A 55854-nucleotide genomic window follows, 5' to 3' on the forward strand; every position below is an offset into this window, starting at 1 on the left:
AGCATCAGGCAACCATCGGAAGGCTCTTCCCCAGCCGAAACGATGTAGGTGCCGCTAGGCACGAATACAGTGCCGCCTCCAGCTGCCGAAGCCGCATCGATCGCCTTTTGCATCGCCGCGGTGTCATCCGTTACGCCATCACCGACAGCACCAAAATCCTTTACGTTGAAGATCATGTTCGCGTCCGTCCCGGGAAAGAGAGTTGCAGCCAAATAGTCGGCACGGTTTATGACAGAGTTCACATATGCGCTTCTATGCCTTTCATATGAACGTCAAAAAACCAGATAAAAACGCTAACTATCTTGGAAAAACGACGGTTTGTCGGCGTCGGTTGCGTTGTAAGCACACGGATACAAGCCAGGGAAGTCAAAAAAACAATAGGCCGCTAGATGTTTTATTGGCGCTTCGCTGGCCCGGTTCACGCCGCGCATCGCGGCTGGATTCTTCGTATTCCACGCCACTACCCGACAGGTCTTGGGCAGAACGCTGCCTACATGACGAGAGCGCATTGCGCCTATGCCCTATCGCAAAACCAGCCTCCTGGTGGCTGCCACCCTCGCTACAGCCGTGACGACCCTAGGTATCCATGAAGGCAGTGACACCCAAGACATTGAAAGCGTTTGAGACCTGCTCAAGCGTGCAGGATCACGCATGGCCCATCTGGATCAGGGTGATCGCACTTAGACGCAACGTCGGCTTCGATGCCGCGCAAGCCGAGATTGTCCGAGGTCGTGGCAAGGAATTGATGGATCATGTAAGGGACGTGTGCGCGGCGCTGTTGACCAAAGGCCAGAAACAGAGGACGGCGCCGGATGAGCGTTCTAAAAGGAACCTGCGCTGGGCCGTGAACTTCAGCGCTCTCATTCCTGCTGGCGCTTGCCCTGGCCCGCCTCACATGGGCCCGGGCCGGCCGCGCTTGATGGCGGGGGCGATCGGCGATGTGCCTGCTCGGTATCCGGGGCGCCGCCCTCGGCCGCGCTCCTCGCCTACCGGCCCGCCTGCACGATCACTTGCGCCACTCGATCCAGCGCCACCACCTGCCGCGCGCCGCCCAGCCGAATGGCTTCCTTGGGCATGCCGAACACCACGCAGCTGGCTTCGTCCTGGGCGTAGGTGTCGGCACCGGCGTCGAGCATCTCGCGCAGCCCTCGCGCGCCGTCGTCGCCCATGCCGGTCATGATGACGCCCGTGGCGTTGCTGCCGGCGAAGCGGGCCACCGAGCGGAACAGCACGTCCACCGAAGGCTTGTGCCGGTTCACATGAGGGCCATCGGTGATCTGCACGTGATACTGCGCGCCGCTGCGCTTGAGCAGCATGTGGCGACCGCCGGGCGCGATCAGGACTCGCCCGGGCAGTACGCGGTCATTGTCCCGGGCTTCCACCACCTCCAGAGCGCAGAGGCTGTTGAGCCGGGCTGCAAATGCCGCGGTGAATTTCTCCGGCATGTGCTGCACCACCAGGATGGCCGGGCAGACCCGGGGCAGGGCGGTCAATACCCGCTCCAGGGCCTGAGTGCCGCCGGTGGAGGTGCCCAGGGCGATCACCCGCTCGGTGGTGCGCGCCATGGCCTGTCCCTGGCCGCTGGGAAGGATGGCGTCGGCGCTATGCTTGGGCGCCACGGGCCCGGCTTGCGGGCGAGCGCGTAGCGCATTGAGGTTGGCCCTGGCGGCGCCGCGTATGGCCGCGGCCAATTCAGCGGCCGACTGCTGGAGAAAATCCTTAAGCCCCGCCTTGGGCTTGGCGATGATATCCGCCGCGCCTGCCGCCATGGCCTGCAAGGCTGTCTGGCTGCCGCTTTCGGCCAGGGTCGAGCAGATCACCACCGGGGTAGGGCGCTCGGCCATGAGCTTGCGCAGGAAGGTCACCCCGTCCATGCGCGGCATTTCGATATCGAGCAGGATCACATCCGGCCACTGCCGCGCCATCTTGTCCATGGCGAATAGGGGATCGCTGGCCACGCCTATCACCTTCAGGTCCGGGGTTTGTTCCAGAATGCCTTGAAGCACCTGACGGACCACGGCCGAATCGTCGATGATCATCACTTTGATGGGAGTCGAGTTGGGCATGGGCGGCTCAGGGTTTGCGATAGATCGAGGGGGACAGCAAGCTCAAGGCGTCAGTGACACCGTTGAGGCTCTCCGAATGGCTGACCAGGAAATAGCCACCACCGCGCAGCAGCGGAACCAGGCGCTCGATCACTTTGCGCTTGGTGGGCATATCGAAATAGATCAGCACGTTGCGCAGAAAAATCACGTCGAACTCGCCCAGTTTCGGCAAGGTGACGTTGAGGTTGACCTGCTGGAAGCTCACACGCTCGCGCAGGGGGCGGTCCACCAGGAAGGTCCCCGCCTGGCCTGCGATGCCCTTCAGGCAATAGCGGCTAAGGTAGGCCGGGGCCAGGTTGCGGCCACGTTCCATCGGGTAGTGCCCCCGCGCGGCTTTCTCCAGCACCCGGGTGCTGATGTCCGACCCCAGGACCTCCCAGGGTTTTTCACCCAGGCAATCGGCCAGCAGCATGGCGAGGCTGTACGGCTCTTCCCCGGAGGAACAGGCCGCGCTCCAGATGCGCAGGGTACGGCCTGGGCGAATGAGGCTTGGCAACTGGTCGCGTAACCACTCGAAATGCTTGGGCTCTCGGAAGAAGTAGGTCTCGTTGGTGGTCAGCAGATCGAGCGCGATCTGCGCTTCGCCAGCCCCTGGAGGGGCAGTGATCAGCGCGAAGTACTGGCCATAGTTTTCCATGTCCAACTGACGCAGCCGGCCAGCCAGACGGCCAGCGACCAACGCCTTCTTGCTGGTCGCCATATGGATGCCGGCGCGTTGGTAGAGCCAGCCTTGGAAGCGCGCGAAATCCGCGTCGCTGATGCCGGTACCGCTCACGCCGCCGCCTCGCCGGACAGTTGGGCCAGCGCTACCAGGTCATGCAGCGCCAACACCCGATTGGCGTCAAGGACAATGACGAAGCGCTCGTCGAGCCGAGCCATGCCAGCGATGAAGTCCGCGCGGATGCGGGCGCCGAAGGCCGGCGGCGGCTCCATATGCTCGGCGGCGATGTCCAGCACGGCGCAGACGGCGTCCACCAGCAGGCCGAAGACCTGCTTGTCTCCCTCGGCCGGCTGTATCTCCAGGATCACCACGCAGCTGCGCCGCCCTACCAGGGCCTGGGGTTGGCCGAAGCGCGCGGCCAGGTCCACCACCGGGACAACGGCGCCACGCAGGTTGATCACGCCGCGCACATAGGCGGGCATCATCGGCACCAGCGTCATGGGGCTCAGTTCGATGATTTCCTTGATGCCATCGATGGCCAGGGCGTAGGTGTCGCCAGCGACCGCGAAGGTCAGGTATTGGGCGTCGCCCGCGGGGGTAGCATTCAGGCTGTTCATGGCGGCACCTCTAGAAACGAGTGAACTCGGCTTCGGACAGCGCGCCGGCGGCTTCGCCCCGCCACACGGCCCGAGCGGGCGCCGCGGTGGTACCACGCGCGGCCGGGCGTTGCGGGCTTTGCGCAGCGCCGCGGACGTGATCGCCTTCGACACGGAAGAAACTCATCGCGCGTTGCAGTTGCTCGGCCTGGCTGCTCATTTCCTCCGCGGTGGCGGCCAGTTCCTCGCTGCTGGAGGCGTTCTGCTGGGTGACCTGGTTCAACTGCACCATGGCCATGTTGATCTGGGCGACACCGGCCGATTGTTCTTCAGAGGCCGCGGTGATCTCTTGAACCAGGTCGCTGGTCTTGCCGATGGAAGGCACGATTTCAGTCAAGAGCGCACCCGCCCGCTCGGCCAGTTGCACACTGCCCGTGGACAGCTCGCCGATTTCCTGGGCCGCGACCTGGCTACGTTCGGCCAGCTTGCGTACTTCGGCCGCCACCACGGCGAAGCCTTTACCGTGCTCGCCGGCCCGGGCCGCTTCGATGGCCGCGTTCAGGGCCAACAGGTTGGTCTGGTAGGCGATGTCATCGATGATGCCGATGCGCTGGGCGATCTTTTTCATGGCGTCCACCGTGGCCTGTACCGACTGGCCACCTTCCACCGCTTCGCGGGCGGCCTTGCTGGCCATGCCGTCCGTGACCTTGGCGTTTTCAGTGTTCTGATTGATGCTGGCGGTCATCTGTTCCACCGAAGCGCTGGTCTGCTCCACGCTGGCGGCCTGCTCGCTGGTGGCCTGGCTCATGGACTGCGCGGTGGCGCTCACTTCCTCCGAAGCGCTGGCCAGGTTGTCCGCGGCATGGCGCACCTCGCCAATGATGCGGCCCAGTTGGCCGGTCATGTTGTGCATGGCGCCCAGCAGGCGGCCGGTTTCATCCTGCGCGGTGACCTTCACTTCCACGCTCAGGTCGCCTTCGGCCAGGCGGGTGGCAACGTCCATGGCGTGGCGCAGAGGCCGCGAAATGATGCGTGACATGAACCAGGTCAAGAACAGGCCCAGAGCCAGCGACGCGGCGAGCACCAGGGCAATGGCCACACGGGCGCGTCCGTAGGTACGGGCGGCTTCGTCACTGGCGGCCTGAGCGTTGCTGTCATTGAGGGCGACCAGTTTGCCCAGCGTGGCGGCCGCGCCTTCGAATACCGGCCGCGATTCGGTGGCCAGGATTGCCTTGGCGCTCGCCTTGTCACCGGCGTGAGACAGGTTGAGTACCTTCTCGCTGATGGTCAGGTAGCGGTGGTAATCGTTGATGAAACTGTCGAACAACGCCTGTTCATCGGCGCTGGAAATCAGTGCCTTGTACTTTTCGATGCTGCTGTCCACTTCGGCGCGGGAGAGCTGGCCGTTGCGCTGAAGTTCACTCATCTCCTCCTCGGTATCGGCCAGGATGTGGCGGGCCTCGCGGGTACGGTATTGAGTGAGGTTATAACGCATGCTGGAGGCGGCGCGAATGGACGGGATCGAGTCCTCGCTCATGCGCAGGGCGGTATCATTGACGGCGGCCAATTGGAAGATGGAGAACAGGCCCAGCACGACCGCAAGTGAGAGTACCAGCAGGAACGCGATCAGCAGCTTGGCAGAGATTTTCAGGTTGTAGAACCATTGCATGATGAACACCTCGGGACGAATCCTGTGCTTAAACGGTTTGAACGGTGGAAAGTGAATGGAATGAAGCTGGGCCTTCGCTCAGGTGCTTGAGCAGCGCCGGTACATCGAGAATCAGCGCGACTATGCCGCTGCCCAGCACGCTGGAGCCGCTGATGCCGCGTACCCCCGCGAACAGCGGGCCAAGTGGTTTGATCACGGTCTGGTATTCGCCCATCAAGTGGTCTACCACCAGGCCGGCCTTCAGACCGTGCCCACGGATCACCACGATGTTCTCCCGCCGGGGCGGCGCGCCGACCAGGCCGAAGTGATCACGCAAAAAGACCACCGGCAATACCTCCCCGCGCAGGTCCACGTGGCCGCGCTGGCGAAGCGCGGCACGGTCGGCGGGGTTGAGCTCCATGCATTCGCGCACCATGCCCAGGGGAATCACATAGCTGCTGTCCGCGGCCTCCACCAGCAAGCCGTCGATCATCGCCAGGGTCAGCGGCAACCGAATGCGCACGGTCGTGCCCTGACCGGGCGGGCTGAACAGCTCGATGCTGCCACGCAGCCCGGTGATGTTGCGCTTGACCACGTCCATGCCAACGCCACGGCCAGACAGATTGGTCACCGCGGCTGCGGTGGAGAAGCCCGGCTCGAAAATCAGGTTCAGCAGTTCCCGGTCGCTGGGTTCATTCTGGCCCACCAGGCCGCGCTCGCGGGCCTTGGCCAGGATGCGTTCGCGGTTGAGCCCGGCGCCGTCGTCGCTCAGTTCCACCACGATGTTGCCGGCGTCATGAAAGGCGTTCAGGTGCAAGCGACCCCGGGCCGGCTTGCCCGCGGCCAGCCGTTGTTCAGGCGCCTCGATGCCATGGTCCATGGCATTGCGCAGCAAGTGCATCAGAGGGTCGCCCAGTTGCTCAACCAGAGCTTTATCCAATTCGGTGTCGCCGCCGCTGATCACCAGCTCGATATCCTTGCCGAGGGCTTGGCTGACATCGCGCACGGTGCGCTGGAACCGGTTGAAGGTTTCCCCGATGGGGACCATGCGCATCGCCAGCGCCCCTTCGAGCACCTGCTCGACCAGGGCGTTGACCGCCGCCGTGGCTTCGGCGAGGGCGGGCTCGCCCTGAGCCTGGGCCAGGCGCTCGGCCAGCAGGCGAGCGCCCGCGCCGGCCGTGACCAGCTCACCGGCCAGGTTGATCAAGGCTTCGAGTTTATCGGCGCGAACCCGTACCCAGGCCTGGCGCGAGTCCGGGCCTTGCCGCGTGGCTGGAGCACCGGCCGGCGCCACCGCCGCCGGTTCGGCGACCGCCTCCGGGGCATGAGCGCCTGCCGTGGCCGTGTCGGGCTCGGCCCGCACGGTGGCCGGCCATTGTTCGAGCAGCCATTGCCGACGCTCCGTCGACAAGCCTGCCAGCCACTGGTCGTAGGCTACGGTATCCAGGCTCAGATCGAAAATGCCCAGTTCGCACTCACCTTCGACGAAGGCGAACGCATCGGCCAGGGCAGCCGCGTCGCAGCCAGCGCGCAGGCGCAGCTCGAAGCCCAGGTAGCAGCTTTCCGGGTCGAAGCGGTCGCCCGGTACGGCAAGTGGGTGCAAGGCCAGGCCGTCACGCTCGCCGAGGGTGTCCAGGTAGCGCAGGAAGGAGAGCGGGTCCATGCCATGGCGAAAGCTGTCCTGGCCAAAGCTCACCGAGACATGCCAAAGCCGAACGGCGCCGTGCGCCTGGGCAGAGTCATCGATGCGGGGCGCCGCCGGCGGCTTGCCGCTGGTGTTCGCCAGACGCTGGCGCAGCGGTTGTTCGATGGCGATCAGATCGGCCCCGGGGGCTTGGCGACGAACGGCTACGCATTCGAGCAGCGCGCTCAGGTGGTCGTTGCAGGCCAGCAGCAGTGCCGTGCAATCACGGTCCATGGTCAGGCTGCCGGCGCGCAGGCGGTCGAGCAGGTCTTCTACCTCATGGGCGAAACTCACCAGCGCATCGAGCCCGAACAACCCCGCCGAGCCCTTGATGGTATGGGCGGCGCGGAACACTTCGGCCAGGCATTGATCGTCGCCGGGTTCGCTCTCCAGGCGCAGCAGCGATTGTTCCATGGCCTGAAGCAGCTCGCGCGCTTCGGCGATGAAGGTTTGCAACGCGGCTTCGAGGTTCATGGAATAAGGGTCTCGTCAAACAAGGTTCATTCAGCCGGGGTCAGGGGCGTCCCGGGGCATTGGGCCAGCACGGCCTGTACCGCGTCGCTCAGCGGCCCAAGGGTCAAGCGCTGGCCTCGGGCCTGGCGCTGTTGGTTCAAGTACAGCAACCACTGCAGGCCCGCGCCGTCCATTTCAGATACCTGGCCCAGATCCAGCAGCCAGTCATCCGGCTCGGCGAGCCAGGCGCCGATGGCCGCGTGCAGCTCGCCTACCTGGTAGATGGTCAGGTCGGTCTGCACGGCGAGCCGCAGCCGGCCTTCGCCGCGCTGCACGTCGATCATGGCGCGATCAGCTTGGCCACCGCGGCCAGCATCTGGGCGGGCTGGAAAGGCTTGACCACCCAGGCGCGCGCGCCGGCGGCCTGGCCTTCCTGCTTGCGGCTTTCCTGAGACTCGGTGGTCAGCATGATCACCGGGGTGAACTTGTAGGCCGGCAGCTTCTTGAGCTCTTTCACGAAGGTGATGCCGTCCATGTTGGGCATGTTCACATCGCTGATCACCAGATGAATCTTCTGGCCGGTCAGCTTGGCCAGCGCGTCCTTGCCATCGCAGGCTTCAAGCACGTCGTAGCCTTGCCCTTTGAGGGCGATACCTACTACTTGGCGAATACTGGCGGAGTCATCCACCACGAGAATGGCCTTGGCCATGGAACCTCCCGGTTGCGCGTCGAACGTTAGAAAAAGGTGATGTCGCTGGCGGTCGGAGCGCTGTTGGCCCGGCCGTGATGGTTGTTTCGCTGTTCCTGCATGGCGTAAGTGCGCTCGGTTTCAGCCAGCCAGCCGGCCACGTCCATGCTCAGGGGGACGTTGGCTTCGCGGGCTCGCTCCACGTGCTGATGCAGGTCGGCCATGCGCTGCTGCACCTGGTTGAGGATCTGGCTGACGCGATCCTGGAACTGCAGCGCCACCAACACCTCGGATAGCTCCTGACCAATACCTTCGCTTTCTTGACGCAGTAATTCGGACGCCCCCTGGAGCTTGCCGGTGATGCCCTCGAAGCGACCCAGCACGCCCTGGATCGCTTGCTCGGCCTGGGCGACGCTGTCGTTGCCCTTGTCGGTGCTTTCGCCCGCAACTTCTACCAGGTGGCCAATGGCGGCGTTGATCACGTCCACCTTGGCGGACATCTTCTGACCAGTCTCGCTGGATTGACTCGACAGCGAACGCACGGCGTCAGCCACTACCGCGAAGCCGCGACCTGCCTCGCCGGCGCGGGCGGCCTCGATGGCCGCATTGAGCGCCAGCAGGTTGGTTTGCGCGGCGATGGCCGCCACGTCGGCGGCCATCTGCCGCAGCTCCCCGGTGTAGTCCGTGAGATGGCGTACCGCCTGGAGCATTTCATCGCGGCTATGCTGGCTGATGCGCAGGCTGTCGACCACCTCGGCCAGGGCGCCATGGCTCTGCGCCAAGCCTTCGCTCACGCCGCCTTCGCCCATTTCACCAGCCGCTTGGCGTGAAGCGGCCAGCGTCTGGTCGAGGCGTCCCGCGATATCCACGAACCGCTGAGTGAGCGCGCCTACTGCGGTTTCTGTTTGCTCGCGGGATGTTTCGATCTGGCGCATCCACACGGGCAGCGCTGCATCGCACAACCGCTGTGCGTCAGGCAGGGGTTCGCTCGTTGGCTCTACCACTGATGGGGCGGCAGCGGGGGCGGCAGGCTTCCGACCGACGCGCCAGGCAGAGAAACCACCGGCCAGTAGAGTAGGTAGCGCGACACAGGCAGCGTTGAGCCAAAGACTGAGGTCGCTGGTCAGTGCCAGGGCGCTGATGGAAACGACAGCGCCCACGGCGCTGGCGGCCAGCGGCAGGGAGCGGGAAGCGGAGCGAAACTCCTGGGGGGCAATGGTCATGGGAGGCCCTTGAGCAGTAGCCCCGGTCAGGGGCAGGTATCTGGGTTATCTCCTATTGCCCTCATAACATTAATTAATTGGCGTGCCATTCGTCGTCTTGTGGATCCATTTATACAGCGTTTATACAGCTACATACCACTGTATAAGCTGTGAAAATTGGCTGGAAGCGGCTTGGAAGGGCGTGGAAGAGCACGCGGCCCCGCACAACGTAGCGGCAACCGTTAGAACGCTGGTTGTATAGGTTCCGGTTGGTAGAGACAGCGCCATCGGCGCGAAAGCCACTCTTCGCTGTCACCTCTTAAGTTGACGAACCCAGCTAGCGACAGAACTAACTAGCGCGGGCGTTAACCCATCTTCCTGCCCATCAGGCCGCTGTCGGATTACAACCGAAACCACTGCCGCATCGCCTTCCCGAGCAGGGCCACGGCCTCATCCCCTTGTGACGCAGCGCTGCGCACGAACACGATTTCATGGTCAGGAATCATTGGCAGATCTTCCAGAATCCGCATACGCTCGGTGACCTTGGCGCGGTCGATCAGGCTCACCGCCAACCCGGCTTCCACGCAGGCTTTTACCGCCTGGTTGGACTGGCTTTCGAGCACGATACGCGAACGTCGACCGCACGCCTGGAGCGCTTCGGTCATGGCTTCGCGGTAGGGGCATTGCACGGCATGTACGGCCAAGGGCAAAGGGTCATCGAGCGCCACGGCGGTATTCATAGGGCCGACCCAGACAGGCGTGGTCGACATCAACACCTGAGCGTCGGGGTCGGCCTGGCCCTTGGGCTGGGCCAACACGGCTGTCTGCAGCTTGCCCCGCTGTATCCCCTCCCGCAGCGCATAACTGGGCCCTGTCTTGAGCTCCAGTACTACATTGGGCCAGGCTGCGGTGAAGATGGGAAGGATGTCCAGAATGACATGCGCCGCGTATTCGTCGGGCACGCCCAAGGTGATGCGCCCCGCGAGGGCCGCGCCGTGCAGGTCCGCCAACGCTTGGTCGTGGGTGCGTAACAGCTCGGCCGTGGAGACCAGCAGGCGTTGACCCAATGCGGTCAGGGACACTGACTGATTGTCCCGGTTGAGTAGGCGGCCGCCTGCTATCTCCTCCAAACGCCGAATATGCACACTCACCGCCGCCGGGCTCTTGTGCAACTGCTCGGCAGCGGCACTGAACTTGCCGATGCGCACCACTGAATGGAAGGTCCGCAGAAGGTCAATATCGAGGATGGCGCTCATGCTTCAATTTCCTTCAACAACTACTGCAGCATATTTTGATTTATTAGGTTAGGTCATTTCCCTAGCCTGGGTGCATGAGCCAGCCCAATTCGACCCAACTCAACGAACCGGCACGCCACACGTTTCGGGACACCCTGCCATTACCTTTGCTCGAAGCAGGAATGCTGCTGACCTGGAGCTCCGGGTTTATCGGCGCGCGCTTTTCCATAGACTACGCTCCGGCCTTGCTGGTGGTGTTCTGGCGTTGCGTGCTGGTCTGCGTTCTGCTGTGGCCCTTCGTCCTGAAGCCGTTACGAACAACGCCGGTTCCCGTGCTGTTGACCAATGCCGGCATTGGCCTGCTGGCAATGGCCGGATACCTGGCCGGGGTCGCCCAAGGCATCGCGCTTGGCGTGCCGGCCGGCCTCGCCGCCCTTTGCGCGGACCTGCTGCCCCTGGGCATGGCGCTATTGGCGGCGGGGTTTTTGGGCGAGCGATTGGCCCTTCGGATGTGGTTGGGGTTGATCCTTGGGCTGGTGGGTGTGCTCTGGGTCACCCAGGGCGTGCTGGAGCTGGGCAGCGCGCCTCTCTGGGCCTATGGCCTGCCGGTGGCGGGCATGCTGTCACTCGCGGTGGCGACCCTGTGGCAGAAGCGCTTGAGTGCTGCCCGATCCATGGGCCTGCTGCCCAACCTCTGGCTGCAATGTTTTGTCTCCAGCTTCGTCTTCGCCGCTATCCAGGGCAGCCAGGGTAGCCTGGCCCCCGTTCCGACCATCGGGTTCGCGCTGAGCGTGCTGTGGACGGTGGGCTTGTCGACGCTCGGCGGTTACGGGCTGTACTGGCTGTGCCTGCGCCGAAGCAGCGGCACCCGCGTGGCCAGCGTGCTTTACCTTAGCCCGCCGATCACCATGATCTGGGCCTGGGCCATGTTCGGTGAACCTTTGAGCTGGCAGATGGCGCTCGGGATGGCGGTTTCGGCCGGCGGCCTCTGGCTGGTGATTGGGGAGAGCAACCGGCCCGCTCGGCCCGAATGAGCTGTCGGCCTGCGAAGGTCGACTCTGAAACATTGATTGACAATCCTTTGTAGTTTTCTCATAGTCACATTTCGCAAACGTTTGCGCGTGTGCAGATCCCACCCGGCAGCGTTCGCCCGAAGAATAATCACAATAATGGAGATCACCCATGAAGCTGCCCTTCGCTGGTCGCCTGCTGGCCGCTGCCGTACTCAGCGCCACCACCCTGTTGCCATTCTCTGTGGCTCACGCCGAATCCTCCGAAAAGCCCAAGGTCGCATTGGTCATGAAGTCCCTGGCCAACGAGTTCTTCCTGACCATGGAAGATGGCGCCAAGGCGTACCAGAAAGAACACGCCTCGGATTTCGACCTGATCTCCAACGGGATCAAGGATGAGTCCGATACTTCCAGCCAGATTCGTATCGTCGAGCAGATGATCGTTTCCAAGGTCGATGCGCTGGTGATCGCCCCGGCCGATTCCAAGGCCCTGGTGCCGGTACTTAAGAAAGCCATGGACGCCGGCATCGTGGTGGTGAACATCGACAACCAGCTCGATGCCGGTGTGCTCAAGAGCAAGAACCTCGAAGTCCCCTTCGTAGGGCCGGACAACCGCAAGGGCGCGGCCCTGGTGGGCGAATACCTGGCCAAGCAACTGCAACCGGGCGCCCAGGTCGGGATCATCGAGGGCGTGCCGACCACCAGCAATGCGCAGCAGCGCACCGCCGGCTTCAAGGACGCCATGGCCGCGGCCAAGATGAACGTGGTTTCCGTGCAGTCCGGCAACTGGGAAATCGACAAGGGCAACGCGGTGGCCTCGGCCATGCTCAACGAATACCCCGACCTCAAAGCCTTGCTGGCCGGAAACGACAGCATGGCGCTGGGCGCGGTGTCCGCGGTGCGCGCGGCCGGCAAGACAGGCCAGGTAAAGGTGGTCGGCTACGACAACATCAATGCCATCAAGCCGATGCTCAAGGATGGCCGTGTATTGGCTACCGCAGACCAGTTCGCCGCTCGCCAGGCGGTATTCGGTATCGAGGCCGCGCTGAAAAAACTCAAGGGCGAGAAGGTCCAGACCAATGACAAGGGCGTGATCGAGACCCCGGTAGAGCTCGTTACCCAGCCTTGATCTCTTGACCGAGGCACCCGCTCCAGGCGGGCGGGTGTCGGGAGAAACCCTATGTCCGCGTCCCCAACGACGCCGGTCCTGTCGATCAGCGACATCGGCAAGACCTACGCTCAGCCCGTGCTGGGCGGTATCACCCTTGACCTGATGCGCGGGGAAGTCCTCGCGCTGACGGGCGAAAACGGCGCCGGCAAGAGCACCTTGTCGAAAATCATCGGCGGCCTGGTCACGCCAACCGCCGGCACCATGGTGTTCAGTGGCAGCCCTTATGCGCCGCAGAGCCGGGGCGAGGCCGAGAAGCTCGGCGTGCGCATGGTGATGCAGGAGCTGAACCTGCTGCCTACCCTGACCGTGGCGGAAAACCTGTTCCTGGACAACCTTCCGCGCCGGGCGGGCTGGATCGACCGCAAGCGTCTGCGCGAAGAGGCGATCAAGGCCATGGCGCAAGTCGGCCTGGACGCCATCGACCCCGACACCCTGGTCGGCGACCTGGGCATCGGCCACCAGCAGATGGTGGAGATCGCCCGTAACCTGATCGGCGATTGCAGGGTTCTGATCCTGGACGAGCCCACCGCCATGCTCACCTCCCGCGAGGTGGAAATGCTCTTCGAGCAGATCCAGCGCCTACGGGCCGAGGGCGTGTCCATCATCTATATCTCCCATCGCCTGGAAGAGCTGGCTCGCGTGTCCCAGCGCATCGCCGTGCTGCGTGACGGCCGGCTGGTGTGTGCCGAACCGATTTCCCGCTACGACAGCGAACAGCTGGTGACCCTGATGGTCGGTCGCGAGCTGGGTGAGCATATCGACATGGGCCAGCGGCAGATCGGCGACGTGGTGCTGGCCGTGAACAAGCTCAGCCGCAAAGGCAAGGTGCAGGACGTGTCCTTCAGCGTGCGCGCCGGGGAAATCTATGGGATTTCCGGGCTGATCGGGGCAGGGCGCACTGAACTGCTGCGGCTGATCTACGGCGCCGACCGTGCCGACGGCGGTACCGTCGAGGTGGGCCGGCCGCTGCGCCCGGTTGCGCTGCGCTCGCCCGCCGACGCGGTGGCGCATGGCATCGCCTTGATCACCGAAGACCGCAAGAGCGAAGGCCTGTTGATGACTCAATCCATCAGCGCGAACATCGCACTGGGGAACATGGCCAACATCTCCCGTGGGGGAGTGGTCAGCGCCGAGGACGAGCGCGCCCTGGCACAGCGCCAGATCGACGCCATGCGCATCCGTAGCGCCGGGCCGTCGCAGTTGGTGTCTGAATTGTCCGGCGGCAACCAGCAGAAGGTGGTGATAGGTCGCTGGCTGGAACGCGACTGTCCGGTGATGCTGTTCGACGAGCCCACCCGGGGTATCGACGTAGGCGCCAAGTTCGACATCTATGCCTTATTGGCCGAGCTCACCCGCCAAGGCCGCGCGCTGGTAGTGGTGTCCAGCGACCTGCGTGAGCTGATGCTGATCTGCGACCGCATCGGTGTGCTCTCCGCCGGGCGACTGATCGAGACCTTCGACCGCGACAACTGGACCCAGGACCGCTTGCTCGCTGCCGCTTTCGCCGGCTACCAGAAACGTGACGCGCTCATTCATGACCCAGCGCTCAGGACTGCCCCATGAAAAACATAAGCTCTGCAACGCTGCAAACCCCTGCCCGGCGCAGCGGTAACTACTTTGGCCTGGGAACCTACCTTGGCCTGGCCGGCGCGCTCCTGGCAATGATCGTGCTGTTCTCCATCCTCAGCGACCATTTCCTCTCCTATCAGACCTTCAGCACCCTGGCCAACCAGATTCCGGACCTGATGGTGCTGGCGGTGGGCATGACGCTGATCCTGATCATCGGCGGCATCGACCTTTCCGTGGGTTCGGTACTGGCGCTGGCAGCCTCGGCGGTAAGCGTGGCCATCCTTGGCTGGGGCTGGAGCGTGTTCCCCGCCGCGGTGCTGGGCATCGGTTGCGCCACCCTGGCGGGCACCATCACCGGCTCGATTACGGTGGCCTGGCGCATTCCTTCGTTCATCGTCTCGCTGGGTGTGCTGGAAATGGCCCGTGGCGTGGCCTACCAGATGACCGACTCGCGCACCGCCTATATCGGCGACGCCTTCGCCTGGCTGTCCAACCCGCTGGCCTTCGGCATTTCGCCCTCATTCCTGATCGCCTTGCTGGTGATCTTCATTGCCCAGGCCGTGCTCACCCGCACTGTGTTCGGGCGCTACCTGATCGGCATCGGCACCAACGAAGAAGCCGTGCGCCTGGCTGGCATCAACCCCAAACCCTACAAGATCCTGGTGTTCTCGCTGATGGGCCTGTTGGCCGGTGTAGCGGCGCTGTTCCAGATTTCCCGGTTGGAAGCGGCAGACCCTAACGCCGGCGCTGGCCTGGAGCTGCAAGTGATCGCGGCGGTGGTGATCGGTGGCACCAGCTTGATGGGCGGACGTGGTTCGATCATCAGCACTTTCTTCGGCGTGCTGATCATTTCCGTGCTGGCCGCCGGATTGGCGCAGATCGGCGCCAGCGAGCCGACCAAGCGGATCATCACCGGTGCCGTGATCGTGATTGCCGTGGTGCTGGATACCTACCGCAGCCACCGGGCACGTCGGCAGGGCTGATATGGCAACCATCAAAGATGTGGCGGCACTAGCTGGCATCTCCTATACCACCGTGTCCCATGTGGTGAACAAAAGCCGGCCGGTGAGCGAGCCGGTGCGGCTGAAGGTCGAGGCAGCCATCGCCCAGCTGGGCTACGTGCCCAGCGGCGTGGCCAGGTCGCTCAAGGCCCGCAGCACCCGCACCATTGGCATGTTGATTCCCAACGGCATCAACCCGTATTTCGCCGAGCTGGCCCGGGGAATCGAGGATCATTGCGAGCGCAACGGCTTCTGCGTGATTCTTTGCAATTCCGACGACAACCCGGAGAAACAGCGCAATTACCTGCGCGTGCTGCTGGAGAAGCGCGTCGATGGCCTGATCGTGTCTTCAGTGGATGGCGATGTGGGCATCGCCGGAGGGCTGGCCGAAGTGCGTACGCCCTTGGTAGTGGTCGACCGCGAACTGGATAGCGTCCCTGCTGACACGGTACGTATCGACCACGAACAGGGCGCCTGGCTGGCGACCCGGCACCTGCTGGAGCTCGGCCATGAACGCATTGCCTGCATCAGCGGGCCGACCGCGACGCCTGTGGCGGACATGCGCCTGGCCGGCTATCGGCGGGCCTTGCGTGAAGCAGGCCTCGACCCTGAGCCCGGTTGGATGGTTAACAGTGAATTCACCAGCCCGGCCGGCTACCAGGCTGCCGTCCACCTGCTCGAGGGCATGAAGCCCACCGCCATTTTCGCCGGCAACGATGTGATCGCCATCGCCGTGCTACGTGCCGCGGCCGAGCGGGGCATCTCGGTACCTGGTCAGTTGTCGGTGGTCGGCTTCGACGATATTCAGATCAGCCGTTATGTCTATCCCGCGCTGACCACGGTGGGGCAGTCCATCCGGCAACTGGGCGAAACGGCGGCCGAAATGCTGCTGCGCCGCATCATCTCTCCCGATTCCCTTGAAGTGCGCCGGCTACTGGTCACCCCCAGTGTCGTGGTACGGGAATCCACCGCAGCCCCTGGCCTCAAGATGCCGACCCGGAGTGACGCATGAACAACCAACAGGCAGACATCGTGATTGTCGGCAGCCTCAACATGGATCTGGTGATACGTGCCAAGCGAATGCCGCGCCCAGGTGAAACCCTGGCCGGCGACACCTTTACGACGGTCCCCGGTGGCAAGGGCGCCAACCAGGCTGTCGCGGCCGCCCGGCTGGGCGCGTCCGTTGCCATGGTGGGGTGCGTGGGTGACGATGCCTATGGCGAGCGCCTGCGCGCGGGCCTGATGATTGAAGCCATCGATTGCCGGGCCCTGACAACCCTTTCCAATGTGTCCACTGGCGTGGCGTCCATCGTGGTGGACGAACAGAGCCAGAACGCGATCCTGATCGTGGCGGGCGCTAATGGCCAGCTCACCCCCGAGCTGCTGGAGCAGTTCGACGCTGTGCTCGATTCGGCGCGGATCGTCATCTGTCAGCTTGAGGTCCCCGTGCCCACGGTACAGCATGCCCTGACCCGAGCCCGTCAGCTTGGCAAGACAGTGATACTCAACCCGGCGCCGGCCGTGGGGCCGCTGCCTGCCGAGTGGTATCCGCTGATCGACTATCTGGTGCCCAACGAAAGCGAAGCCCAGGCGCTGACGGGTATCGCGGTGAACTCGCCTGAGAGCGCTGAGCAGGCCGCGCGCATACTGCGCGACGCCGGGGCGCGCAACGTGGTGATCACCCTTGGCGAGCGAGGCGTATTCAAGCTCGGCGATAAGGGCGGTGGGCATTGGCCTGCGCCGAGCGTGAACGCCCTGGACAGCACCGCGGCGGGGGACACCTTCGTCGGCGGGTTCGCCGCGGCCTTGGCAGCCGGCCAGAGCGAAGGGGATGCGCTGCGCTTCGCTCAGGCGGCGGCGGCTCTTTCCGTGACCCGTGCCGGCGCCCAGCCGTCGATTCCCACCTACGCCGAAGTCAAGGATTTTTCCCGCGCATGAAAAAGACAGCCCTGCTCAACATCGAACTGTCCAAGGTGGTCGCCTCCCTGGGCCACGGCGATATTCTGATGATCGTGGACGCCGGTATGCCCGTACCGCCGGGCGTGCAGCTGATCGACCTGGCGCTGACCCGCGGCGTGCCGGACTTTGTCAGCGTGCTGGATGTGGTCCTCAGCGAAATGCAGGTGGAAAGCCATGTGCTGGCCAATGAAATGATCAACGTCAAGCCGCCGGCTCTGCAGGTGCTTGAAAGCCTGAACCTGGACAATCAGCTGGGTGAACAACGCTGGGTCAGCCATGAGGCGCTCAAGGCCTTGAGCCGCACGGCCAAGGCGATCGTCCGCACCGGCGAATGCCAGCCCTATAGCAATGTGGCGCTGGTGGCCGGCGTGGTCTTTTAACTGACGAAAGGAGCTACATGGATGTTCAAAGGACTATCCAGATACCTGATCGGAGGCGCGCTGCTCGTGGCCATCTCGACCATTTCGGCTGTGCAGGCCGCGGAAAAACGTGACCTGATCATCGATACCGATCCCGGCGCCGATGATGTAGTAGCGCTGCTGCTGGCCCTGGCTTCGCCCGAAGAACTGAATGTCATGGCCATTACCACGGTGGCGGGCAACGTGCGGCTGGACAAGACCTCGCGCAACGCTCGCCTGGCGCGCGAATGGGCCGGGCGGGAAGAGGTGCCGGTCTATGCCGGTGCTCCCCGGCCATTGGTGCGCACGCCCATCTACGCCGAGAACGTGCATGGTCAGGAAGGGCTGCCGGGCGTGCCTGTGCATGAGCCGGCCAAGGGCCTGGCGCCCGGCAACGCGGTGGACTACCTGATTCGCACCCTGACTCAGGCCAAGCCCCACAGCGTGACCATCGCCATGCTCGGGCCGCAGACCAACCTGGCCCTGGCCCTGACCCAGGCGCCGGAAATCACCCAAGGCATCAAGGAAGTGGTGGTCATGGGCGGCGCGCACTTCAACGGCGGCAATATCACCCCGGTAGCCGAATTCAACCTCTACGCCGACCCGCATGCCGCGCAGATCGTGCTGGCCAGCGGGGTGAAGCTCACCTATGTGCCGCTGGATGTGACCCACAAGATCCTGACCAGCGAAGCCCGCCTCAAGCAGATCGCCGCCCTGGGCAACAACGCCGGCCAACTGGTGGGCGACATTCTCAACGAGTACGTGAAGCTGGACATGGAGCACTATGGCCTGCCCGGCGGCCCGGTGCATGACGCCAGCGTGATCGCCTGGTTGCTCAAGCCGGAGCTGTTCTCCGGCCGGGAGATCAACCTGGCGATCGACAGCCGTGAGGGGCTCGGCTTTGGCCAGACGGTGGCCGACTGGTACGGTACCCTGAAGCAGAAACCGAATGTCTTCTGGGTTGAGAACGGCGATGCACAGGGCTTCTTCGACCTGCTGACGGCACGTTTGGGGCGACTGAAGTAAAGCTGGGCAACCGGATATCAGCGAGGGGCCAGCAGCGCTGTCAGATGGGCTGCCATTCGCTCGAAGGGCAGCCGGCTCGCCACATGGCCATGTCGCCGCTCGACCAGGGAGTAAGCGATGTCCGGCAACGCTGGCAGCGAGGCCGACGCCAGCGGCGGCAGCCCCAAGCCGGCTTCGGTACGGCAGCTAAGACCCAAGCCAGCCTCTACCGCGGCGCGCACGCCCTCCAGGCTTGGAGTCGTAAGTGCCAGGCGCCATGGTCGCCCCGCGGCATCAAGCACCCTTTGCGCGGCGAGCAGGAAGGGGCAGGGCGGGGTGATGCCTATCAGCGGCACCACGTCCGCTTCGGCTAGCCCCGCGTCGCCGAACCACTGCATAGGCAAGCGGGCCACGACCCGGCCGCCGAAAGGCTCCCCCGCGCATAAGGCCGTGTCGATGCGATCTTCGCCCAGTGCCTGGAGTAGCTCGGTGGTACTGCCGATCATCATGGAAAAGGCCGCATTCGGTGTTGCTGCCTTGATGTCGGCGAGGGTAGGGCGCAGCACCCCCGCCACGAAATCCTGAACTACGCCTATCCGCACCGGCAGCGCCTGATCCGGAGCCAGTTCAGCGCGGGCCGCGTCGATCCGGCCAAGGATGGCACGTGCGTGGGCCAGCAGTACCCCACCCGCCGGATTCAGCCGAAGGGCCCGGCCGTCCCGGTCGAACAACGCCTGGCCTACCAAGCGCTCCAGGCGTGCTATTTGCAGGCTGGCTGCGGACTCGCTGCGAGCGATGCGGTTGGCGGCTGCAGCGAGCGAGCCGCCATCGACGACGGCAAGGAAGGTGCGAAGCAAAGGGGACGGCAAGTCGGGAAGCATGAGAAGCGCTCAAGTCTGATCATTGTAGAACTGCACTATAGTTCTGCGTCACTCAAATATGCTCTGGCCTTCAACCTTCATCAGGAGATCGCCATGCCCTTCGCTCGAGTGACCTTGTCTCACGCTCTTCTTCCCGGTACCGAAGCGAATCTGTGCGAAGCGCTTACAACGCTGATCGCCGAAGCCCTCGCAAAACGGCATGACCTGACCTCCGTGCTCATCGAGGTACCCGGCCGCCTGCGCTGGGCGGTCGGCAATAGGGAGCAATCGATGGCGGCCCATCTGGAAGTCTGGGTGACCGCCGGCACCAATTCCTCCGAGCAGAAACGCGACTTCCTTTCCAAGGCCATGGCTGTGCTGCGCAGCGCTCTGCCGGGCCTGCATCCGGCGAGTTATATCGTGGTGAACGAGGTTCCTGCCTCGGATTGGGGATACGGCGGCATCAGCCAAGCGGATCGAGCAAAAGGAACGGCGCCCGCCTAGGCCTGTGGCAAGGGCTTTTGCCAAACGGCGGCCACATTGTGGCTGCCGTTCGGGCGCTGCCGCTATCGCCGCAGCCGCGCCATCGTGAGCGCGTCGACATAGGCGCCATCACGCACGGCATAATCCCGCAGCAGGCCCTCCCGCTCGAAACCAAACTTCGCATAGAGCTTCAGCGCGGCCTCGTTATCGGCGAATACCGTCAGTTCCACCCGGCGCAGGTTCATCCAGTCATCGGCTACCGCCAGGGCCGCTTGCATCAGCCGCGAACCGACACCCTTGCCCTGCCAGGTCGATGCCACGCCCATGCCGATCGTGCCTACATGGCTCTGGCGAATACGGGTGTACTGCTCAAGGCTGATATTCCCGATCACTTGGCCTTCATGCACGGCGACCAGGGGAATGCGCCGGTCCGTGCTCATCTCCAGACGCTTTCGCCAGACGTCGACCGACTGATAGGGCATCTGCAGTACCTGACGGCATACCGTCGGGTCCCGGTACAGCGCGGTAATGCCGTCAAGATGAAGCGCGGTCAATGGTTCGATGGAAATCTTGGGGCGCGTACTAGGCACTGCGTCGTGAAACCGAGAAAGTCCAGATAGAACTCCCGGGCCTTGGCCTCATCGAACATCCGCAATATGGGAATGCCCTTTTCAAAATGGATCGCCGGCGCAGTCTCGACTTGAGAAAGCGCCGCCGAGGCAGTATTCCAATCGTTGTATCCAAGCTGCTGCGTCACCGGTTCCAGGGCCGCCGAGTGGCTCACCACTTGATTGCGCGACGCCAGCGAGGCGCGCAAGCGCTTGGCCATTTGCTTGGCCTGTTCTATCGAAAGCATCCATCCTCCGGTAGTCGAAGCGTTTTGGTGCTCGCATTGCCAAGCCCCGACACTGAAGAGATGCAAAAGGGGAATGGAGCCTAGAAATGCTTTCACCTTTCCTTTCGGAGCGAGCGGCGGGCAGCATCAACCTGAGGTGACCATACACAGCGTCTTGGAGCCGAAAAAGGTTGATCAGTGATACGCTCAAGCCTCGAACCTCCCCAGGAAGGGAAAGCCATGCGTAAGCTGCTCGGGCGAACGTCGTCCATCAATGTGCGAAAGGTCCTCTGGGCTTGTATGGAGCTTGACCTACCGTTCGAGCATGACCCGGACTGGGGCTTGGGCTACAGATCTCCAAAGAGCCCCCAGTTTCTGGCGCTGAACCCCAATGCCCAGATTCCCGTGCTTGTCGAAGGCGACTTCGTGCTCTGGGAGTCCAACAGCATCATCCGTTATCTCGCCAACAGCCAGGGCGCGTCCCTGCTCTATCCACAGCCCGCCGAAGCCAGGGCCAGGGTGGATCAATGGCTCGACTGGCAAGCGGCTGAACTCAATCCTTCCTGGAGTTATGTCTTTCATTCGCGGGTGCGAAAGAACCCGGGCTTCCAAGACCCTGACCTATTGCGGGAGGGCGAGGCTCGCTGGGCGGCGACCATGGCCGTCCTGGACGGGCAGCTTGCGCGCACCGGCGCCTACGTTTGTGGCGCGGACTTCACCCTGGCGGATATCGCCATCGGCCTCTCGGTGAACCGCTGGTTCCAGACACCTTTCGAGCACCCGGCGCTCCCTGCGGTAGAAGCGTACCTGCAGCGGTTGGCCGAGCGCGAAGGTTATGCGCGCTACTGTGGTGAAGGACAGCCGTAGAACGAGGCGGGCAGCCATCAGGCTTACTACCGCACCGCGCCATCCCGAGTTCTCGCTTGATAGGCCTCACGGGAGGCCTCGATGGCTTCCCGGTGTCGCTCGGCCCATAGCCACACATTGCAAAACGCCTCGGCCAGGCTCATGCCCATCTCCGTCAGCCGGTACTCCACTTTCGGCGGCACCACGGGGTACACCGTGCGTACAAGTAACCCATCCGCTTCCATCTGGCGTACCGTCTTGGTCAGCATTTTCTGGCTCACATCCCCGAGCTCGGCTGCCAACTGAGTGAAGCGCAAACAGCCCTGTTCGGCCAGCGCTTCGATCACCAGCATCGTCCATTTGTCCGCGATGCGCCCGATGATCTCCTTCACCAGCTGATCGAGTTGCGGGTCGTATTTTTCGTTGCCATGGGGCCATTTCGGCGGCCGGGAAGCAGGGGACGTCGGAGCGTTCATAAAGCTTGGTTTCCTCGCGGTAACTACGGCACTTTTGGGTGCGTACTTCCCGTCCGCGCCCGGGAAATCTATGGTACCCCCGCTTGCTTGAGGCAAAGCGTCTTGAGTTTCCATCAGAGAGGAATGAGTCATGCGCACAACAGGCAATACCATCCTGGTAACCGGTGGCGGCAGCGGCATTGGTCGTGAGTTGGCCAAGGCCTTCCTGGCTTTGGGCAATGAAGTGATCATCGCTGGGCGGCGCGAGTCAGCCCTGCGGCAAGTCGCCAAGGCGAATCCCGGCCTGCGGTACACCGTGCTCGATATCAGCGACCCGGCGGACACCGAGCGTGTGGCCCAGCAACTGATTGCCAGCTATCCTGGGTTGAACGTGGTGATCCACTGCGCGGGTATCATGCGAGCGGAGTCCCTGCGCCAGGGTGCCACGGCGCTGGAAGCCACGGTTGCAACCAACCTGTTGGGCCCGATTCGCCTGGACGGATGGTTACTGCCTCACTTCCTCAAGCAGCCCCACGCCGCCATCGTTACCGTCTCTTCCGGACTGGCTTTCGTGCCGCTGGCGCTCACACCCAGCTACTGCGCAACCAAGGCGGCGGTGCATTCCTACAGTCAATCGCTGCGATATCAACTCAAGGACACCCCTGTAAAGGTCCATGAACTGGCCCCGCCCTACGTGCAGACAGAGCTGATGGGCGAGCGGCAGGCCAATGACCCTCGTGCGATGCCGTTGAAGGACTTTATCGAAGAAGTCATGAGCATCTTCAAGCATGCCCCTGAAGCGGACGAGATATTGGTTGAACGGGTCAAGCCGCTACGCTTCGCCGAGCGCAACGGGGGATACGCCGAGTTTTTCACGAGCTTCAACGATCAATTGGTGGCGGAGCGGGAAGGGGAGTGATCAGTAGATTGGCTCAGTCGTAGCCATCCCGGTACGGCTACATCGACGACCGTGGAGCCACTCCCGCGGCACAAGGTTAACTTTCCTGAATTTAGTGAATGCAACTCACTCTCATCGAATGTATGATCGCGGCGCTTTGGCCCCAGACCTGCCGCGAGATACGCTTTGATGCGCTACGCCTTCGTTTCCTTGTGTGTGCTACAAACCTTCCCCGCCCTTGCGTGGGCTGAAACCCCAGCCCAGGTTCCCTCTACCGACCTCCCCACGCTCTATGTGGAAGCGCAGGGCACCGTGGGGCAGGAGGGCGACGGCGCGCAAGGCTACCGCGCACAGCGTTCGTCCAGCGCGACCCGGACCGACACGCCGCTCCATGAGACGCCGCAGTCCGTATCCGTGATCACCGCGAAGGTGCTGGAAGACAGCAATGTCAACCGCCTGCAGGACGCGCTCGATTATGGCGGCGGCGTGGGCCGGGCGAACAACTTCGGCGGGCAGGGCCTGACCACTTACACCGTGCGCGGCTTCACCTCCGGCGAGTTCTACCGCAATGGCTTCCCGGTCAACCGGGGTTACCCCAACGCCCCGGACGCCAACACCATCGAGCGCATCGATATTCTGCGTGGCCCGGCGGCTACCCTCTATGGTCGCGGCGACCCAGGCGGTACCTTCAACGTTGTGAGCAAGCAGCCCCAGGCTGAGCGCAAGACCACCATCGGCGGGCAGTTCGACGATCAAGGCATGTACCGCGGCACCCTGGACACCACCGGTGCGTTGGACGACAGCGGCACGCTCACCTACCGGCTGAACCTGCTGGGGGAGGGCGGCGACAGCTTCCGTGACCACGTGGAAACCGAGCGCTACGACGTTGCGCCGGTGCTGACCTGGCAGGCCACCGAAGATACCCGTATCACCTTCGACGGTGATTACATGCGCAATAACCACCCGCTGGATCGCGGCAATACCCGCTACCTGAACCAGGTCGGCACCGGCAGCCGGGATACCTATATCTGGGAAAAAGGCTCCACCAACCTGCTGCACAACGACAACAACGTCAGCCAGCTGCGTTTCGAGCACCTGCTCAACGATACCTGGCAGCTTGCCGGTGGCCTGCAATGGCTGGACGGTAGCTTGCGCGGCAATGCCGTGGAGGCCAATGGCCTGCAGGCCGATGGCCGCACGCTGGGGCGCAACCTCAACTGGCGCAAGCTGGAGTGGAACGACCTCGATGCCCAGCTCAACCTCTCCGGCACCTTTTACGCCGGCGGGCTGGAGCATACCCTGCTGACGGGCGTCGAGTACGAAGCCTACGACTACGAGTCGATCATCCTGCGCTCGGCCACCGGTACGGGTGCCTACCCGATCGACATACTCGACCCCGTGCTGGGCCAGGCGCGCCCAGCACTGACCCGCGTCACCACCTACGACCATGAACAGCTCAAGACTGCCGCTGCCTTCCTGCAAGACCAGGTCGCCCTCACTGAACGGCTCAAGCTGCTGGTGGGCGTGCGCCTCGAGCGTGACCAGCATGACTATGACAACAAGATTGGCAAGGACTGGCACAAAGACGAAAGCGCGGTCACCCCACGCTATGGCCTGGTCTACGACCTTACCCCTGACGTTGCGCTCTATGGCAGCTATTCCGAATCCTTCAAGCCCAACATGGGGCGCTCCAGCACGGGCGCGGGCTTCGATGCCGAAGAGGGCAAGTCCTACGAGCTAGGTGTGAAATGGAAGGCCCTGGACGATCAGCTCGCCATCGACGCGGCCATCTTCCACACCATCAAGGACAACGTCCTGGCGCTGGATCCGGCCGACTCCAACTTCAGCGTGGCCGCCGGGACCGTGCGCAGCCGCGGCTTCGACTTGAACCTTTCGGGCAACATCACGCCCCAGTGGCGCGTAATGGGCAGCTACGCCTACGTGGACGCCGAGGTCACCAAGGACACCTCGCTGGCCACCGGCACGCGTCTGGCCAACATCCCCCAGCGCAGCTTCAATCTGCTCAACGTGTACGAGTTCCAGGATGGGCGCCTGAAGGGCCTTGGCTTGGGCATGGGGGTTCGTCATGTGAGCGAGCGGGCCGGGCTGACCGCCAACAGCACCTATGAGATGGCCAGCTACACAGTGGCGGACCTGCTCACCTTCTATCAGGTCACCCCCAAGCTGCGGGTCAACCTGGACGTGCGTAACCTCTTCGATGAAGAGTACGAAGAGGGCGCCTTTAACTGGTATGCCTATCCCGGCGCGCCTCGCACGGTGCAAACAGGCTTTACCTATAGCTTCTAGAGCCTGTGGCCGACGGTCCAGCGGGTGACTTCGGCGCGCTGCGATCGGCCTGATCCGACGCAGCGAGCCAAGCGTTGATCAAGGCGTGGATGCCGAACCCATCGGAACGTACACCTTGACCTGGGAACGCCCGCCGCTTTTCGCCTGGTAGAGCGCTTCATCGGCCCGGCGCATCAAAGTATGGATATCTCGCCCGCCTTCAGGATAGAAGGCCAGGCCGATGGAAGAGGAGGTTTTGATCCGCTGGCCTTTGATCGGCCAGGGTTGCTGTAGCGCCTCGCAGAGGCGCGTCGCGAGCCGCACCGCCTGGGCGCGCTCGTCGCAGCCCAGGAATATCACGAATTCATCCCCGCCGATGCGGCCGAAGAGGTCAGTGTCGCGCAGGGCATGACGCGTTCTTTGGGCGAAGGCGACGAGCAGCTCATCGCCGACCTCATGACCGTGCCGGTCGTTGATGCGCTTGAAGTCATCCAGGTCCAGATAAAGCAAGGCTCGACCTGACTCGGGCGGGTTGGCAGTGTTCAAGGTCGATAGCTGCAGGGAAACCAGATCCAGTATCCCGCGCCTGTTGGGTATGCCGGTCAGCGAGTCAATGAAGGCAAGCTGTCGTAGGCGGTCTTCGCTGGCCTTGAGCGCTTCTTGCGCAAGCTTGCGCTCAGTGATGTTCCGGCTGACGATAACCAGCCGCTGGCGGTTCCCCTCGCTGTCGAAATGTGGAGTTTTGACCACTTCCCAGGTGTTGACCCGTCCATCCGCGCCCATGAAGGATTTCTCGATCAGGGTGGGGCGGGCATTACTCCACGCAAGCTCGTCGGTTTCCACGTTTCGGCGGAACCCATCGGCGTAGGCAGGCTGAATCGCTGTCAGTGCTTCGTCGGTAATTCCTACATAGTCAAAGCCGCCCAAGCCGTAGGCTTGCAAAGCCGTTTCATTACAAAACAGCCAGCGGCCTTGGCCGTCCTTGACCACGATGAATTCCTGGATCGAGTCCAGAAGCGCTCGCAGGTCTACGGCGTCGGAGTGAGCGTTCATGTTCAGGCTTCAAGGTCAGGGAATAGGCGGCAGTTTGCTATTACCGTATCGGCAAAGCTGCGCCTTTGCGTAGTCCGCTTGTCGCTGTTCTTTCACCTCACCCTCTGTCTTTGAATGGTCTCAATGACTGCGTCGCGCATTCAGGCCCATCGCCCAGTCAGCGCTGCGCGCCCGGGCCACCACGAAATCCACGAAGGCCCTGGTCTTGGCGGGCAACAGTTTCTGGCTGGAGAAGTAAAGGTAGATCTGTCCGGCGTCCACGTACCACCCAGGCAGTACCCGCTCCAGGCTGCCGTCTTGCAAGTACGGCATCACATCCGGCACGGCCAGCAGGGCGATGCCCAAGCCCAGGCGGGCGCATTGGCACAAGGCCTGGGGATCGTTGGCCAGCAAGCGGGGAGTAAACTGCAAAGGGCTTTGCTGGCCATGCGGACCTTGAAGCATCCAGCTACGCACCTTGCCTGTCTGCACGGAGCGCATGGCCAGATGATCCCGCTTGGCCAACGCCTCCAGGTCCCGGATGCGGCCCTGTTTCGAAAGATAGTCTGGCGATGCCACCAGCACTTGGTGAGCGGGGGCGATGCTTCGGGCCACAAGGCCCTGAGCCAGCTCGATACCGCCACCGACGGCGGCGTCGTAACCCTCCGCCACCAGGTCCACCTGGCGATTCTCGAACGTCCATTCCGGGATGACCTTAGGGTATCGCTCAAGAAATTCGGGCATGAGCGGCAACAGGAAGTCGCGACCGAAGCCGGGCGCGGCCGTAAGCCGTAGAACGCCAGAGGGCTCGTCCGCATGGCTGGCCATATGTTCGATTGCCGCCTGCACGGCGTCCAGTCCGGCACCCACGTTCCCAAGAAACCGCTCGCCGGCCTCGGTCAGGGTCAGCTTGCGTGTACTGCGGTGAAACAGACGAACCCCTAGGTTCGCTTCCAGCTGAGCAACGTTACGGCTCACCGCGGCCGGAGTGAGGCCAAGTCGCCGTGCCGCCGCGGAAAAGCTCCCAGCCTCGGCGCTGCGTACGAACGACAACAGGTTACCCAAGGTTTCCATGTGTCTACCTTCAAGTGATACTTGAAACTGATTCTAGCGATTACCCTCTATTGGAGAAAGACCGAAAAGCGTTTCATAGCCTCATCAACCCACACATACCAGAGGCTAAAACGATGAACATCTCCAATCCTCCGCTCGCCGGCAAAGTCGCTATCGTTACCGGTGGTTCACGCAGCATCGGCGCAGCCATCGCCAAGCGCCTGGCCGCGGACGGCGCGACCGTGGCCATTACCTATAACGCCTCGCGTGACCGCGCCGACGCGGTGGTGCGGCAGATCATCGAGGCGGGTGGCCAGGCTGTCTCGTTGGCCGCCGACGCCGGTGCCCCGCAGGCCGTACGCGAGGCTATCGACGGCATTGCCCAGCGCTATGGCCAGATCGACATTCTGGTGAACAATGCGGGCATCAGCGTACTGGGCGCGCCTGAAGACATTGCCTTCGAAGACTTTCAAAGGATCCTGGCGGTCAATGTCACCGGGGTATTCGTGGCCACCCAGGCAGCCTTGCGGCACATGGGGCAGGGCGGTCGCATCATTCATATCGGCAGCTCGATGGTGCGGTACGCCGCGTTCGCGACCGCTTCGGCCTACACCCTGACCAAGGGCGCCCTGACCGGCTTCAGCCGGGGCCTGGTCCGCGACCTGGGACCGCGCGGCATCACCGTCAACGTGGTGCATCCCGGGCCCACCGACAGTGACATGAACCCCGCCGACGGCCCGGTGGCAGACTTCGTCCGTCCGAACATCGCCCTTGGCCGGTACGGCCAAGGCAGTGACGTGGCCAGCGCGGTCGCCTACCTCGCCAGCCCCGAGGCGGGTTTCGTCAGCGGCGCCGAGTTGATGGTCGATGGCGGTTTCACAGCGTAAGGGGTTGCGCCTGAAGGCTCGGGCGCGTCTGGCCGAGCGCCTGGACCATGGCATGCCGGTCTGGAGGCGCGCCTACACACCGCGTCAGCGGTCAGACTTCACCCCTGGCTGATCGAACGAAGGTTGGTGGCCAGGTCGATGTTCAGCTCTGCAGTCAACGTCTTGGCCTGTGGGGCGCTGAGTTCATGCCAAGCTATCGAAGTAACCGCTCATGGGGTTTTTCAGCCACGCTTGAAGCTCGGCTTCGGCTTGCTCCAGCGCGGTGGGGTTGAGCATTTTGCGCAGCAGGGCGATGTTGACCGCGCGGGCGCGCAAGTTGAACGCAGCGGTGCCATCCCCGGTTTGGCCTGGCTGGTAGATCCCGAGCTTTTCGTAAAGCTGTTGCAGCCGGTTCTGCACGGTGCGCAAGGAGAGGTTTCGACGGCTGGCGATGGCCCGGTCGGTCAGGCCCAGGGCGATGTCCTGCAGCACTTCATATTCATTGTCGGTAAGCCCGTTGCGCTGGTCCTGGGTTTTTTGCTGCACCCCGCGAACCTCGCGGTCGATCACGCACTGTTGCTCGATGAACAGGCTTCTCAAGGCAAGCCGCAGGCGTTCTTCGGACGCCGTCTTGAGAATGTAGCCATAGGCCGCGCCCGGCGGCACGATACGGGCAATGCCGCGCACATAGGCTTCGTCCGCGTAGTTGGACCAGAACAGAATGGAGGTGTCGGGGCGCTCCTTCCAGATGGTCTTGGCAGCCTCCACCCCAGTGCGCTGTGGCATCTGCAGGTCCATGACCACGGCACCCACCTGATGCGCATGGGCAAGGTGCACACCTTCGAGGCCGTCCTGGCCCTCCAGCAGTCGGCCGCATTCGGGCAATGCAGCTTCGATGACCTCGCGCAGAAAGGCCCGGTGAACCGGATCGTCTTCGACCAGCAGAACGTTCATGGTTGCTCCAGGCGTGCGGTGCCCAGCGGCATGCGGATTCTCACTCGGGTGCCCTTGTCGTCCGGGCCTCGGTCGATCTGTACATTGGCACCCAACAGGCGCGCGCGGATCTGCATGTTGCGCAGGCCTCCGGTCTTGAGCAGGTCGTTAACCCCCAGGCCAAGGCCGTCATCGAGCACTGTCAGCTCCAGGTGCTCATGGGTGCCATGGATCATCACGGAAATGGTCGAAGGGCAGGCATGGGTAATGGCGTTGTTCACCGCTTCCTGAATGATCCGGAAGAGCGCGACCTTCTGCGGCTCGGCCAAACGGTTGGCCTGGCCGTCGGTGTGGTCATAGAGGTGGGTCTCGATGGGCAAACCGCTGTTGCGCACGCTACGCAACAGGAGGTCTTCCAACCCTTCCTCGAAGCCGAACAGCTGCAGTACCGTGGGCTTGACCGCGTCGATGATCAGGCGCAGCTCGCGCATGCTGTCATGCAGGGCCTCGGTGATCAGGGCCAGTTCCGCGGCCAGGGCAGCGTCGCTGGTTTGCAGCCGCGCCAGGCGACGGTGCAGGCGGGTCATGTCGGCAAGGGTCTGGTCATGCAAGTCCATGCCAATGCGCTGTCGCTCGTTCTCCAGCTCCTCGGTCAGGCGCAGGGCACCCAGGCGCAGGCCCTCCTCCCGGGCAATGATGCGCTCCTTGGCGATCGCCAGCTTCTTGGCCTGGTCAGTCTGGCGCAGCGCGTACAGGTAGGAAGCCAAGAGGTCGGCCACGTGTTGGGTATATTGCACGTCGTCCAGGGTATAGAAGCAGGCGCTGTGCTTGGAGCAGCTCAGGGCGCCGATGATCTGGCCGCAGGCGCGCAGCGGCACATGCAGGCGGCTGCGCAGGCGTGCGTCGAAGATCGGTTGGTTGAAGGCGCCCGGAAACTGGAAGCGTTCATCGGTCATGGCATTATCAGTGAGGATGAACGGCTCGCTGCCATCGAGGACCGTGCGAATCGGGCTCAGGGAAGTTGGCAAGGGGTGGTCGACGAAGGTGCCCCAGGCCGTAATGACGCCAGTTTCGTAGGCATGCAGGTGGCTTTCTCCATCCAGTTGCAGCAGGCTCACGTCGATATGGTCGTGCGGCAAGACGTAGCGCACCTCATGGGACACGGCATTGATCATCGATTGGAAATCCAGCAACCCGGCCAGAGCGCGGGAAACGCCAAGGAAGTGCTGCAATATCTGCTCGGGAGGAATCTGTGGACGCTGCACGGTGCCGGGCCTTTATTGTTATCGGGCATGCCTTGTCGGCGCATCATGGCGTATTCGCCTCTGACTTGCACAGCCTAGCGTGGCCGGTCAGCCAGGGCTTGCAAGGCTACGCCTGCCGGATGCGGGATCCCGCAAATGGTGTGCGTGATCCTGCGTGAGCTCTGCGCCAAACGCCGAAGACGGCAATGGATCCGCGGCGCAGACTCGGCCCTGAACGTCATGAAGCCGACCGGCCATGGCTGGTCGTCACTTGCCTACAACAATAACAAGGGTCCTGCTGATGAAACGTCCTCCACTGCGGCACGTGCTGCTCTCCAGTGTCTTGCTGTTGTCCCCTTTCATGACCGCTCACGCGGATACGTCCGACAAGACCATCGCCCTGTCCAACAACTATGCTGGCAACTCGTGGCGGCAGAACATGCTTGCCAGCTGGAAGGAAACCACGGACAAAGCGGTCAAGGACGGGGTGGTCGCTTCCACGGATGCGCTGACCACCGGTGAGAACCAGGCGACCGAGCAGGCGGCGCAAATCCAGAACCTCATTCTGCAAGGCTACAACGCGATCGTGATAAACGCGGCCTCGCCCACGGCGCTCAATGGCACCGTAAGGCAGGCCTGCGACGCCGGCATCATCGTGGTGTCCTTCGACGGCATAGTGACCGAGCCCTGTGCCTACCGGATATCCATGGACTTCAAGCAAAGCGGCCTGGACCAAATGGAATACCTGGCCAAGCGCTTCCCCAATGGCGCCAACGTACTGGAAATCCGCGGTCTGGCCGGCGTCTCGGTGGACGAGCAGATTCACAGCGGCATCGTGGCAGGGGCGCAGAAATACCCGAATCTGAAGATTGTCGGTTCCGTGAACGGCAACTGGACCCAGACCGTGGCGCAGAAGGCCGTGGCCGGCATCCTGCCCAGCTTGCCCAAGGTGGACGCCGTGGTGACTCAGGGCGATGATGGCTATGGCGCCGCCCAGGCCTTCGCCAATGCCGGACGGCCGACGCCGACCATCATCTTCGGTAACCGTGAGGAGGAGCTGTCCTGGTGGAAGAAGCAGCGCGACGCCAACGGTTACCAGTCCTTCTCGATTTCCAGCGCGCCCAGCATCTCCAGCCTGGCCTTCTGGGTCGCCCAGCAACTGCTCGATGGCAAGCAACTGCCCCATGACCTGTTGTCTCCCGCGCTGAGCGTCACCCAGGAGCACTTGGACGATGCCCTCGAAGGACTGCCGAAGGGCGGCATCGTGAGCCAGGCCTACACCGTCGAGGATGTGGCCAGATTGCAGGCGCGCCCTGCGGCCGCGCTGACCGCCAAGTAAACGCCCACGCCAGGGAGAACGCATGAGCACGACCCCGCGATCGCTGGTGACCTTCAAGGGCATCAGCAAATCGTTCGGCGCGGTGCGCGCCTTGAACGCGGTTGACCTGAACTTCCATGCCGGTGAATGCCTGGGCCTGATCGGCCATAACGGCGCCGGTAAATCCACCCTGATGCAGGTGCTGGCCGGCACCCTGGCGGCTGATACGGGCACGATGCAGATCGAAGGCCGCGACCTTCGCGCCAGCTTCAATGTGCAGCTGGCGCGCGCCCATGGCATCCGTTGTGTGTTCCAGGAGCTGTCGCTGTGCCCCAACCTGAGCATTGCCGAGAATACCCGGCTGATGTCGCCCAACATCCGCGGGCTGGGCTGGCGGCGCGAAGCGCGGGCCCGGGTGCTGCACAGCCTGGATGAAATCTTCCCGGGGCATGGCATCGACCCTGACGAAACCGTGGCTGACCTGCCCATCGGCAAGCGCCAGATGGTGGAGATCGCCCGGGCCTTCGTACAAGTGGACGAGCCCCTGAACCTGGTTATCCTCGACGAGCCCACCTCGTCCCTCGATGCTCGCATGGCCGAGCAGCTGCTGCGGTTCGTGCGGCGCTTCGTGGCCAAGGGCGGGAGTATCGTCCTGATCAGCCATATCCTTGCCGAGATGCTGGGCACTTGCGATCGAATCGCCGTCATGCGTGACGGGGGCGTGGTGGAGATCCGCCCCGCCAGGCAGTTCGACCATGGCTCGCTGGTGGAATGCATGGGCAGCGCGACCAAGGCCGCCGCTGAGCGTCGCGCCTTCACCTCCAAGCGAGCCGCGGGCGCGCCGGTGATTTCCCAGCGCCCGTCACGCCAGGTCGACGGCCGTAGCGTGGACGCCCACGCCGGAGAGATCGTGGGCCTGGCCGGCCTGGCGGGGCACGGTCAGAGCCAGTGGCTGATCCAGGTGCTGCGCCGTTGCATCGCCCGTGGCCAGGGCGCGGCGCTGGTCGCCGGTGACCGGCAGACCGATGGCGTGTTCCCGCTGTGGTCTATCGCCGAGAACATCACTGTCAGCTCCCTGGGCCAGTTACGCCGGGGCGCGCTGATCGACCCCGGCGCCGAAGGGGCCATGGCCGAGCATTGGCGCCAGCGCATGGCGATTCGCACTCCTGACATGGGCAACCCGATTCTTTCGTTGTCCGGCGGCAACCAGCAAAAGGCATTGTTCGCCCGGGCCCTGGCTTCGGACAGCGCCGTGATCCTGATGGACGACCCCATGCGGGGCGTGGATGTGAACACCAAGCGCGAAGTGTATTCGATCATCGCCGAGGAGGCCGCCAAGGGGCGGACCTTCATCTGGTACACCACCGAACTGGAAGAGCTGGATCACTGTGACCACGTCTACGTGTTCCGGGACGGCCAGGCGGTAATGGACCTGCCACGCAACCAGCTCAGCGAGGAGCAGATACTGCGCTGCTCCTTCGAGGAACATCTCGTATGAATGCGTCCACCTCGCTTCCTCTGAAGGTCGCCGCCACACGGCCAAGGCGGTTCAAGGCCGCGCGCCTGCTGCGCAGCGCCCTGCCGGGCGTGTCCCTGGTGCTGCTGTTGATGATTATTGGCGTGATGCAGCCACGGGCCATGAGCTACATGGGCATGAACCTCATGCTCAACCTGGCGGTGCCTATCGCCCTGGCGACGGTCGCTCAGATGCTGATCATCACGGTAAACGACCTGGACCTGTCCTTGGGGAGCTTCATCAGTTTCGTGGCCTGTGTGAGCGCCACCCTGTTGACCGAGCATCCCTGGCTCGGCTGCCTGGCGCTGGCGGGCTGCATAGCGGTCTATGCGCTGCTTGGCGCGCTGATTCACCTGCGCAGGTTGCCATCCATCGTCGTTACCCTCGGCATGTCCTTCATCTGGATGGGCGGCGCTATCCTGCTGTTGCCTGCTCCCGGCGGCACCGCCCCGCAGTGGCTGCAAGCTATCGTGCGCTACAAGACGCCCTGGCTGCCGTTCGCGGTCTTCGTGTGTATCGCGCTGGCACTGGCCGTGCATCTGTTCCTGATGCGCTCTACCCTCGGCGTGGTGCTGCGCGGCGCTGGCGGCAATCCGCTGGCCGTGGCCAAGGCTGGAGGGTCGCTGCTACGGATCAAGGTCAGCCTCTATGCCCTCGCCGGTACCTTTGGCGTGCTGGCCGGGCTGTTCCTGGTGGGCTTGACCACCTCCGCGGATGCAAGCATCGCCCTGCGCTACACCTTGCTTTCCATTGCTGGCGTGATCCTGGGCGGGGGGGAGTTCGTCGGTGGCAGGGTCTCGCCCATAGGCGCGGTACTCGGGGCCTTGACCCTGGTACTGGCCGGTTCGCTGCTCTCCTTTCTGCACATTTCCCCGGACTGGCAGATCGGTGCTCAGGGCGGGATCCTGATCTTGGTATTGGCCTTGCGCGCGCTGGTCAATCGGCTGGAGGCCCGCTCATGAGACCGTCTCTGAAACCGTCCTTGTTCCTGCGCCTCAAGGACAAGCCATGGCTGTGGTCCTTTCTGGCTGCGATGCTGATCTGGCTCGCGACCGTGGGCTTCACCGGTGGCGTGGGCGGCGGCTCGCTGCTGTCCAGCGCCCTGAGCTTTTCCGCCTTCTTCGTGATCGTAGGCATCGGTCAGATGTTCGTGATCACGACGGGCCCTGGGAACATCGACCTGTCCATTCCAGCCAATATCGCCCTCAGCGGCGCGGTAGGCATGAAGCTGATGGACGAGCAGGCCGGCCTGATCTGGCTTGGCGTCGGTGGCGTGCTCTGCGTAGGCGTGCTGCTGGGCTGTGCCAACTATGGGTTGATCCGCTTGCTGCGGATACCGCCGATCATCGCCACCTTGTCGGCCAGTTTCCTGCTGCAATCGACGGCCATCGCCTATGGTCGCAGCGTGCGCATCCAGCCACCGGAGCTGTTCTACAACTTCTGCACCGGCAATGTGCTGGGGGTGCCTTACCTGGCCATAAGCGTCGTGCTGCTCGCCGTGGTCATGGGCTATGTGCTGACCCGCACCCGCTATGGCCGCTGGACCATCGCCATCGGGCAGAACGCCCGTGCCGCGGAACTGGCCGGGGGGCGCGTCGACCGTATCCGTTTTGCCACCTATGTACTGAGCGCGGTATTCGCCAGCCTGTGCGGCCTGTTGTTGGCCGGCTTCTCCGGTGGGGCCTCGCTGAGCATGGGTGAGGAATACCTGTTGGCGTCCATCGCCGTGGTGGTGATTGGCGGGACGTCCGTGGGCGGCGGCTTTTCCAATGTGCCCGGCATCTGGGGCGCCGCGTTGTTCCTTTATCTGCTGGTAAGCATGCTCAATACCTTCGGCGCCAGCGCCGGGGTACGGCTGATCCTTACCGGGTTGATCATCATCGCGGTGATTACCGCCGTCAGCGGGCGCTCGGCCGCCCGCGCCGCTTGAGTAGCAGCCATGTCAGTATCCGCCATGTCCATATCCGAACCCGTCTATGAAGTGCTCGACCCGCGCTTTCGCGCGCTTATCCTGCCCAACACCCAACTGGAGTGCCTGTACGACCAATGCCGCTGGGCCGAAGGGCCGGTATGGTTCAACGATGGTGGTTACCTGCTTTGGAGCGACATCCCCAACGAGCGCATTCTGCGCTGGACCCCGGAGCAAGGGGTTTCGGTGTACCGGCCACGGTCCAACTACGCCAACGGCAACACCCGGGACCTGCAAGGGCGGCTGATTACCTGTGAACATGGCACTCGGCGCGTGACCCGCACCGAGCCGGACGGTTCGATTACCGTGATCGCGGACCGGTATGAAGGCAAGCGCTTGAACTCGCCCAACGATGTAGTGGTTCACCCTGACGGGGCGGTGTGGTTCACCGACCCTACCTACGGAATCCTCAGCGATTACGAAGGCTACAAGGCCGAGCCCGAGCAAGCGGGGCGCAATGTGTACCGGGTCGACCCGGCTACGGGCGAGGTCCGCTGCGTGATCGGCGACTTCGTGCAGCCCAACGGGCTGGCCTTCAGTGCGGATGGGGCCACCCTTTATGTGGCCGATTCAGCGCGCTCCCATGATCCGGATGCGCCCCACCATATTCGGGCGTTCCGGGTGGAAGAGGGTGGCTGGCCAGGCGAGTCCCGGGTGTTCGCGCAGATAGAACCCGGGATTCCGGACGGCCTGCGGGTAGATGTCGAAGGCAATGTCTGGACCAGCGCTGGCGACGGTATCCAGTGTTTCGCGGCGGACGGCACCCTGCTGGGCAAGATCCTTCTGCCGCAGAAGGTGGCTAACCTGACCTTCGGCGGCCCTCGGCGCAACCGGCTGTTCATCGCCGCCAATACGTCCCTGTACATGATTCATGTGGCGGTGGCCGGCGCGCAGGTGCCGTAACGGGCTTAGCTGGCGGACTCAAGCTGCCCGTGTTTGCCTATGGGGCCCAATGTCCAACCGGGGAATGGCCCTCGAAGCCCGCGCCCATTCGGCAGCTGGCGCTGCCTCCCGCGGCGGGCCGAGCCTCCTGATATCAGGTGATGGCCCCGATCTGCCAGGGTACGAACTCGTTCTGGCCGTAGCCGTGCTGTTCGCTCTTGCTCCGCTCTCCAGAGGCGATGCGCAGCATCATCCGGAAAATATGCTCGCCACGCTCTTCGATGGTCATGCTGCCATCAGCGATGCCGCCGCAGTTGACGTCCATGTCGTCTTCCTGGGTTTCCCAAAGCCGGGTGTTGGTGGCCAGCTTGATCGAAGGCGAAGGCGCGCAGCCATAGGCCGAGCCGCGGCCGGTGGTGAACGCGATCAGGTTGGCCCCGCCTGCCACCTGGCCCGTGGCGGAAACGGGGTCGTAGCCTGGGGTATCCATGAAGACCAGGCCATGAGCATGCACAGGCTGGGCATACTCGTACACCTCCACCAGGTCTGTGGAACCGGCCTTGGCCACGGCCCCGAGAGACTTTTCCAGGATGGTGGTCAGGCCGCCGGCCTTGTTACCCGCCGAAGGGTTGTTGTTCAGCTCGGCCCCCATGCGCGCGCAGTAGCTTTCCCACCATTGAATGCGCTCGATCAGCTTTTGCCCTACGGCGTGGCTGACGGCACGTCGCGTGAGCAAGTGTTCGGCGCCGTACACCTCGGGGGTTTCGGAAAGAATCGCGGTGCCACCGGCGGCCACCAGACGGTCGACCGCGTTGCCTAGGGCCGGGTTGGCGGTGATTCCCGAGTAACCATCGGAGCCGCCGCACTGCAGGCCTACGATAAGGTGGCTGGCGCTGACCGGCTCGCGCTTTACCTGGTTGGCTTCGGCGAGCAGCGTCTTCACCTGGGCAATCCCGCTGGCAATGGTCTTGGTGGTGCCGCCGGTGCCCTGGATGGTGAACGTCCGCAATGAGTGGCTGCTGGCCAACCCTTGGGAGGCGAGTAGGTCGGGAATCTGATTGGTTTCGCAGCCAAGGCCGATCATCAGCACCGAGGCGAAATTGGGGTGCACCGCGTAGCCGCCCAGAGTGCGGCGCAACAGGGCCAGGGCTTCCCCACCGGCGTCCACCGCGCAGCCGACGCCATGGGTCAGGGCTACCACGCCGTCCACGTTCGGGTACGGAGCCAAGGCTTCGGGATGAATGTCGCGACGGAAGTAATCCGCGATCGCCCGCGCGACCGTGGCCGAACAATTCACCGAAGTGAGAATGCCGATGTAATTGCGGGTAGCCACTCGCCCATCAGGGCGCACGATGCCCATGAAGGTCGCTGCCTGAAGTGCGGGAGCGCCCTTGGCATCGACCCCGAAGGCATAGTCCCGGGAGAAGTCGCCCATGGCGAGGTTATGGGTATGCACATGCTGGCCCGCCTCGATGGGCCGGCTGGCGAAGCCGATGATCTGCCCATAACGGCGGACCGGCTGCCCTGCGGCGATGGATCTCGCGGCGACCTTGTGGCCCGAAGGAACCGCTTCGCGCACTTCGATGCCTTCGGCCAGTTTCAACCCCTCGATCAACGGCTGGCGCGCGATCAGCACGTCATCCAGTGGGTTGAGGCGTATCACGGCATGAGCGGCGCTTTCGCGGCCTGTCGTTGTTATGAGTTGCATGGGAGTACCTCGGTGGGCGCTTGCTGAAGGGAGGCCGGCAGGCCATTCAGGGCTTTGAATACATCGAACAGGCGGGGAACGTACGCATCGCCATGCCCTAGGTTAGTCGCCAGCAGATAGACCTGGCGTACCGCTTCGGCGATCGAGGCGGGTGACGATTGGGCCGCCGCGAGTTGCGCGTAGGCGCGCATGTCCTTGGCCGCGTTGCGGATGGCGAATTGTTGGCCGCTGTCGTCCCCTTCGAGCACGTAGGGGATGACCCGATCGAAGGTTTTGCTATGAGCGCCGCTGAGGCGGCAGACCTCGGCGAAGGCAGGCAGATCCAGACCGGCCTTGGCGGCGGTGCCGAACGCTTCGGCGATGATCGCGCCATTGGCCTGGGCAATGAAATTGTGAATCAGCTTGGCGCGATACCCGGCACCGTGAGTACCCAGGTGATGCACGCTTTCAGCATAGGCGGCCATCAGCGGGCGCACCTGTTGGAGTATCTGGGGATCGCCCCCCACCAGCACATTCAGGCGGCCTTCGCGGGCTTCCTTGGGGGTGCGGTTGACAGGCGCGTCGAGGAAAGCCGTGCCTTTGGCGGCGAACGCCTTGGCCAGCTCTTCGGCCAGTTCAGGGTCCGCCGTGGTGCTATCCATCACGACCAGGCCCGGGTGGGCGCCGTCCAAAAGCCCGTCAGGTCCGTAGACCAAGTCACGTACCTGCGCCGTCCCGGTGACGCAGAGCAGAACCACGTCGGTCGTTCGGGCAAGCTCGGCCGCGGTGGGCGCCTCGATCGCCCCCTGGCTCAGCAGCCTGTCGATGGCTGCGCGTCTACGGTGCGCCAAGGCCCACAAGCTGAAGCCCTGTTCCAGCACCCGGGCGGCAATGGCGCTGCCCATCAGGCCCAACCCTGCCATGCCGATACGTTGCACCGGCCGACTTGCCCCAAGCCCGTCGCTAGACGAGCCATTTGCATGGTTCATAGGAATCGCTCCTCGCATGGGTAACCCTGTTCACGCCGGTTTTGCTCTGCGCCCTTGAGGGTAGGAGAACGCGGCGCCCAGTGCAGATGGTGCCGGCCCAGCTCGGCGATGCTGGCGCAGCCCAGCAGGCCGATGACCCGGTCCACTTCGCTCATCAGTATGTCGATGGCTCTGTCAGCGCCGGCGCGACCGGCCGCTGCCAGCCCCCAGGTGGTGGCGCGGCCCACCAATACCGCGTCGGCGCCCAGGGCCATGGCCTTGACGATATCGCTGCCACGGCGAAACCCACCGTCGAGCATGACGGTCAGCCGACCCTTCACGGCATCGACCACTTCAGGCAGGACGTCCATCGCCGACACCGCACCGTCGAGCTGACGTCCGCCATGGTTGGACAGCACAATACCGTCCGCCCCCAAGGCCACCGCCTGAACGGCATCGTCGGGGTGCAGCAGCCCCTTGATGATGAGCCGTCGCGGCCAGCGCTCACGTAGCCAACGCAGTTCCTCCCACGACAGCGAGGGGTCCAGTTCCTTGGCCAGCGCCGAGGCGGCCCCGCTCACGCTGTCCTTGCCTGGCGGCAGCAGATCGCCGAGGTTGGCGAAGCGGGGCATGCCGTTGGGCCAGAGCACGTCGAGCATCCAGCGCGGGTGCGCCAATACATCCAGGGTGTTGCGCAGGTCGAGCTTGAGGGGCCGTGCATAGTTACGCAGGTCCCATTCCCGTTTTCCGTAGATGGCACTGTCGGTGGTCACCACCAGCGCCTCGACGCCCGCGCGCTCGGCTCGGTCGGCCAGCTTGGCGACGAAGGCCCGGGTGCGGTACATGTACACCTGCATCCAGACGCGCCCCCCGGCGGCTGCGATCAGCCGCTCCAGCGGGACCGTGGAGGCATTGCTCAGGATGAATGGAATGCCGGCCCGGGCCGCCGCGCTGGCCAGCGAAATGTCGCCCTCATGGGTGAGCAAGCCGCTGAAACCCGTCGGCCCGATCATGAAAGGCGCCGCGCTGCGCCGGCCGAACAGCTCGACGCTGATGTCTCGTCGCGACACGTCGACAAGAGTCCGGGGCTTGAAGGCAATCTCCGAGAACACTTCCCGGTTGCGTCGCAATGTCGCTTCTTCCTCGGCACCCCCTTCAATGTACTCGAAGCAGAAGTTCGGAAGGCGCCGGGCGGCCATCGCGCGCAGCTCTTCAATGCTGTGCGCGCGGCCGGGATTGCGGCCTGTATAAAGACGACGTCGCACGTTGGCACCCCCTAGACCGGCAGCTTCTTTTGATAGTCGATGATCGAAACCGCGACCATCTGGAACACCGCGACGCCTACGAAGAACATGAGGGCCAGGAAATACGACCCTGTGCGCTGCACGATGTAGCCGATGAAGATCGGCACGAAAATACCGGCCAGGTTGCCGACGAAGTTCATGATGCCGCTCAGGGCACCGGTGCGGGCGCGGGTTGCCAGCATCGCTGGCGTAGCCCAGTTGCAGCCTCCGCACCAGCGAAGGAAAAACAAGGCTACGCACAGCAGCGCGACCACTACCAGGGGCGTGCGCACATAGGCCACCCCCAGCATCGACAGCGCAACCGCGCCCGCGCCTATCATCACCATCGCCCGGTAGACCCGATTGGCACCGGCCCCGGCGGCCTTCCAGCGGTCCGCCAGCTGCCCGGCGATGACTTCACCGACGAAACCGAAAAAGAAGATCAGGAAGGTAGCCCCGCCGAGGGACTTGAGATCGAAGCCGTGGACGTTGAACAGGTAGGTCGGCAGCCAGGTCATCAACCCGAAGAAGATCAGGTTGGTGCAGGTATGGCTGGCACACATGCCCCAGACGGAGCGGAATGAGAAGAAACGCAGCAGCGATACCCCGGCCGCTACCTTGGGTTCCCGGGCGTCTTCCTCGGCATGGGCCTGTTCCAGGTAGGCGATTTCCGCGGCATTGATCGACGGATGCTCCCGGGGAGTATTGCGGATGTACCACCACGCCCAGATACCACAGAGGATGGTGCCCACGCCCGCCACAACGAAGGCGGCCCGCCACGACCCCAGCCAGGCCATGAGCGAGGCGACCACCACCGCCCCGATGCCGGAGCCAAGGGCGCTGCCGGCATCCACCAGAGACGCCCCACGGGTCTTCTCGTTCTGGGTGAGCCAGAGTGCGTTCAGCTTGCCCCCGACGGGGTAGATGGGCGCTTCGGCCATGCCCAGGCCCATGCGGGTCAGCATCAAGCTAAGCCAGCCGGTGCAGGCCGCGCCCAGCGCCTGGAACGCCCCCCAGGTGATGGTAGCGGCCGCTATCAGGGTGCGTGGTTGCAGGCGGTCGGCGAGCATTCCGGAAGGTACCTGCATGAACAGGTAGGTCCAGAAGAATGAGCTTAGGATCAAGCCCTGGGTTTCCGGAGTCAGGGAAAACTCCTGGGAGATTGCCGGCATGGCCACGGACAGCGCCGCGCGGTCGATATAGTTGATGGATACGAGCAACAGCAACAGAAGAAAGATCTTCCATCGCACGGTGGTCTTCTTGTTGTTCAACTGGCGGGGCATGTCCATGCCGAGTCTCCTGTTATTTTTATAGGATCGGACGGGTGATAGGTTTTGGGTCGGCCTAGCGCCCCCAGCGCAGAACCAAGGGGTCAAGGCGGCTGGCGATTTCCAGGAGTCCTTCCCGGGTCTGTGGATGAATGGGGGCCATAGGATGACGCACAGCGTCGGAGCGAATCACGCCCCCTTCCTTCATCAGGATCTTGCACGCCGCGATTCCGCATTGCCGGTTCTCATAATTGATCAGCGGCAACCACTGCTGGTACAGCTCGGCCGCGCGAAGGCGGTCACCGCCGCGGTAAGCCTGGATGATCCTGCCAATGCCATCGGGATACGCCCCTCCCGTCATCGCGCCCGTGGCGCCGGCATCCAGGTCGGCCAGCAGGGTGATTGCCTCCTCACCATCCCAAGGCCCCACCACATGGTCGCCACCCAGCCCAATGAGCTCCCGCAACTTGGCGGCCGCCTGGGGGGTTTCGATCTTGAAGTAGGAAACATTTTCAACCTCTCGCGCCATGCGTGCGAGAAAAGCCGCGGACAGGGGCGTGCCGGCAACCGGGGCATCCTGAATCATGATCGGAATGTCGATAGCGCTCGACACCTGATCGAAGAACTCATGAATGCCTTGCTCTGAAACTCGGATGGTCGCCCCATGGTAGGGCGGCATCACCATTACCATGGCCGCGCCCGCATCCTGTGCGGCCCGGCTACGCTGGGCGCAAACCTGGCTGCTGAAATGGGTGGTGGTAACGATCACCGGCACGCGTCCGGCCGCCTGAGCCAGTACGGCCTCCATCAGGGTGTCTCGTTCATGGTCGGCCAGGGCGAATTGCTCCGAGAAGTTGGCCAGGATGCAAAGGCCGTCGGAGCCTGCGTCGATCATGAAGTCGACACAGCGTTTTTGACCGTCGAGGTCTATTCGGCCGTCGGCGTGGAAAATCGTAGGGACGACGGGAAACACACCGCTATAGCGGTTCTTGTTGTGATCACTCATAAGGTGCTTGCTCATGACTGCGGAAGGAGGGTCCACCCTTGCGGCCGGGCGGGTGCTCTCGAAGCCCCGGCGCCGGGAATGCAAGGCTGGCGGTTCGGGGAGGTCCGGGCCGGCGGCTTCTGGGTTGACTATACCCAGGCATTTTCCGGCCTGTATATTGAGTCCTTTCCATCCCCTGATGAGTTTTACGACTCACCCATGAATACCCTCAACCTGCTACTGGCCCGGTTGCGCCTCAAGCAGCTGCAACTGGTGACAGCGCTCGACCAGCACAAGTCGTTGCACAAGGCGGCAGCCGTGCTGTCCATTACGCAGTCCGCGGCCAGCAAGGCGTTGCACGAGCTGGAAGTGATGTTCGAGGCACCGCTGTTCGAGCGTTCAGCCAGCGGGATGCTTCCAAACGCCTGTGGCCGTCGAGTGATCGAGTATGCTCGCCTGCTCACCACCGACCTTGCCCTGCTGTGTGACGACATGGCGGACATCCAGGCAGGCCGCACTGGCCGACTGGCCATCGGCACCATCATGGGCGCGATTCCCACCTATGTCATACCGGCCCTGGATGCCCTTCACGCGCAGATGCCGGCGGTGACCGTGGAGATCGTCGAAGACACCAGCGCCCGTATGTTGGAGCAGCTGGATGACGGCCGCCTGGACCTTGTCATCGGCCGCTCCGCCGTCAGCGCCCACCCGGATCGGTACCGCTACCTGAAGCTGGCCGACGAGCCGCTCTCGGTGGTGGCCGGGTACGACCATCCAACCAGGGGGCAGGGCGAACTGAGCATCCGCGACCTTGCGCAGTGTCGCTGGGTAACCTACCCCAGCAAGATGCCCTTGCGTGACCTGCTCGAGCGTGAGCTTGACCTGGCAGGCATCGACAAGCCTGTTGACACGGTGTCCACCGCTTCGACTTTCGTGACGGTTACGCTGCTCAATCAGGGTCGCGACCTGGTGTCCTTGCTGCCCACCGATATCGCCCAGCTGTTCGAGCGGCACAAGATGCTGCGCATCCTGCCCGTGGCGTTGCGCTCGCCCTCGCAGCCCTTCGGTATCGTGACCCGGCGCAGCAGTGTGTTGTCCCCGGCGGCGGAACGGTTGATCGAGTTGCTGCGCCAGCCGCGCAAGGCGGAAGCGACAGCCATCGGATGAGCGCAGCTGTTTTCAGGCCCGCTCCCCAGCTCGCGCTGGGTCCCACCGGGTCCGGCTCAGCCGGTAGGAGGCAGCGCCAGCTGCCGAATAAGGCCTCCCAGCTCAAACAGTGCGGGAATCCACGCCCAGCGCAGCCGCGCCGCTACGCCCATACAGCGCCACAATGACGAAGCAGCCCATGGGTAGCAGGTAGGCCAGGGCCGTGGAAGCGTGATCGGCCACCAGCCCCATGAAATACGGCATCAAGGCGCCGCCCACGATGGCCATGATCAGGAAGGAGCTGCCCCGCTTGGTATGGGCGCCCAGATCCTTGACGCCCATGGCGAAGATGGTCGGGAACATGATGGACATGAAGAAGAAAATGGCGACCAAGGCCACCACCGAAACGCTTTCCACCCCGCTGACCACCACAGCGCAAAGTGCCACGTTGATCCAGGCGTACACCATCAGTAGGCGTTGCGCTGGCACCCGGCCCATCAGCCAGGTGCTGAAGAAACGCCCGCACATGAAGCAGATCATCGCCACCGACAGCAGGTAGGCGGCGGTCTGGCTGCTCATGTTGGCCCAGTGTTCGGTCACGTAGTTGATAAAGAAGGCCCCCACGCCCACCTGCGCGGCCACGTAGAAGAACTGCGCGACCACGCCCATCACGAAGGTCCGGTGTTGCCATAGCCCCTTCCCTGAACTGGCCTGTGCCTGGGCGGTGTGCTCGCGTACATCGGGCATGGGCGTGCGAGCGAACATGGCGGCCACCAGCAACACGATGACCGCGATCACCACGTAGGTGGTTTGCAGGGAACTGCTGTCACCGCTGCCGTTGGCCCCACCGAAAAACAGCATGCCCCCCAGCAGAGGCCCGATGAACTGGCCCAGGCCGTTGAACGACTGCGCCAGGTTGAGCCGTCGCTCGGCGCCGCCGGGTTCGCCCAGCACCGTGGCGTAGGGGTTGGCCGCAGTTTCCAGGCAACCCAGGCCCAGGGCGATCACGAAGAGCGCGAACAGAAAGAATGGGAAGCTGGCGGCATTGGCCGCGGGCATGAACAGGAGCGCGCCGCCCGCGTACAGGCACAGCCCCAGCAGGATGCCCGCCTTGTAGCCAAAGCGGTCCATCAGTAAGCCGGCGGGCAAGGCGATGATGAAATAGGCGCCGAAGTAGGCCGCCTGCAGCAAGCCGGACTGCGCCTTGCTCACATGCAGGGTTTCCTGGAAGTGCTTGTTCAGTACATCCAGCAGGCCGTAGGACAGGCCCCATAGGAAGAACAGGCTGGTCACCAGCATCAGCGCCAGGCGCACCGAGGGTTCGGCCCGGGTATAGGCATGGGTTTCGATCTTGCCCAGTTTGGTGGACATAACGCTCTCCTCTTGTTTTTGTAGGTGTGAAGCGTGTCAGCGCCGAAAGCGGTGGAGCAGGGCATTCACGGCGGCTGGGCGGCCAGGCTGAAGATCAGCGTCATGGGCTCCCATTTGTTGCCTGGGGTGGTCCAGGGGGTAGGTGCCTGGAAGCGCCACATCAGGGTTTCCCAGGCTTGCACGTCAGGGTTGTCCAGCGCTGCCTGGGCCATGGCTTCGGCGCTGAAACCGGGGGCAGTGTCCATGACCATGAACAAGCGCGTGCCCAGCCGCCAGATCTGCATGTCCAGCACGCCCGCCTCACGCAGGTGAGCGCTGATGGACGGCCAGATACGCTCATGCAGGCGCTGGTATTCGGCGATCGCGGCGGCATCGTCGACCAGGTCCAGCGCCAGGCATTGGCGTCTCATGTCAATGCCCGGTCGAGGTGGGTGTAGCCACCATCGACCACCAGCCATTGGCCCGTGGTATGGGACGCACGCGGGGACAGCAGAAATAGCACGCTGTCGGCGATTTCCTCGGGGGTGGTCATGCGCCGGCCCAGTGGAATCTTCGCCACTATCCGGGCCAGGCGCGCCTCGGGGTCTTCGAAACTGGCGATCCAGCGCTCGTACAAGGGTGTCATCACTTCCGCCGGAATCACCGCGTTGACGCGTACCCCGTCCTCCAGCAACGAAGCCGCCCATTCACGGGTCAGAGACAGTTGCGCGCCCTTGGAGGCGGTATAGCCGCTGGTGCCGCCCTGGCCAGTGAGGGCGGTCTTGGAACCGATGTTCACGATCGCGCCCTTGCTGGCCTTGAGTGCGTCCACGCACAGATGGGCCATCAAGTAATAGTGAACAAGGTTCTTTTCCAGCGACTCGATGAAGGCCGCGCGCCCCGCCTCCAGGCCAACGTTGTCGTTTACGCCGGCGTTGTTCACCAGCCCGTCGATCCGGCCCAGGCGCTCCAGCACCTGGGCCACGGCCGCGGCGCACTGGGCCTCGTCGCGCAGCTCGACCTGCACGAACAGGGTTTGTGGCTGGCGGCGGTCCAGCTCCGCGCCTAGCGCGGCTGGCAGCGGCTGGTTGGCGAAAATCACCGGAATGGCCCCTTCCTCGGCCAACCCCAGTGAAATCGCCGCGCCAATGCCTGAGCCACCGCCAGTGACGATCACGACTTTGTCTTTGAGATGCAGGTTCACGGGCGGTACCCCTCCAGGCCATAGATACGAAGTGCGTTGCCACCGGCCAATGCCTCTCGCTCACTGAGAGACAGGGCATGGATAGCCGTGCTGAACAGCTGGTGAACGTCTTGGTAGCCGCCGGCCAGCTGGCATACCGGCCAGTCAGAGCCGAACATCAGCCGTTGCGGGCCGAACAGCTCCAGGGCGAGGTGGAAGTAAGGCAACAGCTGTTCCGGTCGCCACTGCTGCCAATCGGCTTCGGTAATCAACCCCGACAGCTTGCAGCTCACATGGGGCAGGGCGGCCAATGGCGCAATCCGATCCGCCCAGGCCTCGGGACTCTGTCGCCCGACGGCGGGCTTGCCGAAATGGTCGAGGATCAGGTGGTGGCGATCATGGCGCCGGCAAAAGTCGGCGGCTGCCGTCAGGTCCTGCTCCCGAACCAGCAGGTCATAAGTCAGGCCCCGGCCCTGCAGCGTATGGATACCCTGTTCGAAAGCCGGGTCGCCCATCAAGCGCGTGGGCGAGGGCTCGTCCTGGATCAAGTGGCGCAGGCCAACGAATGACGGGTGCTCACACCACTGCTCGAGCTGGGCTTCGAAACCGTCGCCGCGCAGGTCACCCCAGCCGACCACGCCAGCGATCCAGCGGTTGTCTTGGGCCAGCGCCAGCAAAGCATCGGTTTCAGTCGTTCGCTGGCGCGCCTGCACTGCGATGCTGGCGTCGATGCCGTGTGCCTCCAGCAGGGGCTTGAGGTCCGCGGGTTGGAAGTCGCGGCGCAGGGGCGCGTGGCGCTCGTCGATCCAGGGGTAGTGCGCGGCCTGGTAATGCCAGAAGTGCTGATGGGCGTCCACGCGCAAGCTGGACGCCGGCTCCCCTGAGGCTTGGGACGACATTGTTGTTTTACTCCGTCCTTCGGTGAGTGGGCATTGGCGCGCTCTGGGTCAGCCCCGGAACGCGAACCGCTGTCTGGACAGGTCTTTCATCTGGATGGAAAAGCCCGGCGCCCTCGGCGGCATATAGGCAGCCCCCTTGATCACGCAGGGCTCTTCGAAATGCTCGTGAAGGTGGTCCACATACTCCACCACCCGGCCTTCGTGAGTGCCAGCGATGCACAGGTAGTCGATCATCGACAGGTGCTGCACGTACTCGCACAGCCCGACGCCGCCGGCGTGTGGGCATACGGGCAAGCCATGCTTGGCGGCCATGAGCATCACTGCCAATACCTCGTTGACACCCCCCAGGCGGCAGGCGTCGATCTGCACCACGTCGATGGCTTCGCGCATGATGAACTGCTTGAACAGGATGCGGTTCTGGCACATCTCGCCGGTAGCCACCTTGACCGGAGCAATGCCCTGGCGGATGCGCCTGTGCCCTTCGACGTCATCGGGGCTGGTGGGCTCTTCGATGAACCAGGGGTGGGCGAATGACAACTCCCTGACCCAGTCGATGGCGGCGTCCACGTCCCATACCTGGTTCGCGTCGATCATCAGCTGTCGGTCGGGGCCCAATACCTCCCGGGCGATACGCACCCGGCGGATATCGTCCTGCAGGTCGCGGCCCACCTTGAGCTTGATGTGGGAGAAGCCGGCGTCTACCGCGTCCTGGCACAGGCGACGCAGTTTGTCGTCCGGGTAGCCGAGCCACCCGGCCGAGGTGGTGTAGCAGGGATAGCCTTCGGCTTCGAGGGCCGCCAGGCGCTCGGCCTTGCCCTTGGCCCGTTCGCTGAGCAAGGTCAGCGCTTGCGCGGGGGTGATGCAGTCGGTGATGTAGCGGAAATCGATGCAACGCACCAGCGCCTCGGGCGTCATGTCGGCCACCAGTTTCCACACGGGCTTGCCTTCGGACTTGGCCCACAAATCCCAGGTGGCATTGACCACCGCGCCCGTGGCCAAGTGAATGGCCCCCTTGTCGGGGCCGATCCAGCGCAATTGGCTATCGCTGGTGACATGACGCCAGAAGCGGCCCATGTCCTCGGCGATCCACTCGAGCTTCAGGCCCACCATGACGCCGGCCAAAGCCTTGATGGCCGCGCAGCAGATTTCATTGCCGCGGCCGATGGTGAAGGTCAGGCCATGGCCCTGCAGGCCAGGCTGGTCGGTTTCCAGGATGACATAGGCCGCCGAATAGTCGGGGTCCGGGTTCATGGCATCAGAGCCGTCGAGCGACTGCGAGGTAGGGAAGCGAATGTCTTCGACGCGCAGGGCGGTAATGGTGGTCATGGCGGTTCCCGTTGATCTTGTCGGTCTTGTGATCGGAACGAACCGGCCGGCCGCTGGCGCGGCGGGCCGTTGCGGGTCAGGCATCGACCGTCAGTTGCTCCTGCTCGCCCAGGCCCTCGATGCCCAGGCGCATGCGCTGTCCGGCGCGCAGGAATACAGGCTCGGGCTTGCAGCCCAGGCCGACCCCGGGCGGGGTGCCGGTGGAAATGACGTCGCCCGGCTGCAAGCTCATGAACTGGCTCAGGTAGCTCACCAGCTTGGGAATCTGGAAGATCATGGTGCGGGTATTGCCGTTCTGGTAGCGCTTGCCATCGACTTCCAGCCATAGGTCGAGCTGATGCGGGTCAGGCACCTCGTCGCGGGTGACCAGCCATGGGCCCATGGGGCCGAAGGTATCGCAGCCCTTGCCTTTGTCCCAGGTGCCACCGCGCTCGATCTGAAATTCGCGCTCGGACACATCGTTGATCACGCAGTAGCCGGCTACGTGGTCCAGTGCGTCAGCTTCCTCGATATAACGCCCGCCCGTGCCGATGATCACCCCCAGTTCCACTTCCCAGTCGGTTTTCCGAGAATTGCGCGGGATTTCCACATTGTCGTTAGGGCCTACGATGGCGCTGGTCCACTTGTTGAAGATGATGGGCTCGGCAGGAATCTGAGCACCGGTCTCGGCCGCGTGGTCCGCGTAGTTCAGGCCGATGCAGATGAATTTGCCCACCTGGCCCACGCAGGGGCCCAGCCGTGGGTTGCCTGTCACCAGCGGCAGGCTGGCAGGGTCCAGGGCCTTGAGCCTGGCGAGGCTGTCCGCGCTCAGAAAGCGCCCGGACACATCGTCGATGAACTCGGAGAGGTCGCGGATGCCTCCGGCGGGGTCCAGCAGGGCGGGGCGCTCGTGGCCGGGTTCACCGTAACGCAGCAGTTTCATGTTTGCTCCTTGGTCGAAGTAAGGGGGGGCGGCACTCGGGCGCCATGCAGCGCCGTTGCGCCCGCTCGAGGCGTCAGTTGCTCCAGCCACCGTCGATCACTTGTGCAGTGCCCGTGGTAAAGCCACTGTGGGGGGAACCCAGGTACACCGCCAGGCGGGCGATTTCTTCCGGGGTGCCGAGGCGACCCATGGGCTGGCGTGCCTCGAAGGCAGCGTAAACCTCCGCTTCGCTGCGCTGCTCACGGGCTGCCTGCTCCGCTACGCGCTGGCGCAGGGAAGGCGATTCCACCGTCCCGGGACATATGCAGTTGCAGCGGATGTTCTGGCCCACGAAGTCCGCGGCCACCGAGCGAGTGATACCGATGACCGCGGCCTTGCTCGCGCAATAGGCGAAGCGGTTGGGCACGCCCTTGATAGCCGACGCCACCGAGGACATGTTGATGATCGAGCCGCCGCCATTGGCCAGCATGCCAGGCAAAAAGGCCTGGATCATCTTGTACATGGCGGTGACGTTCAGCTCGAAGGCGAAGTGCCAGTCCTTGTCGGAACACTCCAGCACGGTTCCGCTGTGCACGACACCGGCGCAGTTGAACAGCACGTCGAGGGGGCCGATCTCCGTGGCCAGGCGCTGGATCGCCGCGTGGTCGGTTACATCCAGCACATAGGTGCGTGCCCCTTCGAGGGCCGCCAGCGCGTCACCGTTGATATCGACGGCGATGACGTCGGCACCGGCTTCGAGAAACGCCGCTACGCTGGCGCGCCCGATGCCTTGGGCTGCTGCGGTAATGAGCACGCGCTTACCGTTGAGGTCCATTTGCGATTCCTTGTTCTTATCAGCGATGCCCGAAAATCAATGACCTGGCAGAGCACGGCAAACAGGGGGCTCGGTCGATTTGCTATGATCCGGGCACCGCTAACCGATCCAATGGTCAGGCCATTGGACCTTATGTGTAGCATCAGGTTGTTCGCGCCACAAGGTAATCGCGTTAGCCCAAATGCAGAATTCAGCCGAGTCGACGCTAGATGCCTATCCAAGCAATTGAAAACCCAAGGCTTTACCGCCAGATCGCCGACCAGCTGCGAGCATTGATCAACAGCGGTGAATACCCGCCGGGTAGCCGCCTGCCGGCGGAGCGAGAACTGGCCAAGCTGCTTGGCGTCAGCCGGGCCTCGGTGCGCGAGGCAATGATCGCGCTGGAAGTGATCGGGCTGGTGGAGGTTCGGGTGGGCAATGGCGTGCTGGTGTGCGAGCCGCCTGTGCAGCGTCTGTCCGACGAACCGGTGATGACCCAGGCCACCCGGGACCAATGGAGCGACCTGGACCCGGAACTCGGTATCGAAGTGGACTTCAATGCCGAGATTCCTCCTTTTTCGCTGCTCCAGGCCCGACGCCTGGTCGAGCCCGAGGCCGCGGCCCTGGCGGCGGCCAATGCCAGCGAGCAAGAGCTGCTTGGTATCGGCGAGGCGTTCGAGCGCAACAGACGGGACAATCAGGAGGGCTCGCATACCCATCCCGGCGATCGGCTGTTCCATATCCGTATCGCGCAAGCCTGCGGCAATCCGGCCTACGCGCTGATGATCCAGCACCTATTGGGGCATCGCTACGGCAGCATGTTCCAGCGGCTGCAAGCCCACTACACCAGCCAGGACATGCCCTTGCGCTCCGAGCACGAACACCGGCAGGTACTCGAAGCCTTGCTCCGTCGGGACGCAAAGGGCGCGCGCGAGGCCATGGCGGCGCACCTGGACGAGGTGATCCGCATCTTCAGCCGGGGCACGCTGTAACCGCGCTTCGCCCCGAAGCCTGGCCGTGCCGATGCCTGGTCAGGCCAATTCGGTAAATGTAAAATTGGTCTTGCCAATAAGCGGGTGGCTGTGTAGCTTTTCGGCCAAGCGCGCGACTGCCGTCTGCGCGCGATCTCTTACAACAACAAAGCGCCAGCACCGGTTGCGAGTGGGGTAACGCCCGACGCGTACCAGCGTACCTGGCCCGGAGGAACGCCATGCTCACCGTTGTCTGCGAGAAACCCGGTAGCCTGCTCGCCCAAGACCGGCCTCGGCCCGAGCGGGCCCCAGGGGAAACCCTGGTGCGGATCAAGCGTGTCGGCGTGTGCGGTACCGACCTGCATATCTACAATGGCAACCAACCCTTTCTCGACTACCCCCGGGTGATGGGCCACGAGTTCTCCGGCATCGTCGAGCAAAGCGAGGAGGGCAGCGGGCTGGAGCCGGGCGACATCGTCTACGTGATGCCATACCTCTCCTGTGGGGATTGCATCGCCTGCCGCCAAGGCAAGACCAACTGCTGCGTGCGCATCCAGGTGCTGGGCGTGCACCGCGACGGCGCCTTCACCGAATACCTGAGCCTGCCCCACGCCTTCGTGCTCAAGGCCGAGGGGGTTACCCTGGACCAGGCCGCGATGATCGAATTTCTCGCCATCGGCGCGCACGCGGTGCGCCGCTCGGACATCCAGGCCGGGCAGCGCGCCCTGGTGGTGGGCACCGGCCCCATCGGCATGGCGGTGGCGATCTTCTCGCGGCTGCGCGGGGCGAAGGTCACTGTGCTGGATACCCGTGAAGATCGACTGCGCTTCTGTACCCAGCACCTGCAGGTGGACAGTGCCGTGCTGATCGGTGGCGACGACAAGGCACAGCTGGAGCGGATCACCGAGGGCGAGTTCTTCGACCTGGTCTTCGACGCCACCGGCAATGCCAGCGCCATGGAGCGTGGCTTCGAATTCATCGCCCACGGCGGCAAATACGTGTTGGTGTCCATCGTTCGTGGCAGTATCAGTTTCTCCGATCCGGAATTCCACAAGCGTGAGGCCACGCTGCTGGGCAGCCGCAACGCCACTGTGGAAGACTTTCGTTATGTGGAGCGCTGCTTGCGCGAAGGCTTGATTCCAGACGCCGCGCTCAATACCCATCGCATGGCCCTGAGCGAAGTGCCCAGCCGCTTCACCACGCTGCTGGACCCTGCCCAGGGCGTGGTCAAAGCCATCGTCGAATGCTGAGGGGTGAGCATGAGCGCAACAACCCTCGCGGCGACCGGAACCCCCATTCTCCAGTTCGGCACCAGCCGCTTCTTGCAGGCCCACGCTGACCTGTTCATTTCCGAAGCCTTGGTCCGTGGGCAGGCGCTGGGGCGGGTCACGGTGGTACAGACTACCGACAATCCCGGCAGCGCCGAGCGGGTCAAGGCCCTGGCGAGTGGCGAGGCCTATCCGGTGCGCATCCAGGGCATCGAGCAGGGCCGAGTCATCGACGAGCTGCGCTGGTCGACGTCCATCGCCGGCGCGTTGCGAACCGCGGCAGACTGGCCGTTGATCAGGGCGCTATTCGTTCGAGACACTCAGGTGGTGCTGTCCAACACCGGGGATGCCGGTTATGCCCTGAGCGATCTGGACACCTCGGCCGCGCTTGCCCCTGGCGCCCCTGCGCCCGCGAGTTTCCCGGCCAAGCTGCTGGTGCTGCTGCACGACCGCTGGCAAGCGAACCCCAGCGCCATGCTTTCCCTGTTTCCCTGCGAGCTGGTGCCACGCAATGGCGAGGTGCTGCGCGAGCTTGTGCTGAGCCTTGCCCGGGGCTGGGCCTTGGCACCATCGTTCATCACCTACCTTCACGAAGGTTGTCGCTGGGCCAACTCCCTGGTAGACCGCATCGTCTCCCAGGCCATCGAGCCCGTCGGCGCCGTGGCGGAGCCCTATGCCCTCTGGGCGATCGAGCGGCAAGAAGGGTTGCTATTGCCTTGCAAGCATCCGTCAATGATCGTGACCGACCGCCTCGACCGTTACGAACACTTCAAGCTGTTCATGCTCAACCTTGGGCACAGCTGGCTGGCTGAACGCTGGCATGTGGACGGGCGCGCGGCGGACGAAACCGTGCATCAGGCCATGCAGGACCCAGCGCTGCGCCAGGACTTGGAAAGCCTTTGGGAAGAGGAAGTGCTGCCGGTGTTCGCTGCCCAAGGATGCCTGGCCGAGGCGATGGACTACCTGGCATCCGTACGTGAACGCTTCCTCAACCCTTACCTGCGCCACCGCATCGCCGACATCGCCCAGAATCACGAACAGAAGAAGTGCCGCCGTTTCCTGCCCCTGGTGAAGATGAGCCAAAGGTTGTCACTCGATCTTTCGCAGCCGCGGCTGATGGCAGCGCTTGGGCTCAGCGGCATTGAGGCATGACGCGCGAGGTGAACGACTTGTGCCAGTGGCCGTCTAGGGAGGGTCGATTCGGTTGGGGCCGGGCCATGGCGGCCTGCGGAGCGATCAGAAGGGCTATGGTATGCTCCGGCGCAGCCACACGGATGCTGATCGATGCCCACGCCAACCCCACCCGCCGAACGCCGCCTCTACCAGATCACCGCCGACCGGCTGCGTGAGCATATCCGCAAGCATGGCATTGCCCCCGGCACCCGCTTGGCTCCGGAGCGGGACCTGGCACAAATGCTGGGCGTGTCCCGGCCCTCGCTGCGCGAAGCCTTGATCGCCCTGGAGATCGAAGGCAGCGTCGAGATTCGCATGGGCTCGGGTATCTATGTGTGCGAGCACGTGCTGGGAGTCAAGGAGCGCACCAGGACATTGGGCGAAAGCCCCTCCGAACTGATGCAGGCGCGGGCGTTGATCGAGGGCGAGTGTGTGATGCTGGCGTGCCTCAATGGCACCAAGGCGGACTATCGCTACCTGCAAACCTGCATCGACAAAATGCGTGAGGGCGCGCGCAAGGGTATACCGGCTCTGGACGATGACCGCCGGTTCCACGAGCGACTGGCGAAGATGAGCGGCAACTCCACCTTGGCGCGCATCGTGACCTCGTTGTTCGAAGAAAGGTACAGCCCCCTCTCGGCCCATATCAGCGAGCACTCCGAAAACCGGGATACCTGGGCTATCGCGGTAGCGGAGCACGAAGCCATCCTGCAGGCGGTGGAAGCCCGTGACCTGATAGGCGCGCAGACGGCAATGCGTCAGCACCTGCGCTGTTCCGAAGCGCGCTGGCTCAAGGGGGTGGACGCCGAGGCCAAGGTGGCGGACACCCAGGCCGCCAGCGCGTAGAGGGCTGCTGGTCTCAGGCCGCCAGCGTCTTGCGTATACCTTCCCAGAGTCCGTTCAGGTACACAGCGCCCAACGCCCGGTCGTACAGGCCATAGCCCGGCCTACCGGTTTCGCCCCAGATCATCCGCCCATGGTCCGGGCGGTAATACCCTTCGAAGCCGGTTTCCACGTAAGCCTTCACGATCTCGGCCATGTCCAGCGAGCCGTCCTCGGAGCGATGCGCGGTTTCGAAGAAATCACCGGCTTCGTTGACCTTCACGTTGCGCAAGTGAGCGAAGTGGATTCGCCCCTGGCCGCCGAACTCTCGCACCAGGGCGGGAACGTCATTGCCCAGGTCCGCCCCAAGCGAACCGGAGCACAGGGTCAGGCCGTTGGCCGGGTCATCCACCATGGCCAGGATCCGGGCCAGGTCCTCTCGGTTCTTGACCACGCGCGGCAAGCCAAAGATGGAATAGGGCGGGTCATCCGGGTGAAGCGCCATCTTGATACCCGCTTCGCTCGCCACCGGGATCACCCGCTCCAGGAAATAGGCCAGGCGCTGGCGCAGGGTATCTTCATCCACCTCGGCGTATTCGGCCAGAAGCGCCTTGAGCGCGGCCGGTTCGTAGCTCACATCCCAGCCTGGAAGGGTAAGGCCATTTTCCAGGCTCGCCTGCTCGATCACGGCGGTCTCGAAGGCTAGGGTGGTGGAGCCATCCGGCAGTCGTTTTTCCAGGGTGGAACGGGTCCAGTCGAACACCGGCATGAAGTTGTAGCACACCACCTTGATACCGCAGGCCGCCAGGTTGCGCAGGGTTTTCCCATAATTCTCGATCAGGAGATCCCGGCCTGGCAGGCCCCGCTTGATGTCTTCATGCACCGGCACGCTTTCGATCACGTCCAGGGCCAGGCCATGCGCGTTGACCTTGTCTTTCAAGGCCTGGATGCGTTTCATCGGCCAGACTTCGCCCACCGGAATGTCATAGATCGCGCTCACGACCCCGGTGATGCCCGGTATCTGGCGGATGTACGAGAGGGTTACCAGGTCGGTATCGCCGTACCAGCGGAACGTCATCTTCATGTCGGCATGTCCTTTTTTGTTGTGTCGCTCGGCTGTGGGCTGCCAAGGGTGCCATCAGTATAGATTGGTCAGGCCAAAATGCACGATCGCAGACTGCGAGTTCTGTTCAGGCGACGAAATGACTTGGATTTCTTTCCTATTTGCTGATTCGAGGGCTAGTATCAGCCTCTGTCGATGATTTGGTCAGGCCAATTAGGGCGGCTGGCCTTATGCTCGAAGCACGAATGCAGTCTTACTCATAAAAATAATTACGGAGGACTCGCCATGCAGAAAGGGCGCTGGTGTGTGATATTCCTGTGCTTTCTCGCCGTTGCGATCAATTACATAGACAGGGCCAACCTTGCGGTGGCCGCTCCCTACATCCAGAAAGAACTGGGCCTGAACGCCGGGCAGATGGGCCTGTTGCTCAGCGGCTTCTTCTGGACCTACGCCTTGATGCAAATGCCTTTCGGCTGGTTCGTGGACAAGGTCGGAGCCAGGATCGCACTGCCCTTGGCCGTGGCCTGGTGGTCGTTGTTCACCGCAGCGACCGCGGCGGCCAGCGGCCTGGCGGCCATGTTCGGCTGCCGCCTGCTGCTGGGTGTGGGCGAGGCGGGGGCTTACCCCTCCTGCGCGAAGATCGTCAGCCAGTGGTTCGACGTCAAGGAGCGTGGCTTTGCCACCAGCATCTTCGATAGCGGCTCGCGGGTGGGCTCGGCGCTTTCCATTCCGCTGGTCGCGCTGATCATCGAGCTGTGGGGCTGGCGTGCGTCCTTCATCGTCACCGGCGCGGTGGGATTTGTCTGGGTGGTGGGTTGGTTCCTGATCTACCGTGAGCCCACTGCCGTGGCCGCGATACAGCGCAACGACGCCGCCATGGCGGCCA

Annotated in this window: 54 protein-coding genes and 1 pseudogene (1 of these 55 only partly in view); 24 read left to right on the plus strand and 31 right to left on the minus strand. The window is 63.6% G+C overall.

The features are described from left to right. The 10 genes from ACP691_RS19410 to ACP691_RS19455 all read right to left on the minus strand — a co-directional run. Positions 1–176 (minus strand): glycosyl hydrolase family 28-related protein (locus ACP691_RS19410; protein WP_426153562.1); only part of this gene is annotated, 176 nt, incomplete at its 3' end. Positions 177–986: 810 nt separating this feature from the next. Further along, positions 987–2066, minus strand: a complete 1080-nt coding sequence (locus tag ACP691_RS19415) for a protein-glutamate methylesterase/protein-glutamine glutaminase (RefSeq protein ID WP_426153323.1) — start codon at positions 2064–2066, stop codon at positions 987–989. A 7-nt stretch (positions 2067–2073) separates the two neighbouring features. Next, the gene (locus ACP691_RS19420; protein WP_426153325.1) at positions 2074–2880 is read right to left on the minus strand and encodes a CheR family methyltransferase; all 807 of its coding nucleotides are present in this window, start codon (positions 2878–2880) and stop codon (positions 2074–2076) included. Then, positions 2877–3383 (minus strand): chemotaxis protein CheW, encoded by a 507-nt coding sequence (locus ACP691_RS19425; RefSeq protein ID WP_426153327.1) that lies wholly within the window; start codon positions 3381–3383, stop codon positions 2877–2879. The genes ACP691_RS19420 and ACP691_RS19425 overlap by 4 nt, the downstream gene beginning before the upstream one ends. Before the next feature lie 10 nt (positions 3384–3393). Further along, positions 3394–5031 (minus strand): methyl-accepting chemotaxis protein, encoded by a 1638-nt coding sequence (locus ACP691_RS19430; RefSeq protein WP_426153329.1) that lies wholly within the window; start codon positions 5029–5031, stop codon positions 3394–3396. Positions 5032–5059: 28 nt separating this feature from the next. Next, positions 5060–7168 carry a chemotaxis protein CheA gene (locus tag ACP691_RS19435; RefSeq protein WP_426153331.1) on the minus strand — a complete coding sequence of 703 codons (2109 nt, stop codon included), beginning with the start codon at positions 7166–7168 and terminating at the stop codon, positions 5060–5062. Between the two features lie 26 nt (positions 7169–7194). Next, entirely contained in the window at positions 7195–7491 is a 297-nt protein-coding gene (locus ACP691_RS19440) for an STAS domain-containing protein (protein WP_426153333.1), read from the minus strand. Continuing rightward, positions 7488–7856, minus strand: coding sequence for a response regulator (locus ACP691_RS19445; protein WP_426153335.1), 369 nt, complete (start codon positions 7854–7856; stop codon positions 7488–7490). Before ACP691_RS19445 ends, ACP691_RS19440 begins: the two co-directional genes overlap by 4 nt. A gap of 26 nt (positions 7857–7882) precedes the next feature. Then, a complete protein-coding gene (locus ACP691_RS19450) occupies positions 7883–9058 on the minus strand; it encodes a methyl-accepting chemotaxis protein (RefSeq protein ID WP_426153337.1) in 1176 nt (391 codons plus the stop codon). A 380-nt stretch (positions 9059–9438) separates the two neighbouring features. Beyond that, a complete protein-coding gene (locus tag ACP691_RS19455; protein WP_426153339.1) occupies positions 9439–10293 on the minus strand; it encodes a LysR family transcriptional regulator in 855 nt (284 codons plus the stop codon). Between the two features lie 74 nt (positions 10294–10367). Here ACP691_RS19455 and ACP691_RS19460 point away from each other — a divergent pair, with 74 nt between their 5' ends. The 8 genes from ACP691_RS19460 (at position 10368) to ACP691_RS19495 (ending at position 18406) form a co-directional block, all read left to right on the plus strand. Then, entirely contained in the window at positions 10368–11306 is a 939-nt protein-coding gene (locus ACP691_RS19460) for a DMT family transporter (protein WP_426153341.1), read from the plus strand. Between the two features lie 148 nt (positions 11307–11454). Continuing rightward, entirely contained in the window at positions 11455–12411 is a 957-nt protein-coding gene (locus ACP691_RS19465; RefSeq protein WP_426153343.1) for a sugar ABC transporter substrate-binding protein, read from the plus strand. 51 nt (positions 12412–12462) lie between these two features. After that, positions 12463–14016 (plus strand): sugar ABC transporter ATP-binding protein, encoded by a 1554-nt coding sequence (locus ACP691_RS19470; RefSeq protein WP_426153345.1) that lies wholly within the window; start codon positions 12463–12465, stop codon positions 14014–14016. Beyond that, positions 14013–15005 (plus strand): ABC transporter permease, encoded by a 993-nt coding sequence (locus ACP691_RS19475; RefSeq protein ID WP_426153347.1) that lies wholly within the window; start codon positions 14013–14015, stop codon positions 15003–15005. Before ACP691_RS19470 ends, ACP691_RS19475 begins: the two co-directional genes overlap by 4 nt. 1 nt (position 15006) lies before the next feature. Next, positions 15007–16035: a LacI family DNA-binding transcriptional regulator gene (locus ACP691_RS19480; protein WP_426153349.1), complete on the plus strand. Its 1029-nt coding sequence runs from the start codon at positions 15007–15009 to the stop codon at positions 16033–16035. After that, on the plus strand, positions 16032–16961 hold the full coding sequence (gene rbsK / locus ACP691_RS19485) for a ribokinase (protein ID WP_426153351.1): 930 nt from the start codon (positions 16032–16034) through the stop codon (positions 16959–16961). The genes ACP691_RS19480 and rbsK overlap by 4 nt, the downstream gene beginning before the upstream one ends. Then, positions 16958–17362, plus strand: a complete 405-nt coding sequence (gene rbsD, locus ACP691_RS19490) for a D-ribose pyranase (protein ID WP_426153353.1) — start codon at positions 16958–16960, stop codon at positions 17360–17362. The genes rbsK and rbsD overlap by 4 nt, the downstream gene beginning before the upstream one ends. A gap of 21 nt (positions 17363–17383) precedes the next feature. Beyond that, complete coding sequence (locus tag ACP691_RS19495; protein WP_426153355.1) at positions 17384–18406, plus strand: nucleoside hydrolase; 1023 nt, start codon at positions 17384–17386, stop codon at positions 18404–18406. 17 nt (positions 18407–18423) lie between these two features. Here the strand turns inward: ACP691_RS19495 and ACP691_RS19500 are convergent, their stop codons facing one another. After that, entirely contained in the window at positions 18424–19266 is an 843-nt protein-coding gene (locus tag ACP691_RS19500; protein ID WP_426153357.1) for a LysR family transcriptional regulator, read from the minus strand. 93 nt (positions 19267–19359) lie between these two features. Here ACP691_RS19500 and ACP691_RS19505 point away from each other — a divergent pair, with 93 nt between their 5' ends. Next, positions 19360–19749 (plus strand): tautomerase family protein, encoded by a 390-nt coding sequence (locus ACP691_RS19505; protein ID WP_426153359.1) that lies wholly within the window; start codon positions 19360–19362, stop codon positions 19747–19749. Positions 19750–19811: 62 nt separating this feature from the next. Here the strand turns inward: ACP691_RS19505 and ACP691_RS19510 are convergent, their stop codons facing one another. Together ACP691_RS19510 and ACP691_RS19515 are read right to left on the minus strand one after the other, a co-directional pair. Continuing rightward, positions 19812–20318 (minus strand): GNAT family N-acetyltransferase, encoded by a 507-nt coding sequence (locus ACP691_RS19510; protein WP_426153361.1) that lies wholly within the window; start codon positions 20316–20318, stop codon positions 19812–19814. Beyond that, positions 20318–20584, minus strand: a pseudogene (locus ACP691_RS19515) (glyoxalase superfamily protein); the annotation flags it as partial. The pseudogene ACP691_RS19515 and the gene ACP691_RS19510, both read right to left, overlap by 1 nt. Positions 20585–20803: 219 nt before the next feature. On the opposite strand from ACP691_RS19515, the gene ACP691_RS19520 reads away from it, so the two are divergent. Then, on the plus strand, positions 20804–21430 hold the full coding sequence (locus tag ACP691_RS19520) for a glutathione S-transferase family protein (RefSeq protein WP_426153363.1): 627 nt from the start codon (positions 20804–20806) through the stop codon (positions 21428–21430). A gap of 26 nt (positions 21431–21456) precedes the next feature. On the opposite strand, the gene ACP691_RS19525 is transcribed toward ACP691_RS19520, so the two are convergent. After that, positions 21457–21885: a winged helix-turn-helix transcriptional regulator gene (locus tag ACP691_RS19525; protein ID WP_426153365.1), complete on the minus strand. Its 429-nt coding sequence runs from the start codon at positions 21883–21885 to the stop codon at positions 21457–21459. A 130-nt stretch (positions 21886–22015) separates the two neighbouring features. Between ACP691_RS19525 and ACP691_RS19530 the strand changes: the two genes are divergently transcribed. Next, entirely contained in the window at positions 22016–22783 is a 768-nt protein-coding gene (locus ACP691_RS19530) for an SDR family oxidoreductase (RefSeq protein WP_426153367.1), read from the plus strand. Positions 22784–22951: 168 nt separating this feature from the next. Continuing rightward, the gene (locus ACP691_RS19535; protein WP_426153369.1) at positions 22952–25069 is read left to right on the plus strand and encodes a TonB-dependent siderophore receptor; all 2118 of its coding nucleotides are present in this window, start codon (positions 22952–22954) and stop codon (positions 25067–25069) included. A gap of 78 nt (positions 25070–25147) precedes the next feature. Here the strand turns inward: ACP691_RS19535 and ACP691_RS19540 are convergent, their stop codons facing one another. Together ACP691_RS19540 and ACP691_RS19545 are read right to left on the minus strand one after the other, a co-directional pair. Further along, a complete protein-coding gene (locus ACP691_RS19540) occupies positions 25148–26101 on the minus strand; it encodes a diguanylate cyclase domain-containing protein (protein WP_426153371.1) in 954 nt (317 codons plus the stop codon). A 120-nt stretch (positions 26102–26221) separates the two neighbouring features. Continuing rightward, a complete protein-coding gene (locus ACP691_RS19545; protein ID WP_426153373.1) occupies positions 26222–27154 on the minus strand; it encodes a LysR family transcriptional regulator in 933 nt (310 codons plus the stop codon). Positions 27155–27267: 113 nt separating this feature from the next. On the opposite strand from ACP691_RS19545, the gene ACP691_RS19550 reads away from it, so the two are divergent. Beyond that, entirely contained in the window at positions 27268–28020 is a 753-nt protein-coding gene (locus ACP691_RS19550; RefSeq protein ID WP_426153375.1) for a 3-oxoacyl-ACP reductase family protein, read from the plus strand. A gap of 183 nt (positions 28021–28203) precedes the next feature. Here the strand turns inward: ACP691_RS19550 and ACP691_RS19555 are convergent, their stop codons facing one another. Both ACP691_RS19555 and ACP691_RS19560 read right to left on the minus strand, forming a co-directional pair. Beyond that, on the minus strand, positions 28204–28953 hold the full coding sequence (locus ACP691_RS19555) for a response regulator transcription factor (protein ID WP_426153377.1): 750 nt from the start codon (positions 28951–28953) through the stop codon (positions 28204–28206). Next, complete coding sequence (locus ACP691_RS19560) at positions 28950–30197, minus strand: GAF domain-containing sensor histidine kinase (protein WP_426153379.1); 1248 nt, start codon at positions 30195–30197, stop codon at positions 28950–28952. Before ACP691_RS19560 ends, ACP691_RS19555 begins: the two co-directional genes overlap by 4 nt. A 280-nt stretch (positions 30198–30477) precedes the next feature. Between ACP691_RS19560 and ACP691_RS19565 the strand changes: the two genes are divergently transcribed. From ACP691_RS19565 to ACP691_RS19585, 5 genes are read left to right on the plus strand one after another with little or no spacing between them, the layout of a single operon-like run. Next, on the plus strand, positions 30478–31515 hold the full coding sequence (locus tag ACP691_RS19565; protein ID WP_426153381.1) for an ABC transporter substrate-binding protein: 1038 nt from the start codon (positions 30478–30480) through the stop codon (positions 31513–31515). 22 nt (positions 31516–31537) lie between these two features. Then, the gene (locus tag ACP691_RS19570; protein ID WP_426153383.1) at positions 31538–32992 is read left to right on the plus strand and encodes a sugar ABC transporter ATP-binding protein; all 1455 of its coding nucleotides are present in this window, start codon (positions 31538–31540) and stop codon (positions 32990–32992) included. Continuing rightward, the gene (locus tag ACP691_RS19575) at positions 32989–33972 is read left to right on the plus strand and encodes an ABC transporter permease (RefSeq protein ID WP_426153385.1); all 984 of its coding nucleotides are present in this window, start codon (positions 32989–32991) and stop codon (positions 33970–33972) included. Before ACP691_RS19570 ends, ACP691_RS19575 begins: the two co-directional genes overlap by 4 nt. Next, positions 33969–34940 carry an ABC transporter permease gene (locus tag ACP691_RS19580; protein WP_426153387.1) on the plus strand — a complete coding sequence of 324 codons (972 nt, stop codon included), beginning with the start codon at positions 33969–33971 and terminating at the stop codon, positions 34938–34940. The genes ACP691_RS19575 and ACP691_RS19580 overlap by 4 nt, the downstream gene beginning before the upstream one ends. A 24-nt stretch (positions 34941–34964) precedes the next feature. Further along, positions 34965–35882: an SMP-30/gluconolactonase/LRE family protein gene (locus ACP691_RS19585; RefSeq protein ID WP_426199761.1), complete on the plus strand. Its 918-nt coding sequence runs from the start codon at positions 34965–34967 to the stop codon at positions 35880–35882. 133 nt (positions 35883–36015) lie between these two features. Here ACP691_RS19585 and ACP691_RS19590 read toward each other — a convergent pair whose 3' ends face one another. From ACP691_RS19590 to ACP691_RS19610, 5 genes are read right to left on the minus strand one after another with little or no spacing between them, the layout of a single operon-like run. After that, complete coding sequence (locus ACP691_RS19590) at positions 36016–37569, minus strand: UxaA family hydrolase (RefSeq protein ID WP_426153391.1); 1554 nt, start codon at positions 37567–37569, stop codon at positions 36016–36018. Then, a complete protein-coding gene (locus ACP691_RS19595) occupies positions 37557–38537 on the minus strand; it encodes an NAD(P)-dependent oxidoreductase (protein ID WP_426153393.1) in 981 nt (326 codons plus the stop codon). Before ACP691_RS19595 ends, ACP691_RS19590 begins: the two co-directional genes overlap by 13 nt. After that, positions 38534–39781 carry an alpha-hydroxy acid oxidase gene (locus ACP691_RS19600; protein WP_426153395.1) on the minus strand — a complete coding sequence of 416 codons (1248 nt, stop codon included), beginning with the start codon at positions 39779–39781 and terminating at the stop codon, positions 38534–38536. The genes ACP691_RS19595 and ACP691_RS19600 overlap by 4 nt, the downstream gene beginning before the upstream one ends. A gap of 11 nt (positions 39782–39792) precedes the next feature. Next, positions 39793–41088 (minus strand): MFS transporter, encoded by a 1296-nt coding sequence (locus tag ACP691_RS19605; RefSeq protein ID WP_426153397.1) that lies wholly within the window; start codon positions 41086–41088, stop codon positions 39793–39795. Positions 41089–41143: 55 nt separating this feature from the next. Continuing rightward, entirely contained in the window at positions 41144–42073 is a 930-nt protein-coding gene (locus tag ACP691_RS19610; RefSeq protein WP_426153399.1) for a dihydrodipicolinate synthase family protein, read from the minus strand. Positions 42074–42271: 198 nt separating this feature from the next. Here ACP691_RS19610 and ACP691_RS19615 point away from each other — a divergent pair, with 198 nt between their 5' ends. Continuing rightward, entirely contained in the window at positions 42272–43219 is a 948-nt protein-coding gene (locus tag ACP691_RS19615) for a LysR family transcriptional regulator (protein ID WP_426153401.1), read from the plus strand. A gap of 102 nt (positions 43220–43321) precedes the next feature. Here ACP691_RS19615 and fucP read toward each other — a convergent pair whose 3' ends face one another. The 7 genes from fucP to ACP691_RS19650 all read right to left on the minus strand — a co-directional run bounded on the left by fucP (position 43322) and on the right by ACP691_RS19650 (position 49692). Continuing rightward, positions 43322–44569 (minus strand): L-fucose:H+ symporter permease, encoded by a 1248-nt coding sequence (fucP, locus tag ACP691_RS19620; protein WP_426153403.1) that lies wholly within the window; start codon positions 44567–44569, stop codon positions 43322–43324. Between the two features lie 65 nt (positions 44570–44634). Further along, positions 44635–44979 (minus strand): L-rhamnose mutarotase, encoded by a 345-nt coding sequence (locus ACP691_RS19625; RefSeq protein WP_426153405.1) that lies wholly within the window; start codon positions 44977–44979, stop codon positions 44635–44637. Next, on the minus strand, positions 44976–45752 hold the full coding sequence (locus tag ACP691_RS19630) for an SDR family oxidoreductase (protein ID WP_426153407.1): 777 nt from the start codon (positions 45750–45752) through the stop codon (positions 44976–44978). The genes ACP691_RS19625 and ACP691_RS19630 overlap by 4 nt, the downstream gene beginning before the upstream one ends. After that, a complete protein-coding gene (locus tag ACP691_RS19635; RefSeq protein ID WP_426153409.1) occupies positions 45749–46630 on the minus strand; it encodes an amidohydrolase family protein in 882 nt (293 codons plus the stop codon). The genes ACP691_RS19630 and ACP691_RS19635 overlap by 4 nt, the downstream gene beginning before the upstream one ends. Before the next feature lie 48 nt (positions 46631–46678). Further along, the gene (locus ACP691_RS19640; protein WP_426153411.1) at positions 46679–47956 is read right to left on the minus strand and encodes an L-fuconate dehydratase; all 1278 of its coding nucleotides are present in this window, start codon (positions 47954–47956) and stop codon (positions 46679–46681) included. 76 nt (positions 47957–48032) lie between these two features. Further along, on the minus strand, positions 48033–48878 hold the full coding sequence (locus tag ACP691_RS19645; RefSeq protein WP_426153413.1) for an ureidoglycolate lyase: 846 nt from the start codon (positions 48876–48878) through the stop codon (positions 48033–48035). A 73-nt stretch (positions 48879–48951) separates the two neighbouring features. Beyond that, complete coding sequence (locus ACP691_RS19650; protein ID WP_426153415.1) at positions 48952–49692, minus strand: SDR family oxidoreductase; 741 nt, start codon at positions 49690–49692, stop codon at positions 48952–48954. 209 nt (positions 49693–49901) lie between these two features. Here ACP691_RS19650 and ACP691_RS19655 point away from each other — a divergent pair, with 209 nt between their 5' ends. From ACP691_RS19655 to ACP691_RS19670, 4 genes are all read left to right on the plus strand, one after another. Further along, positions 49902–50663: a FadR/GntR family transcriptional regulator gene (locus tag ACP691_RS19655; protein WP_426153417.1), complete on the plus strand. Its 762-nt coding sequence runs from the start codon at positions 49902–49904 to the stop codon at positions 50661–50663. 218 nt (positions 50664–50881) lie between these two features. Further along, a complete protein-coding gene (locus tag ACP691_RS19660) occupies positions 50882–51892 on the plus strand; it encodes a zinc-binding alcohol dehydrogenase family protein (protein WP_426153419.1) in 1011 nt (336 codons plus the stop codon). Positions 51893–51901: 9 nt separating this feature from the next. Then, positions 51902–53062: a mannitol dehydrogenase family protein gene (locus tag ACP691_RS19665; RefSeq protein ID WP_426153421.1), complete on the plus strand. Its 1161-nt coding sequence runs from the start codon at positions 51902–51904 to the stop codon at positions 53060–53062. Positions 53063–53194: 132 nt separating this feature from the next. Continuing rightward, positions 53195–53929, plus strand: a complete 735-nt coding sequence (locus tag ACP691_RS19670; RefSeq protein WP_426153423.1) for a FadR/GntR family transcriptional regulator — start codon at positions 53195–53197, stop codon at positions 53927–53929. 13 nt (positions 53930–53942) lie between these two features. Here ACP691_RS19670 and uxuA read toward each other — a convergent pair whose 3' ends face one another. Further along, the gene (uxuA, locus tag ACP691_RS19675) at positions 53943–54989 is read right to left on the minus strand and encodes a mannonate dehydratase (protein ID WP_426153425.1); all 1047 of its coding nucleotides are present in this window, start codon (positions 54987–54989) and stop codon (positions 53943–53945) included. 264 nt (positions 54990–55253) lie between these two features. Between uxuA and ACP691_RS19680 the strand changes: the two genes are divergently transcribed. Then, on the plus strand, positions 55254–55854 hold the 5' end (the start) of the coding sequence (locus ACP691_RS19680) for an MFS transporter (RefSeq protein WP_426153427.1). The gene runs 695 nt beyond the window's last position; the window shows 601 of its 1296 coding nt (coding positions 1–601); the start codon lies at positions 55254–55256; the stop codon falls past the right edge of the window.

The sequence above is a fragment of the Pseudomonas sp. DC3200b2 genome, from assembly GCF_049895785.1.
In the GTDB taxonomy this organism is placed as follows: Bacteria; Pseudomonadota; Gammaproteobacteria; order Pseudomonadales; family Pseudomonadaceae; genus Aquipseudomonas; species Aquipseudomonas massiliensis.

What these genes read in the sequence shown, in the direction of transcription:
- ACP691_RS19665 (WP_426153421.1), top strand. Translation starts at nt 51,902, where the DNA reads ATGAGCGCAACAACCCTCGCGGCGACCGGAACCCCCATTCTCCAGTTC.
- ACP691_RS19605 (WP_426153397.1), bottom strand. Translation starts at nt 41,088, where the DNA reads ATGGACATGCCCCGCCAGTTGAACAACAAGAAGACCACCGTGCGATGG.
- ACP691_RS19640 (WP_426153411.1), bottom strand. Translation starts at nt 47,956, where the DNA reads ATGACCACCATTACCGCCCTGCGCGTCGAAGACATTCGCTTCCCTACC.
- ACP691_RS19520 (WP_426153363.1), top strand. Translation starts at nt 20,804, where the DNA reads ATGCGTAAGCTGCTCGGGCGAACGTCGTCCATCAATGTGCGAAAGGTC.
- ACP691_RS19555 (WP_426153377.1), bottom strand. Translation starts at nt 28,953, where the DNA reads ATGAACGTTCTGCTGGTCGAAGACGATCCGGTTCACCGGGCCTTTCTG.
- uxuA (WP_426153425.1), bottom strand. Translation starts at nt 54,989, where the DNA reads ATGAAGATGACGTTCCGCTGGTACGGCGATACCGACCTGGTAACCCTC.
- ACP691_RS19655 (WP_426153417.1), top strand. Translation starts at nt 49,902, where the DNA reads ATGCCTATCCAAGCAATTGAAAACCCAAGGCTTTACCGCCAGATCGCC.
- ACP691_RS19545 (WP_426153373.1), bottom strand. Translation starts at nt 27,154, where the DNA reads ATGGAAACCTTGGGTAACCTGTTGTCGTTCGTACGCAGCGCCGAGGCT.
- ACP691_RS19455 (WP_426153339.1), bottom strand. Translation starts at nt 10,293, where the DNA reads ATGAGCGCCATCCTCGATATTGACCTTCTGCGGACCTTCCATTCAGTG.
- ACP691_RS19470 (WP_426153345.1), top strand. Translation starts at nt 12,463, where the DNA reads ATGTCCGCGTCCCCAACGACGCCGGTCCTGTCGATCAGCGACATCGGC.
- ACP691_RS19660 (WP_426153419.1), top strand. Translation starts at nt 50,882, where the DNA reads ATGCTCACCGTTGTCTGCGAGAAACCCGGTAGCCTGCTCGCCCAAGAC.
- ACP691_RS19535 (WP_426153369.1), top strand. Translation starts at nt 22,952, where the DNA reads ATGCGCTACGCCTTCGTTTCCTTGTGTGTGCTACAAACCTTCCCCGCC.
- ACP691_RS19480 (WP_426153349.1), top strand. Translation starts at nt 15,007, where the DNA reads ATGGCAACCATCAAAGATGTGGCGGCACTAGCTGGCATCTCCTATACC.
- ACP691_RS19415 (WP_426153323.1), bottom strand. Translation starts at nt 2,066, where the DNA reads ATGCCCAACTCGACTCCCATCAAAGTGATGATCATCGACGATTCGGCC.
- ACP691_RS19505 (WP_426153359.1), top strand. Translation starts at nt 19,360, where the DNA reads ATGCCCTTCGCTCGAGTGACCTTGTCTCACGCTCTTCTTCCCGGTACC.
- ACP691_RS19650 (WP_426153415.1), bottom strand. Translation starts at nt 49,692, where the DNA reads ATGGACCTCAACGGTAAGCGCGTGCTCATTACCGCAGCAGCCCAAGGC.
- ACP691_RS19425 (WP_426153327.1), bottom strand. Translation starts at nt 3,383, where the DNA reads ATGAACAGCCTGAATGCTACCCCCGCGGGCGACGCCCAATACCTGACC.
- ACP691_RS19465 (WP_426153343.1), top strand. Translation starts at nt 11,455, where the DNA reads ATGAAGCTGCCCTTCGCTGGTCGCCTGCTGGCCGCTGCCGTACTCAGC.
- ACP691_RS19625 (WP_426153405.1), bottom strand. Translation starts at nt 44,979, where the DNA reads ATGAGACGCCAATGCCTGGCGCTGGACCTGGTCGACGATGCCGCCGCG.
- ACP691_RS19530 (WP_426153367.1), top strand. Translation starts at nt 22,016, where the DNA reads ATGCGCACAACAGGCAATACCATCCTGGTAACCGGTGGCGGCAGCGGC.
- ACP691_RS19475 (WP_426153347.1), top strand. Translation starts at nt 14,013, where the DNA reads ATGAAAAACATAAGCTCTGCAACGCTGCAAACCCCTGCCCGGCGCAGC.
- ACP691_RS19575 (WP_426153385.1), top strand. Translation starts at nt 32,989, where the DNA reads ATGAATGCGTCCACCTCGCTTCCTCTGAAGGTCGCCGCCACACGGCCA.
- ACP691_RS19585 (WP_426199761.1), top strand. Translation starts at nt 34,965, where the DNA reads ATGTCCATATCCGAACCCGTCTATGAAGTGCTCGACCCGCGCTTTCGC.
- ACP691_RS19460 (WP_426153341.1), top strand. Translation starts at nt 10,368, where the DNA reads ATGAGCCAGCCCAATTCGACCCAACTCAACGAACCGGCACGCCACACG.
- ACP691_RS19570 (WP_426153383.1), top strand. Translation starts at nt 31,538, where the DNA reads ATGAGCACGACCCCGCGATCGCTGGTGACCTTCAAGGGCATCAGCAAA.
- ACP691_RS19670 (WP_426153423.1), top strand. Translation starts at nt 53,195, where the DNA reads ATGCCCACGCCAACCCCACCCGCCGAACGCCGCCTCTACCAGATCACC.
- rbsK (WP_426153351.1), top strand. Translation starts at nt 16,032, where the DNA reads ATGAACAACCAACAGGCAGACATCGTGATTGTCGGCAGCCTCAACATG.
- ACP691_RS19450 (WP_426153337.1), bottom strand. Translation starts at nt 9,058, where the DNA reads ATGACCATTGCCCCCCAGGAGTTTCGCTCCGCTTCCCGCTCCCTGCCG.
- ACP691_RS19565 (WP_426153381.1), top strand. Translation starts at nt 30,478, where the DNA reads ATGAAACGTCCTCCACTGCGGCACGTGCTGCTCTCCAGTGTCTTGCTG.
- ACP691_RS19495 (WP_426153355.1), top strand. Translation starts at nt 17,384, where the DNA reads ATGTTCAAAGGACTATCCAGATACCTGATCGGAGGCGCGCTGCTCGTG.
- ACP691_RS19435 (WP_426153331.1), bottom strand. Translation starts at nt 7,168, where the DNA reads ATGAACCTCGAAGCCGCGTTGCAAACCTTCATCGCCGAAGCGCGCGAG.
- fucP (WP_426153403.1), bottom strand. Translation starts at nt 44,569, where the DNA reads ATGTCCACCAAACTGGGCAAGATCGAAACCCATGCCTATACCCGGGCC.
- ACP691_RS19550 (WP_426153375.1), top strand. Translation starts at nt 27,268, where the DNA reads ATGAACATCTCCAATCCTCCGCTCGCCGGCAAAGTCGCTATCGTTACC.
- ACP691_RS19445 (WP_426153335.1), bottom strand. Translation starts at nt 7,856, where the DNA reads ATGGCCAAGGCCATTCTCGTGGTGGATGACTCCGCCAGTATTCGCCAA.
- ACP691_RS19610 (WP_426153399.1), bottom strand. Translation starts at nt 42,073, where the DNA reads ATGAGTGATCACAACAAGAACCGCTATAGCGGTGTGTTTCCCGTCGTC.
- ACP691_RS19595 (WP_426153393.1), bottom strand. Translation starts at nt 38,537, where the DNA reads ATGAACCATGCAAATGGCTCGTCTAGCGACGGGCTTGGGGCAAGTCGG.
- rbsD (WP_426153353.1), top strand. Translation starts at nt 16,958, where the DNA reads ATGAAAAAGACAGCCCTGCTCAACATCGAACTGTCCAAGGTGGTCGCC.
- ACP691_RS19580 (WP_426153387.1), top strand. Translation starts at nt 33,969, where the DNA reads ATGAGACCGTCTCTGAAACCGTCCTTGTTCCTGCGCCTCAAGGACAAG.
- ACP691_RS19430 (WP_426153329.1), bottom strand. Translation starts at nt 5,031, where the DNA reads ATGCAATGGTTCTACAACCTGAAAATCTCTGCCAAGCTGCTGATCGCG.
- ACP691_RS19590 (WP_426153391.1), bottom strand. Translation starts at nt 37,569, where the DNA reads ATGCAACTCATAACAACGACAGGCCGCGAAAGCGCCGCTCATGCCGTG.
- ACP691_RS19615 (WP_426153401.1), top strand. Translation starts at nt 42,272, where the DNA reads ATGAATACCCTCAACCTGCTACTGGCCCGGTTGCGCCTCAAGCAGCTG.
- ACP691_RS19440 (WP_426153333.1), bottom strand. Translation starts at nt 7,491, where the DNA reads ATGATCGACGTGCAGCGCGGCGAAGGCCGGCTGCGGCTCGCCGTGCAG.
- ACP691_RS19500 (WP_426153357.1), bottom strand. Translation starts at nt 19,266, where the DNA reads ATGCTTCCCGACTTGCCGTCCCCTTTGCTTCGCACCTTCCTTGCCGTC.
- ACP691_RS19635 (WP_426153409.1), bottom strand. Translation starts at nt 46,630, where the DNA reads ATGTCGTCCCAAGCCTCAGGGGAGCCGGCGTCCAGCTTGCGCGTGGAC.
- ACP691_RS19525 (WP_426153365.1), bottom strand. Translation starts at nt 21,885, where the DNA reads ATGAACGCTCCGACGTCCCCTGCTTCCCGGCCGCCGAAATGGCCCCAT.
- ACP691_RS19645 (WP_426153413.1), bottom strand. Translation starts at nt 48,878, where the DNA reads ATGAAACTGCTGCGTTACGGTGAACCCGGCCACGAGCGCCCCGCCCTG.
- ACP691_RS19540 (WP_426153371.1), bottom strand. Translation starts at nt 26,101, where the DNA reads ATGAACGCTCACTCCGACGCCGTAGACCTGCGAGCGCTTCTGGACTCG.